The 57,671-nt window shown below is 54.9% G+C and carries 48 protein-coding genes (2 of these 48 running past the window's edge); 32 read left to right on the forward strand and 16 right to left on the reverse strand.

From position 1 onward, the window contains the following. A protein-coding gene (locus tag AC6I8X_RS03625; protein WP_299457470.1) for an MFS transporter crosses the window boundary here: on the forward strand, positions 1-1,023 show its 3' portion. The gene continues 156 nt to the left of window position 1, outside the view; only the last 1,023 of its 1,179 coding nucleotides appear in the window; its start codon lies off the left edge, out of view; it ends in the stop codon at positions 1,021-1,023. Between the two features lie 81 nt (positions 1,024-1,104). On the opposite strand, the gene leuD is transcribed toward AC6I8X_RS03625, so the two are convergent. Genes leuD through leuA form a run of 4 tightly spaced genes read right to left on the reverse strand, consistent with a single transcriptional unit; the run spans position 1,105 to position 5,781 of the window. Continuing rightward, positions 1,105-1,710 (reverse strand): 3-isopropylmalate dehydratase small subunit, encoded by a 606-nt coding sequence (leuD, locus tag AC6I8X_RS03630; RefSeq protein ID WP_313684964.1) that lies wholly within the window; start codon positions 1,708-1,710, stop codon positions 1,105-1,107. A gap of 3 nt (positions 1,711-1,713) precedes the next feature. Continuing rightward, complete coding sequence (leuC, locus tag AC6I8X_RS03635) at positions 1,714-3,120, reverse strand: 3-isopropylmalate dehydratase large subunit (RefSeq protein WP_299457466.1); 1,407 nt, start codon at positions 3,118-3,120, stop codon at positions 1,714-1,716. A 4-nt stretch (positions 3,121-3,124) separates the two neighbouring features. Beyond that, positions 3,125-4,216 (reverse strand): 3-isopropylmalate dehydrogenase, encoded by a 1,092-nt coding sequence (gene leuB / locus AC6I8X_RS03640; RefSeq protein ID WP_497840582.1) that lies wholly within the window; start codon positions 4,214-4,216, stop codon positions 3,125-3,127. 2 nt (positions 4,217-4,218) lie between these two features. After that, positions 4,219-5,781: a 2-isopropylmalate synthase gene (gene leuA, locus AC6I8X_RS03645; RefSeq protein WP_084872644.1), complete on the reverse strand. Its 1,563-nt coding sequence runs from the start codon at positions 5,779-5,781 to the stop codon at positions 4,219-4,221. Positions 5,782-6,694: 913 nt separating this feature from the next. Between leuA and ilvI the strand changes: the two genes are divergently transcribed. The 22 genes from ilvI to mutT all read left to right on the forward strand — a co-directional run bounded on the left by ilvI (position 6,695) and on the right by mutT (position 32,455). Next, a complete protein-coding gene (ilvI, locus tag AC6I8X_RS03650) occupies positions 6,695-8,419 on the forward strand; it encodes an acetolactate synthase 3 large subunit (RefSeq protein WP_084872647.1) in 1,725 nt (574 codons plus the stop codon). A 2-nt stretch (positions 8,420-8,421) separates the two neighbouring features. Next, entirely contained in the window at positions 8,422-8,913 is a 492-nt protein-coding gene (gene ilvN / locus AC6I8X_RS03655) for an acetolactate synthase small subunit (RefSeq protein WP_084872650.1), read from the forward strand. A 197-nt stretch (positions 8,914-9,110) separates the two neighbouring features. Then, a complete protein-coding gene (cra, locus tag AC6I8X_RS03660; RefSeq protein ID WP_299457461.1) occupies positions 9,111-10,121 on the forward strand; it encodes a catabolite repressor/activator in 1,011 nt (336 codons plus the stop codon). A 490-nt stretch (positions 10,122-10,611) separates the two neighbouring features. Beyond that, complete coding sequence (mraZ, locus tag AC6I8X_RS03665) at positions 10,612-11,070, forward strand: division/cell wall cluster transcriptional repressor MraZ (RefSeq protein WP_084872656.1); 459 nt, start codon at positions 10,612-10,614, stop codon at positions 11,068-11,070. Positions 11,071-11,072: 2 nt separating this feature from the next. After that, complete coding sequence (rsmH, locus tag AC6I8X_RS03670; RefSeq protein ID WP_313690402.1) at positions 11,073-12,014, forward strand: 16S rRNA (cytosine(1402)-N(4))-methyltransferase RsmH; 942 nt, start codon at positions 11,073-11,075, stop codon at positions 12,012-12,014. Continuing rightward, on the forward strand, positions 12,011-12,331 hold the full coding sequence (gene ftsL / locus AC6I8X_RS03675; protein ID WP_084872661.1) for a cell division protein FtsL: 321 nt from the start codon (positions 12,011-12,013) through the stop codon (positions 12,329-12,331). The genes rsmH and ftsL overlap by 4 nt, the downstream gene beginning before the upstream one ends. Before the next feature lie 16 nt (positions 12,332-12,347). Continuing rightward, positions 12,348-14,114 carry a peptidoglycan glycosyltransferase FtsI gene (locus tag AC6I8X_RS03680; protein ID WP_416413143.1) on the forward strand — a complete coding sequence of 589 codons (1,767 nt, stop codon included), beginning with the start codon at positions 12,348-12,350 and terminating at the stop codon, positions 14,112-14,114. Continuing rightward, entirely contained in the window at positions 14,101-15,588 is a 1,488-nt protein-coding gene (gene murE, locus AC6I8X_RS03685; protein ID WP_497840583.1) for a UDP-N-acetylmuramoyl-L-alanyl-D-glutamate--2,6-diaminopimelate ligase, read from the forward strand. Before AC6I8X_RS03680 ends, murE begins: the two co-directional genes overlap by 14 nt. After that, on the forward strand, positions 15,585-16,946 hold the full coding sequence (gene murF, locus AC6I8X_RS03690; RefSeq protein ID WP_313689908.1) for a UDP-N-acetylmuramoyl-tripeptide--D-alanyl-D-alanine ligase: 1,362 nt from the start codon (positions 15,585-15,587) through the stop codon (positions 16,944-16,946). Before murE ends, murF begins: the two co-directional genes overlap by 4 nt. Then, positions 16,940-18,022, forward strand: coding sequence for a phospho-N-acetylmuramoyl-pentapeptide-transferase (mraY, locus tag AC6I8X_RS03695; RefSeq protein WP_084872672.1), 1,083 nt, complete (start codon positions 16,940-16,942; stop codon positions 18,020-18,022). The genes murF and mraY overlap by 7 nt, the downstream gene beginning before the upstream one ends. Before the next feature lie 2 nt (positions 18,023-18,024). Beyond that, positions 18,025-19,341 (forward strand): UDP-N-acetylmuramoyl-L-alanine--D-glutamate ligase, encoded by a 1,317-nt coding sequence (gene murD / locus AC6I8X_RS03700; RefSeq protein ID WP_497840584.1) that lies wholly within the window; start codon positions 18,025-18,027, stop codon positions 19,339-19,341. Next, positions 19,341-20,555, forward strand: coding sequence for a cell division protein FtsW (gene ftsW, locus AC6I8X_RS03705; RefSeq protein ID WP_313689949.1), 1,215 nt, complete (start codon positions 19,341-19,343; stop codon positions 20,553-20,555). Before murD ends, ftsW begins: the two co-directional genes overlap by 1 nt. Then, positions 20,552-21,610, forward strand: coding sequence for an undecaprenyldiphospho-muramoylpentapeptide beta-N-acetylglucosaminyltransferase (gene murG / locus AC6I8X_RS03710; RefSeq protein WP_084872680.1), 1,059 nt, complete (start codon positions 20,552-20,554; stop codon positions 21,608-21,610). Before ftsW ends, murG begins: the two co-directional genes overlap by 4 nt. Before the next feature lie 70 nt (positions 21,611-21,680). Next, positions 21,681-23,156, forward strand: a complete 1,476-nt coding sequence (gene murC / locus AC6I8X_RS03715; RefSeq protein WP_497840585.1) for a UDP-N-acetylmuramate--L-alanine ligase — start codon at positions 21,681-21,683, stop codon at positions 23,154-23,156. Next, positions 23,149-24,069 (forward strand): D-alanine--D-alanine ligase, encoded by a 921-nt coding sequence (locus AC6I8X_RS03720; RefSeq protein ID WP_084872685.1) that lies wholly within the window; start codon positions 23,149-23,151, stop codon positions 24,067-24,069. Before murC ends, AC6I8X_RS03720 begins: the two co-directional genes overlap by 8 nt. 1 nt (position 24,070) lies before the next feature. After that, positions 24,071-24,910 (forward strand): cell division protein FtsQ, encoded by an 840-nt coding sequence (gene ftsQ, locus AC6I8X_RS03725; RefSeq protein WP_299457448.1) that lies wholly within the window; start codon positions 24,071-24,073, stop codon positions 24,908-24,910. Then, positions 24,907-26,163: a cell division protein FtsA gene (gene ftsA, locus AC6I8X_RS03730; RefSeq protein ID WP_013507861.1), complete on the forward strand. Its 1,257-nt coding sequence runs from the start codon at positions 24,907-24,909 to the stop codon at positions 26,161-26,163. The genes ftsQ and ftsA overlap by 4 nt, the downstream gene beginning before the upstream one ends. A gap of 71 nt (positions 26,164-26,234) precedes the next feature. Next, positions 26,235-27,389, forward strand: coding sequence for a cell division protein FtsZ (gene ftsZ / locus AC6I8X_RS03735; RefSeq protein WP_299457442.1), 1,155 nt, complete (start codon positions 26,235-26,237; stop codon positions 27,387-27,389). 101 nt (positions 27,390-27,490) lie between these two features. Then, on the forward strand, positions 27,491-28,408 hold the full coding sequence (gene lpxC / locus AC6I8X_RS03740) for a UDP-3-O-acyl-N-acetylglucosamine deacetylase (protein ID WP_497840586.1): 918 nt from the start codon (positions 27,491-27,493) through the stop codon (positions 28,406-28,408). 270 nt (positions 28,409-28,678) lie between these two features. Continuing rightward, the gene (secM, locus tag AC6I8X_RS03745; protein WP_497840587.1) at positions 28,679-29,185 is read left to right on the forward strand and encodes a secA translation cis-regulator SecM; all 507 of its coding nucleotides are present in this window, start codon (positions 28,679-28,681) and stop codon (positions 29,183-29,185) included. Positions 29,186-29,253: 68 nt separating this feature from the next. Next, positions 29,254-31,959 carry a preprotein translocase subunit SecA gene (gene secA, locus AC6I8X_RS03750; RefSeq protein ID WP_313689718.1) on the forward strand — a complete coding sequence of 902 codons (2,706 nt, stop codon included), beginning with the start codon at positions 29,254-29,256 and terminating at the stop codon, positions 31,957-31,959. 100 nt (positions 31,960-32,059) lie between these two features. Continuing rightward, complete coding sequence (gene mutT / locus AC6I8X_RS03755) at positions 32,060-32,455, forward strand: 8-oxo-dGTP diphosphatase MutT (protein ID WP_313689716.1); 396 nt, start codon at positions 32,060-32,062, stop codon at positions 32,453-32,455. Between the two features lie 25 nt (positions 32,456-32,480). Here the strand turns inward: mutT and yacG are convergent, their stop codons facing one another. From yacG to coaE, 3 genes are read right to left on the reverse strand one after another with little or no spacing between them, the layout of a single operon-like run. After that, positions 32,481-32,678 (reverse strand): DNA gyrase inhibitor YacG, encoded by a 198-nt coding sequence (gene yacG, locus AC6I8X_RS03760; protein WP_313689713.1) that lies wholly within the window; start codon positions 32,676-32,678, stop codon positions 32,481-32,483. Positions 32,679-32,686: 8 nt separating this feature from the next. After that, positions 32,687-33,430, reverse strand: coding sequence for a cell division protein ZapD (gene zapD / locus AC6I8X_RS03765; RefSeq protein ID WP_313689711.1), 744 nt, complete (start codon positions 33,428-33,430; stop codon positions 32,687-32,689). 4 nt (positions 33,431-33,434) lie between these two features. Then, a complete protein-coding gene (gene coaE / locus AC6I8X_RS03770; protein ID WP_497840588.1) occupies positions 33,435-34,043 on the reverse strand; it encodes a dephospho-CoA kinase in 609 nt (202 codons plus the stop codon). A gap of 229 nt (positions 34,044-34,272) precedes the next feature. Here coaE and AC6I8X_RS03775 point away from each other — a divergent pair, with 229 nt between their 5' ends. After that, positions 34,273-35,313, forward strand: a complete 1,041-nt coding sequence (locus AC6I8X_RS03775) for a GMP reductase (RefSeq protein ID WP_497840589.1) — start codon at positions 34,273-34,275, stop codon at positions 35,311-35,313. A 33-nt stretch (positions 35,314-35,346) separates the two neighbouring features. Here AC6I8X_RS03775 and hofC read toward each other — a convergent pair whose 3' ends face one another. The 4 genes from hofC to nadC all read right to left on the reverse strand — a co-directional run bounded on the left by hofC (position 35,347) and on the right by nadC (position 39,428). Beyond that, positions 35,347-36,546 (reverse strand): protein transport protein HofC, encoded by a 1,200-nt coding sequence (gene hofC, locus AC6I8X_RS03780; protein WP_497840590.1) that lies wholly within the window; start codon positions 36,544-36,546, stop codon positions 35,347-35,349. Next, on the reverse strand, positions 36,539-37,927 hold the full coding sequence (gene gspE / locus AC6I8X_RS03785; protein WP_497840591.1) for a type II secretion system protein GspE: 1,389 nt from the start codon (positions 37,925-37,927) through the stop codon (positions 36,539-36,541). The genes hofC and gspE overlap by 8 nt, the downstream gene beginning before the upstream one ends. Beyond that, positions 37,914-38,369 (reverse strand): prepilin peptidase-dependent pilin, encoded by a 456-nt coding sequence (gene ppdD, locus AC6I8X_RS03790; RefSeq protein ID WP_299457421.1) that lies wholly within the window; start codon positions 38,367-38,369, stop codon positions 37,914-37,916. Before ppdD ends, gspE begins: the two co-directional genes overlap by 14 nt. 162 nt (positions 38,370-38,531) lie before the next feature. Continuing rightward, a complete protein-coding gene (gene nadC / locus AC6I8X_RS03795; RefSeq protein WP_497840592.1) occupies positions 38,532-39,428 on the reverse strand; it encodes a carboxylating nicotinate-nucleotide diphosphorylase in 897 nt (298 codons plus the stop codon). A 182-nt stretch (positions 39,429-39,610) separates the two neighbouring features. Here nadC and ampD point away from each other — a divergent pair, with 182 nt between their 5' ends. Both ampD and ampE read left to right on the forward strand, forming a co-directional pair. After that, positions 39,611-40,162 carry a 1,6-anhydro-N-acetylmuramyl-L-alanine amidase AmpD gene (gene ampD / locus AC6I8X_RS03800; RefSeq protein WP_313687174.1) on the forward strand — a complete coding sequence of 184 codons (552 nt, stop codon included), beginning with the start codon at positions 39,611-39,613 and terminating at the stop codon, positions 40,160-40,162. Positions 40,163-40,178: 16 nt separating this feature from the next. Continuing rightward, complete coding sequence (ampE, locus tag AC6I8X_RS03805) at positions 40,179-41,033, forward strand: beta-lactamase regulator AmpE (protein WP_497840593.1); 855 nt, start codon at positions 40,179-40,181, stop codon at positions 41,031-41,033. On the opposite strand, the gene AC6I8X_RS03810 is transcribed toward ampE, so the two are convergent. The 3 genes from AC6I8X_RS03810 to aroP all read right to left on the reverse strand — a co-directional run bounded on the left by AC6I8X_RS03810 (position 41,015) and on the right by aroP (position 44,911). Further along, entirely contained in the window at positions 41,015-41,974 is a 960-nt protein-coding gene (locus AC6I8X_RS03810; RefSeq protein WP_497840594.1) for a glycoside hydrolase family 43 protein, read from the reverse strand. The two genes, ampE and AC6I8X_RS03810, sit on opposite strands and share 19 nt — an antisense overlap. Beyond that, positions 41,971-43,383 carry a glycoside-pentoside-hexuronide (GPH):cation symporter gene (locus AC6I8X_RS03815; RefSeq protein ID WP_313687169.1) on the reverse strand — a complete coding sequence of 471 codons (1,413 nt, stop codon included), beginning with the start codon at positions 43,381-43,383 and terminating at the stop codon, positions 41,971-41,973. Before AC6I8X_RS03815 ends, AC6I8X_RS03810 begins: the two co-directional genes overlap by 4 nt. 172 nt (positions 43,384-43,555) lie before the next feature. Further along, positions 43,556-44,911: an aromatic amino acid transporter AroP gene (gene aroP, locus AC6I8X_RS03820; protein ID WP_497840595.1), complete on the reverse strand. Its 1,356-nt coding sequence runs from the start codon at positions 44,909-44,911 to the stop codon at positions 43,556-43,558. Between the two features lie 505 nt (positions 44,912-45,416). Between aroP and pdhR the strand changes: the two genes are divergently transcribed. The 4 genes from pdhR to lpdA all read left to right on the forward strand — a co-directional run bounded on the left by pdhR (position 45,417) and on the right by lpdA (position 52,467). Then, positions 45,417-46,181, forward strand: a complete 765-nt coding sequence (pdhR, locus tag AC6I8X_RS03825) for a pyruvate dehydrogenase complex transcriptional repressor PdhR (protein ID WP_013507880.1) — start codon at positions 45,417-45,419, stop codon at positions 46,179-46,181. 128 nt (positions 46,182-46,309) lie between these two features. Next, positions 46,310-48,976 carry a pyruvate dehydrogenase (acetyl-transferring), homodimeric type gene (gene aceE, locus AC6I8X_RS03830; protein WP_299457410.1) on the forward strand — a complete coding sequence of 889 codons (2,667 nt, stop codon included), beginning with the start codon at positions 46,310-46,312 and terminating at the stop codon, positions 48,974-48,976. Between the two features lie 14 nt (positions 48,977-48,990). Continuing rightward, the gene (gene aceF, locus AC6I8X_RS03835; RefSeq protein WP_497840596.1) at positions 48,991-50,868 is read left to right on the forward strand and encodes a pyruvate dehydrogenase complex dihydrolipoyllysine-residue acetyltransferase; all 1,878 of its coding nucleotides are present in this window, start codon (positions 48,991-48,993) and stop codon (positions 50,866-50,868) included. Between the two features lie 174 nt (positions 50,869-51,042). After that, positions 51,043-52,467, forward strand: coding sequence for a dihydrolipoyl dehydrogenase (gene lpdA / locus AC6I8X_RS03840; RefSeq protein WP_313688378.1), 1,425 nt, complete (start codon positions 51,043-51,045; stop codon positions 52,465-52,467). A gap of 141 nt (positions 52,468-52,608) precedes the next feature. Here the strand turns inward: lpdA and AC6I8X_RS03845 are convergent, their stop codons facing one another. Beyond that, complete coding sequence (locus AC6I8X_RS03845; protein ID WP_367187771.1) at positions 52,609-52,755, reverse strand: Hok/Gef family protein; 147 nt, start codon at positions 52,753-52,755, stop codon at positions 52,609-52,611. A gap of 255 nt (positions 52,756-53,010) precedes the next feature. Continuing rightward, a complete protein-coding gene (locus AC6I8X_RS03850; RefSeq protein WP_497840597.1) occupies positions 53,011-53,928 on the reverse strand; it encodes a LysR family transcriptional regulator in 918 nt (305 codons plus the stop codon). A 98-nt stretch (positions 53,929-54,026) separates the two neighbouring features. Here AC6I8X_RS03850 and AC6I8X_RS03855 point away from each other — a divergent pair, with 98 nt between their 5' ends. Next, positions 54,027-55,022: an aldo/keto reductase gene (locus tag AC6I8X_RS03855; RefSeq protein ID WP_497840598.1), complete on the forward strand. Its 996-nt coding sequence runs from the start codon at positions 54,027-54,029 to the stop codon at positions 55,020-55,022. A gap of 237 nt (positions 55,023-55,259) precedes the next feature. Continuing rightward, on the forward strand, positions 55,260-57,671 hold the 5' portion of the coding sequence (acnB, locus tag AC6I8X_RS03860; protein WP_497840599.1) for a bifunctional aconitate hydratase 2/2-methylisocitrate dehydratase. It continues 186 nt past the right edge of the window; the window shows 2,412 of its 2,598 coding nt (coding positions 1-2,412); it begins with the start codon at positions 55,260-55,262; its stop codon lies beyond the right edge, outside the window.

Below are 57,671 nucleotides of genomic sequence, written 5' to 3' on the forward strand. Positions count from 1 at the left end.
CTGTTTTTTACCGTCAATGCGATTGCGGGCATTGTCATCAGCCTGCTGGTGGCGAAACGGTCCGATAGCCATGGCGACCGCCGCAAACTGATCCTGTTCTGCTGCCTGATGGCGGTATGCAATTCCTTGTTGTTTGCCTTCAGCCGCCACTATCTGACGCTGATTACGTTGGGCGTACTGCTGTCGGCGCTGGCCAGCGTGGCGGTGCCGCAGATATTTGCGCTGGCGCGTGAGTATGCGGACCATTCCGCGCGTGAAGTGGTGATGTTCAGCTCGGTGATGCGTGCGCAGCTGTCGCTGGCGTGGGTCATCGGGCCGCCGCTATCCTTCGCTCTGGCGCTGAATTACGGTTTCATCACCTTATTTAGCGTGGCGGCGGTGATTTTTTTGCTCAGTACCGTGCTGATCTGGCGCACCTTGCCATCGGTGCCGCGCGTCGCGGCTTCCCCCGAGCAGGTGCTGACTCAGCTGAGTCCGTGGAAGGATAGCCAGGTACGTCTGCTGTTTATCGCTTCGGTGATTATGTGGACCTGCAACGTGATGTATATCATTGATATGCCGCTGTATATCAGCTCCACGCTCGGCCTGCCGGAAAAGTTGGCGGGCCTGCTGATGGGGACGGCAGCAGGGCTGGAGATCCCGATTATGCTGCTGGCCGGACATTATGCACGCCGGTTTGGTAAACGTCGTCTGGTATTGGTGGCGCTGGTGGCCGCTATCCTGTTTTACCTCGGGCTGGGGCTGTTCCGCTCGCGTACGGCGCTGATGGTGTTGCAGCTGTTCAACGCGGCGTTTATCGGCATTGTCGCCGGGATTGGGATGCTCTGGTTTCAGGATCTGATGCCGGGACGCGCGGGTGCGGCAACCACCATGTTTACCACCTCGATCTCCACCGGCATGATTGTGGCGGGGGTGATTCAGGGATCGTTAAGCGAACGCTTCGGGCATGAGTCGGTGTACTGGCTGGCGTTGGGGCTGGCGGTGCTGGCGCTGGGACTGACGTCGCGCGTGCGGGATGTGTAAGGCAACTTAAGACTGCGCGCAATAAATTGCGCCGCTACGGGCCACTGCGTACCTGTAGCGGCGCGATTAATCGCGCGGGTTTTAACGTAAAAACGCGGGCTGGTTGGTCTCGTAGCTGGAGATTGACGCTTCGTGTTGCAGCGTCAGACCGATGCTATCGAGGCCATTGATCATGCAGTGACGGCGGAAGCTGTCGATTTCAAAGCTATAGCTTTTGTCACCGGCAGTCACGGTCTGGGCTTCCAGGTCAACGGTAAAGCTGACACCCGGATGGCTTGCCACCAGTTTGAACATCTCATCCACTTCTTCATCGCTCAGCTTCACCGGCAGCAGCTGGTTGTTAAAGCTGTTGCCATAGAAGATGTCCGCGAAGCTTGGCGCAATGACCACCTGGAAACCGAAATCGGTCAGTGCCCACGGTGCGTGCTCACGTGAGGAGCCACAGCCAAAGTTCTCACGCGCCAGCAAAATGCTGGTGCCTTTATATTCCGGCTTGTTCAGCACAAAGCTGGCCGTCGGCACGGTGCCGGCGTCGTCATCGAAGCGCCAGTCGTGGAACAGGTGCGCGCCAAAACCGGTACGAGTCACTTTTTGCAGGAACTGCTTCGGAATGATGGCATCGGTATCGACATTCGCTGCATCCAGCGGTGCGACAATCCCGGTGTGCTGGGTAAATTTCTTCGCCATGGCTTAAGCTCCCTGAGTCAGTTCACGAATATCGGCAAAACGGCCAGTGACCGCCGCCGCAGCGGCCATCGCCGGGCTGACCAGGTGGGTACGTCCACCACGGCCCTGACGACCTTCAAAGTTACGGTTGCTGGTTGAGGCACAGCGCTCGCCTGGGTTCAGACGGTCATTGTTCATCGCCAGACACATCGAGCAGCCTGGCAGACGCCATTCAAAACCGGCTTCGAGGAAAATCTTATCCAGACCTTCCGCTTCCGCCTGCGCTTTTACCGGACCAGAACCCGGCACCACCATTGCCACCACACCCGGCGCCACATGGCGTCCTTTGGCGATAGCGGCGGCGGCACGCAGGTCTTCAATACGTGAGTTGGTGCAGGAGCCGATAAAGACTTTGTCGATGGCAACGTCAGTCAGTTTGATGCCTGGCTGCAGATCCATATATGCCAGCGCTTTCTCGGCAGAGGCACGCTCAACCGGATCGGCGAAGGAAGCCGGATTCGGGATGGCCTGATCCACCGCCATCACCTGACCCGGGTTGGTGCCCCAGGTTACCTGCGGTGCGATATCGGCCGCGTTCAGGGTCACGATGGTGTCGAATTTCGCGTCGCTGTCAGATTTCAGGGTACGCCAGTAAGCGACGGCCTGATCCCATTGTTCGCCTTTCGGTGCAAACTGTTTGTCTTTCAGGTAATTAAAGGTGGTGTCATCCGGCGCAACCAGGCCCGCTTTGGCACCCATTTCAATCGCCATGTTGCACAGCGTCATGCGGCCTTCCATGGTCAGCGCTTCAATCGCCGGGCCACAGAATTCCACCACATGTCCGGTACCGCCAGCGCTGCCGGTTTTGCCGATAATCGCCAGTACGATATCTTTCGCGGTAATGCCCGGCGCAGCTTCGCCCAGCACTTCAATCTTCATGGTTTTGGCACGGCCCTGCTTCAGGGTCTGGGTGGCAAATACATGCTCCACCTCGGACGTGCCGATACCGAATGCCAGTGAACCAAAGGCTCCGTGGGTGGCGGTGTGGGAGTCACCGCAGACAATTGTCATACCCGGCAACGTCATACCCTGCTCAGGACCGATGACGTGCACGATGCCCTGGAACGGGTGGTTCAGGTCATACAGCTGGATACCGAATTCAGCACAGTTCTTGATCAGCTCCTGCATCTGAATACGCGCCATCTCGCCAGAGGCGTTGATGTCTTTGGTCTGGGTAGAAACGTTGTGGTCCATGGTGGCAAACGTCTTCGACGGCTGGCGCACTTTGCGGCCGTGAGCGCGCAGGCCATCAAAGGCCTGCGGTGAGGTCACTTCATGGATCAAATGACGATCGATATACAGTAACGGTGTTTCATTCGGTGCTTCGTGGACGACATGTGCATCAAATAACTTCTGGTATAAGCTTTTCATTTTTTTATTTTTCCTCGGCAATGAAACGAGCAATGATGCTGCCCATTTCATCGGTGCTCACGGATTGACCGTCACCGGCCAGGTCACGGGTGCGATAACCCGCTTCCAGCGCGCTGTTGATGGCACGCTCAATGCTGTCGGCAGCCTCAGCGGCATTCAGGCTATAACGCAGCAGCAGGGACAACGAGAGGATCTGGGCAACCGGGTTGGCAATATTCTGACCGGCGATATCCGGCGCGGAACCACCGGCAGGCTCGTACAGGCCGAAGCCCTCTTCGTTCAGACTGGCGGATGGCAGCATGCCCATGGAGCCGGTAATCATCGCGCATTCATCCGACAGAATGTCGCCGAACAGGTTGGAACACAGCAGCACGTCAAACTGTGAAGGATCTTTAATCAGCTGCATGGTGGCGTTATCGATGTACATATGGCTCAACTGCACATCCGGGTAATCCTTCGCCACTTCATTGACGATCTCGCGCCACATCACTGAGGTCTGCAACACGTTGGCTTTATCGACAGACGTCACCTTGTTGCGACGCTTGCGCGCAGATTCAAAGGCAATGCGGGCGATACGTTCGATCTCAAAACGGTGATACACCTCGGTGTCGAACGCACGTTCATGCGGGCCGCTGCCTTCGCGGCCTTTCGGCTGACCGAAGTAGATGCCGCCAGTCAGTTCGCGTACGCACAGGATGTCGAAGCCACGGGCAGCGATGTCGCTACGCAGTGGGCAAAATGTTTCCAGGCCTTTATACAGCGCAGCCGGACGCAGGTTACTGAACAGTTTGAAGTGCTTACGCAGCGGCAGCAGCGCACCGCGCTCCGGCTGCTGTGCCGGTGGCAGGTGTTCCCATTTCGGGCCGCCAACCGAACCAAACAGGATGGCGTCGGCTTGCTCGGCACCGCTAACGGAGGCCGGTGGCAGGGGTTCACCGTGACGATCGATGGCGATACCACCCACATCATATTCGCTAGTGGTGATACGCATGTCGTAACGCGCGCGAATCGCGTCCAGCACTTTCATGGCCTGCGCCATCACTTCCGGGCCGATTCCGTCGCCCGGCATGACTGCGATATGAAAAGACTTAGTCATAGTTACACCGTTTCCTTCTGTTCTTTAAATTTACGCTGCAATTCTTTTTCCACCTGCTTAGCACGCCAGATATTGTTCAGGGCGTTAACCATCGCTTTAGCGGAAGATTCGACGATATCGGTCGCCAGACCCACGCCGTGGAATTTGCGATTGTTGTAGTTCACCACGATATCGACCTGGCCCAGCGCGTTCTCGCCGTGGCCTTTAGCCGTGAGCTTGTAGTTCACCAGCTCCGCTTCAAAACCGGTGATACGGTTAATCGCCTGATAAACGGCATCAACCGGACCGTTGCCGGTGGCGGCGTCAGCTTTGGTTTCTTCGCCACAGCCCAGCTGTACCGACGCGGTGGCAGTGACGCTGGAACCGGTCTGCACGTTGAATTCTTTCAGCTGGAAATGTTCTGGTTCTTCATTCTGTTTGTTGATGAAGGCCAGTGCTTCCAGGTCGTAATCGAATACCTGGCCTTTTTTGTCCGCCAGCTTCAGGAAGGCGTCGTACAGGGTATCCAGGTTGTAGTCGGTCTCTTTGTAACCCATCTCTTCCATACGGTGTTTCACCGCCGCACGGCCTGAACGTGAGGTCAGGTTGAGCTGGATTTTGTGCAGGCCGATGGATTCCGGCGTCAGGATTTCGTAGTTTTCGCGGTTTTTCAGCACGCCATCCTGATGGATACCGGAGGAGTGGGCGAAGGCATTTGAACCGACCACCGCTTTGTTCGCCGGGATCGGCATGTTGCAGATCTGGCTGACAGTCTGGCTGGTACGGTAGATTTCCTGATGTTTGATATTGGTGTGCACGTTCATGATCTGCTGGCGGGTTTTAATCGCCATGATCACTTCTTCCAGTGCACAGTTACCGGCACGTTCGCCCAGGCCGTTCAGCGTACCTTCAACCTGACGCGCACCCGCCATTACGGCGGCAATGGCATTACCGGTGGCCATACCCAGGTCATCATGGGTATGCACGGACAGGATGGCTTTATCGATGTTCGGTACGCGATTCACCAGCTGGCTGATGATGTTGGCGTATTCGTGGGGCAGGGTGTAACCCACGGTATCTGGGATATTGATGGTGGTGGCACCGGCGTTGATCGCGGCTTCCACCATACGGCACAGGTCATCAATCGGCGTACGGCCACCATCTTCGCAGGAGAACTCGACGTCGTTGGTGTAGTTGCGGGCGCGTTTGATCATATGCACGGCACGCTCAATCACCTCGGGCAGCGTGCTGCGCAATTTGGTGGCGATATGCATCGGCGAAGTCGCGATGAAGGTATGGATACGGAAGGCTTCAGCGACGCGCAGGGATTCGTAAGCGGCATCGATATCCTTCTCAACGCAACGTGCCAGTCCGCAGACGCGGCTGTTTTTGATGGTGCGCGCGATGGTCTGAACCGATTCAAAATCGCCCGGTGAGGAGACCGGGAAACCGACTTCCATCACGTCTACGCCCATACGTTCCAGTGCCAGGGCGATCTGCAGTTTTTCTTTAACACTCAGGCTGGCCTGTAATGCCTGCTCGCCATCACGCAGAGTGGTATCGAAAATAATAACTTGCTGGCTCATCGTAATCTTCCTTATGCATTAACTTCGCCGGTGCTACGAGCATAAAAAAACCCGCGCATGGCGCGGGTTTTTTTAAACTTTCTGCAGGTTCGAATCAGTTGCCGATTCCGCCCACGAGTCTACCGCGCAATGAGGATGCGATTAGTAGTAGACCAAGTAGACGGAAAGAACGGGACATGGATCAAACCTCGTAAATTGAGTGCTGCACATATTGATACTGAGAAAGGCCGACGATGTCAACCATAAGTGAAAGGTTATTTCCCGATGCGCTTAAGGCGGATCTGCTGTGATAATCCGCTTGTTCAGAGGAAAAACAAATATTAAGGGGGGATGGGTTAGCTGAATCCGCTTAAAAAAAGTTTTAAAAATGAATGTTAATTTTAACGTAATGATTTTTATGTGTTTTTTATAGGCTGTTTCTCTGGTAATAAGTCAGTATTCACCGGGTTGTTTAGACGATTCTCATGTGAGAGACAGATTTTAAAGATAATCACGCCAGAAATTAATTGGCAGGTAAGATTGTGGGCTGGAACGTTGCAAAATATGCATCGTATATTTCTTATAACTCGCTGGAAATAATCACCAGACCAGCATTATCCTCTGCCCTTCAGTGCTGGCATTAGTTTAATCCTCGCAAGCGATTATCACCCCTTAGTGCCTTTACTGCCATCATCAGCACGGTACGGCGTTGCGGCGTTTGCCTGCCGGGTTTTCTGCGGTTATGGTAATCGACCTACTCTCAAAAGAATGAACTCAAGTAGATTTCCCTGTACCTGGAAGGTGGAAATGACTTCCCTCTTCTGAGCATAAACATAAGGTTTTGATCTTAATTGGCGAATATGGGGCAGGATGCAAGTGGCGCGCCGGAAAGCGGTCGTCAGTGGATTCAGTTCCTCAAGCCTGGAGGCAGAAAATGGAGATGTTGTCAGGAGCCGAAATGGTCGTCCGTTCGTTAATCGATCAGGGCGTTAAGCAGGTATTCGGTTATCCGGGCGGAGCGGTGCTCGATATTTATGACGCTCTGCAAACGGTCGGCGGTATCGACCACGTATTAGTTCGCCATGAGCAGGGCGCTGTGCATATGGCTGACGGCCTGGCGCGCGCCACCGGCGAAGTTGGCGTCGTGCTGGTGACTTCCGGCCCGGGTGCCACCAATGCCATTACCGGCATCGCGACTGCCTATATGGACTCCATCCCGATGGTGGTGTTGTCGGGTCAGGTGCCTTCTTCGCTGATCGGTTATGACGCTTTCCAGGAGTGCGACATGGTCGGGATTTCCCGTCCGGTGGTGAAGCACAGCTTCCTGGTGAAAAGCACCGAAGAAATCCCTACCGTGATCAAGAAAGCCTTCTGGCTGGCGTCCAGTGGTCGTCCGGGTCCGGTGGTTATCGATCTGCCAAAAGATATTCTTAACCCGGCCAATAAGCTGCCCTACGTCTGGCCGGAATCGGTTAGCATGCGTTCCTACAACCCGACGATTCAGGGCCACAAGGGACAGATTAAGCGCGCATTGCAGACGCTGCTGGCGGCGCATAATCCGGTGATGTACGTGGGTGGCGGTGCCATTACTTCGGGTTGTGAAGCGGAACTGCTGCAACTGGCGGAAACGCTGAACATTCCGGTGACCACTTCCCTGATGGGATTGGGTGCCTTCCCGGGTACGCATCGTCAGTGCGTGGGTATGCTCGGCATGCACGGCACCTATGAAGCCAACATGGTGATGCACAACGCCGATCTGATTTTCGGCATCGGTGTGCGCTTCGATGACCGCACCACCAACAACCTGGCGAAATATTGCCCGAACGCTACGGTGATGCATATCGACGTTGATCCCACTTCGATCTCCAAAACCGTCGCGGCCGATATCCCTATTGTTGGCGATGCGAAACAAACGCTGTCGCAAATGCTGGAGTTGCTGGCACAGACCGACGTTAAGCAGGAGCTCGACAGCCTGCGTGACTGGTGGCAACGCATCGACGGCTGGCGCAGCCGCAAATGCCTCGAATTTGATCGCACCAGCGACAAAATCAAACCGCAGGCGGTTATCGAAACCATCTGGCGTTTGACCAAAGGTGAGGCTTACGTCACGTCAGACGTCGGTCAGCACCAGATGTTTGCTGCGCTGTATTATCAGTTTGATAAGCCGCGTCGCTGGATCAACTCCGGTGGCCTCGGCACCATGGGCTTTGGCCTGCCTGCCGCGCTGGGTGTGAAAATGGCGCTGCCGGAAGAAACCGTTATCTGTGTCACCGGTGATGGCAGTATCCAGATGAACATTCAGGAACTCTCGACCGCGCTGCAATACGATTTGCCTGTGCTGGTGCTGAACCTGAACAACCGCTTCCTCGGCATGGTGAAGCAGTGGCAGGACATGATCTACTCTGGCCGCCATTCGCAATCCTATATGGAATCACTGCCGGACTTCGTGCGTCTCGCTGAGGCTTATGGCCACGTGGGTATCGCCATTCAGCATCCGGCCGAGCTGGAAGAGAAACTGACGCAGGCGCTGGAGACCCTGGCGAAAGGGCGTCTGGTGTTTGTGGATGTGACCGTGGATGGCAGCGAGCACGTTTACCCGATGCAGATTCGTGGTGGCGGTATGGACGAGATGTGGTTGAGCAAAACGGAGAGGACATAATTATGCGTCGCATTTTATCGGTACTGCTGGAGAACGAATCCGGCGCATTGTCCCGCGTGATTGGGCTGTTTTCGCAGCGTGGCTACAACATCGAAAGTCTGACGGTCGCCCCGACTGACGATCCCACCCTGTCCCGCATGACGATTCAAACCGTCGGCGATGCCAAGGTGCTGGAGCAGATCGAGAAGCAACTGCATAAGCTGGTGGACGTGTTACGTGTCAGCGAACTGGGGCAGGGTGCCTACGTTGAACGTGAAATCATGCTGGTGAAAATCCAGGCCACCGGTTATGGCCGCGAAGAAGTGAAGCGTAGCGCGGAAATTTTCCGTGGGCAGATCATCGATGTGACGCCAACGCTGTACACGGTTCAGCTGGCGGGCACCAGCGACAAACTGGATGCGTTCCTGAACACCGTCCGCGACGTTGCGGAAATCGTGGAAGTGGCGCGCTCCGGTATCGTCGGCGTGGCTCGTGGCGAGCGCATCATGCGTTAATTGTCACTGCCCGGATTGAGTCTCAATGCTAACCCGGCGGAATGCCGGGTTTTTTTATTTTATGCGCTTGCACACCCCAGCGGATAAAAGCGGTTGCTCAGCGTAGTTTTCTGCGGTTAGATGTTACAAATGTTTTACCCTTAGCTACTCTGCGGACATTTTCGCCAGCATGGCTAATCAGGAATTAAGGTGTCATCGTGAAACTGGATGAAATCGCGCGCCTGGCTGGCGTGTCGCGCACCACGGCCAGCTACGTCATTAATGGCAAAGCGCGGCAATATCGTGTCAGCGACAAAACCGTCGAGAAAGTGATGGCGGTGGTGCGTGAGTACAATTATCACCCGAATGCCGTGGCGGCGGGCTTGCGTGCCGGACGTACCCGTTCAATTGGCCTGGTGATCCCCGATCTGGAAAATACCAGCTATACGCGTATCGCGAACTATCTTGAGCGTCAGGCACGCCAGCGTGGCTACCAGCTGCTGATCGCCTGCTCGGAAGATCAGCCTGACAATGAAATGCGTTGCATCGAACATTTGTTGCAGCGTCAGGTAGATGCGATCATCGTCTCCACCTCGTTGCCGCCAGAGCATCCGTTTTATCAGCGCTGGATCAACGATCCACTGCCGATCATTGCGCTGGATCGCGCGCTGGATCGTGAACATTTTACCAGCGTGGTGGGTGCCGATCAGGATGATGCCCATCAGCTTGCCGCTGAATTGCGTCAGCTACCGGTGAAAAATGTGCTGTTCCTTGGAGCACTGCCAGAGTTGTCGGTGAGTTTCCTGCGTGAAATGGGCTTCCGTGAAGCCTGGAAAGACGACGAACGCCCGATTGATTATATCTACTGCAATAGCTTTGAACGTACTGCGGCAGCGGCCCTGTTCGAGAAGTATCTGGAAGATCACCCGATGCCGGAGGCCTTGTTCACCACTTCTTTCGGTTTGTTGCAGGGCGTTATGGATGTCACGCTGAAACGTGACGGGCGGTTACCCACCGATCTGGCGATTGCCACTTTTGGCGACCACGAGTTACTGGATTTCCTTGAGTGTCCGGTGCTGGCGGTGGGACAGCGTCATCGTGATGTTGCCGAGCGCGTTCTGGAACTGGTTTTAGCCTCGCTGGATGAACCGCGGAAACCGAAGCCAGGTTTAACCCGAATTCGCCGTAATTTATTCCGTCGTGGGCAATTAAGCCGCCGGATAAAATGAATGATGGGCGGCGTGCTGCCCACTTTATTCATCATGCTTTTAATTTCCCCCGCAACCTTCCACGTAAAAAAGCGTAAATTCTCCTCGACCTTGCTAACAAATTAAGCGCACTACCTTTTCTTATTTGTTTACATCTTCGGCATCTGCTGGTAGCAGAGCTGTCGCGATGGTGCTGGGCTTCCTTTAGGAAATCCCCTAAAATGCAGCCGCTGTCGCATATCGTCAGATATTTATCAAAACGCGATAAAGCGCTTTATTTTTCGCCGCTTTTCAATACGTGAAAATTTTTATTCCATTATTCATCAGGTTAATTTTTATTTTGCCATTCACGACCTTCTTATTCCCACCGCCAAATAATTTCACCCGCTGTAAAGAGTGATATTCACTTGCCGTTGCGGCTTGACAAGGATTTCATCGGCTCCGTAAACTCTTTTCGTGGTAAAATGTGGGATAAAGTGGTGAAAAAGGGTATCTGAGGGGTGAGGCTGGCATGTTCCGTGGGGCAACGTTAGTCAATCTCGACAGCAAAGGGCGACTGGCCGTACCAACGCGCTATCGTGAATTGCTGATCGCAGAGTCTCAGGGTCAAATGGTTTGTACCATCGACCTCCACCAGCCCTGCCTGCTGCTTTATACCCTGCCCGAATGGGAAATCATTGAGAAAAAGCTGTCTCGCTTATCCAGCATGAATCCCGCCGAGCGTCGCGTGCAGCGGCTGCTGTTGGGTCATGCCAGTGAGTGTCAGATGGATAATGCAGGCCGCCTGCTACTGGCGAATACCCTTCGTCAGCATGCGAGCCTGAGCAAAGAAGTGATGCTGGTTGGACAGTTCAACAAGTTTGAATTGTGGGATGAACAGACCTGGTATCAACAAGTTAAGGACGATATTGACGCAGAACAGTCGGCTCAGGAGCCTTTATCTGAGCGGTTGCAGGACTTGTCGCTATAGCTATGCAGGAAAATTTCAAACACACCACAGTGCTGCTGGATGAGGCGGTTAACGCGCTCAATATCAGGGAAGACGGCATATACATTGACGGCACTTTTGGTCGCGGTGGTCACTCCAGATTGATCCTTTCGCAACTTGGCGCGAACGGGCAGCTACTGGCGATAGATCGCGATCCGCAAGCCATAGCCGCAGCCGCTGAGATAAAAGATCCGCGCTTCTCGATCGTCCACGGGCCGTTTTCGGCGCTGGCAGAGTACGTGACCGAGCGCGGGCTGAACGGAAAAATTGACGGCGTTTTACTGGACCTGGGCGTGTCATCGCCGCAGCTGGATGACGCCGAACGTGGATTCTCTTTCATGCGTGATGGGCCATTGGACATGCGCATGGACCCGACGCGCGGACAATCGGCGTCGGAATGGTTGCTCAGTGCCGAAGAGGCGGATATTGCCTTTGTACTGAAAACCTACGGTGAGGAACGCTTCGCCAAACGTATTGCCCGCGCGATTGTTGAGCGCAACCGTGAGCAGCCGATGACGCGCACCAAAGAACTGGCCGACGTTATCTATGCAGCAACACCGGTGAAAGACAAATTTAAGCACCCGGCGACCCGCAGCTTTCAGGCGATTCGTATCTGGATCAACAGCGAACTGGAAGAGATCGACATCGCGCTGAAAGGGGCATTGTCGGTGCTGGCACCTGGCGGCAGGCTGTCAGTGATCAGCTTCCATTCACTGGAAGATCGCCTGGTGAAACGTTTTATGCGCGATCAAAGTCGTGGTCCGCAGGTACCGGCTGGCATTCCGATGACCGAAACGCAGCTGAAAGCGCTGGGTGGTCGGGAGCTAAAAACCCTCGGCAAACTGGTGCCGGGAGACGCCGAAGTCGCTGAAAACCCACGCGCACGGAGTTCCGTGTTGCGTATTGCTGAAAGGACGGCGTCATGATCGGAAACGAACGCCACAGTCTGCCCGGAGTCATTGGTGGCGATTTGCTGCGTTTTGGCAAGATCCCGGTGCTGTTGCTGGTGGCAGTTTTGGTTTCCGCCATGCTGGTGGTGACGACGACGCACAAAACGCGTCGTCTGACGGCAGAACGCGAACAGCTGGTGCTGGAGCGTGACGCATTAGATATCGAATGGCGCAACCTGATTCTTGAAGAGAACGCCCTCGGCGACCACAGCCGGGTAGAACGAATCGCAACCGACAAACTGCAAATGCAGCATGTCGATCCTTCGCAGGAAAACATTGTGGTGCAGCAATAAGGAATCTCAGAACCTGATGAGCGGCGCGAGCAAAACGCTGAAGTTGAAAAAACAGGAAGATAAGGCCAGCTTTGTAAGCTGGCGTTTTGCGTTGCTGTGTGGCTGCATTTTACTGGCACTGGGTGGTCTGCTGTCTCGGGTGGCCTGGTTGCAGGTGATTAATCCTGACAAACTGGTGAAAGAAGGTGACCTGCGTTCGCTGCGCGTCCAGGCGGTGCCGACTGCCCGTGGCATGATCAGCGACCGTGCGGGCCGACCGCTGGCTGTCAGCGTGCCGGTGAACGCCATCTGGGCCGACCCGAAAGAATTGAATGAACACGGTGGTGTCTCCCTCGACAGCCGCTGGAAAGCCCTTTCCGATGCATTGTCGATCCCGCTCGATCAACTCTCCACGCGTATCAATGCCAATCCGAAAGGACGTTTTGTCTATCTGGCACGTCAGGTGAATCCGGCGATTGGCGAATACGTCAAAAAACTCAAGCTACCGGGTATCTATTTACGTGAAGAATCACGCCGCTACTACCCGGCGGGGCAGGTTACCGCGCATCTGATTGGCTTCACCAATATCGACGGCCAGGGCATTGAAGGCACAGAAAAAAGCTTCGACAAATGGCTGACCGGTGAACCCGGTGAACGTACCGTGCGTAAAGATCGCTTTGGTCGCGTGATTGAAGATATCTCGTCGGTTGATAGCCGTGCCGCCCATAACCTGACGCTGAGCATTGATGAACGCTTACAGGCGCTGGTGTACCGCGAACTGAATAACGCGGTGGCTTTCAACAAAGCGGAATCGGGCTCGGCGGTGCTGGTGGACGTCAATACCGGTGAAGTGCTGGCCATGGCCAACAGCCCGGCCTACAACCCGAACAATCTGGGCAACACACCGAAAGATGTGATGCGTAACCGCGCTATCACCGACATCTTCGAACCGGGTTCTACTGTGAAGCCGATGGTGGTGATGACCGCCCTGCAACGCGGTGTGGTGAAAGAAAACAGCGTATTGAATACCGTGCCTTATCGTATCAATGGTCATGAGATCAAAGATGTGGCGCGTTACAACGAATTGACCCTGACCGGGGTTCTGCAGAAGTCGAGTAACGTCGGGGTTTCCCGTCTGGCGTTAGCGATGCCGTCCTCAGCTCTCGTAGAAACTTACGCGCGCTTTGGACTGGGTAAGCCGACCAATTTGGGGTTGGTCGGAGAAAGCAGTGGCTTATATCCTCAAAAACAACGGTGGTCTGACATAGAGAGGGCCACCTTCTCTTTCGGCTACGGGCTAATGGTAACGCCGTTACAGTTAGCGCGAGTCTACGCAACCATTGGCAGTTATGGCGTCTATCGCCCGCTGTCGATTACCAAAGTTGATCCACCGGTACCCGGTGAGCGTGTTTTCCCGGAAGAACTGGTGAAAACCGTGATGCATATGATGGAAAGCGTCGCGCTGCCCGGTGGCGGTGGTGTGAAGGCGGCCATCAAGGGCTACCGTATTGCGATCAAAACCGGGACCGCGAAAAAAGTCGGACCGGATGGGCGCTACGTCAATAAATACATTGCTTATACCGCGGGCGTTGCGCCTGCCAGTCATCCTCGTTTCGCGCTGGTGGTGGTGATCAACGATCCCCAGGCCGGTAAATATTATGGTGGTGCGGTCTCCGCGCCGGTGTTCGGTGCCATCATGGGCGGCGTGCTGCGTACCATGAATATCGAACCCGATGCGCTACCGGTAATTGATAAGAACGAGTTGGTGAAAAACCGAAGTGAGGAATCAAGTGACAGATCGTAACCTGCGCGATTTACTGGCCCCGTGGGTGCCGGGCGCGCCGGCGCGTCCACTCCGTGACATGACACTGGATAGCCGCTCTGCGGCTTCTGGCGATCTGTTTATCGCCGTGGCGGGCCATCATGCTGATGGACGTCGATTTATTCCGCAGGCTATTGCCCAGGGCGTGGCGGCAGTGATTGCCGAAGCCGAAGGTGAGGCCAGCGATGGAGATATCCGTGAGATGCATGGCGTCCCGGTTATCTATCTGGCGCAGTTGCCGCAGCGTCTCTCGGCACTGGCTGGACGCTTTTATCAGCAGCCTGCTGAAAAGCTTAAATTAATTGGTGTCACCGGCACCAACGGTAAAACCACCACCACCCAGTTGATTGCGCAGTGGGCCAATCTGCTGGGTGAAACCGGTGCCGTAATGGGCACCGTCGGTAATGGACTGTACGGTCGTCTGGTGCCAGCTGAAAACACCACCGGTTCCGCCGTGGATGTGCAGCACGTCCTGCACGATCTGGTTGGCCTGGGCGCCACGCTTACGGCGATGGAAGTGTCATCGCACGGTCTGGTGCAACATCGCGTGGCCGCGCTGCCGTTTGCCGCCGCGGTATTCACCAATCTGAGCCGTGATCATCTCGATTACCACGGCGATATGCAGAGCTATGAATCTGCCAAATGGCTGCTGTTCTCAGAACATCAGGTCGATGTGGCGATTATCAATGCGGATGACGAAGTCGGACGCCGCTGGCTGGCCAAACTGCCGGATGCCGTTGCCGTCACCATGCAGGATAACCTGCAACCCGGCTGTCATGGCCGCTGGCTAAAAGCCACGCAAGTGACGTATCACGATGGTGGCGCACATATTCGCTTTAGCTCCAGCTGGGGCGACGGTGAGTTTGATAGCCGCCTGATGGGCGCTTTCAATGTCAGCAATCTGCTGCTGGCGCTGGCAACCCTGCTTTCGCTGGATTATCCGCTGGCGTCGCTGGTCAGCAGCGCGTCACAGTTACTGCCGGTGACCGGTCGCATGGAAGTCTTTAGCGCACCTGATAAACCTACCGTAGTGGTGGATTACGCCCATACGCCCGATGCGCTGGAGAAAGCGCTGGAGGCCGCTCGCCTGCATTGCAAAGGCCAGCTGTGGTGCCTGTTTGGTTGTGGCGGCGATCGCGACAAAGGTAAGCGCCCACTGATGGGAGCCATCGCAGAACAGTTCGCTGACGTGGTGGTGATCACCGATGACAATCCTCGCAGCGAAGATCCGCAGGCGATTGTGAATGATATTTTGACCGGTCTGCTCGATCCGGGCCGCGCCCGTGTGGTGGCTGGCCGCGCGCAGGCGGTCACTAACGCCATCATGCAGGCCAAAAGTAACGATATCGTGCTGGTGGCTGGCAAGGGCCATGAAGATTACCAGATCGTCGGCAATCGTCGTCTGGATTACTCGGATCGCGATACCGTCGCGCGTCTGCTGGGGGTGATGGCATGATCCCGCTTTCACTCACAACCCTGGCGGAAATCTCAGGCGGCACGCTTAACGGCCACGATCTCAGCGTTAGCGACGTGGTGACCGACACCCGCAAAGTGACGGCGGGTTGCCTGTTTGTCGCGCTGGTAGGGGAGCGTTTCGATGCCCATGATTTCGTAGCGGATGCCATTGCCCAAGGGGCGCAGGCGTTACTGGTCAGTAAACCATTACCGGTGGCTGTACCACAGGTGGTGGTGGCCGATACGCGCATTGCTTTTGGTCGCCTCGGTGCCTGGGTGCGCCAGCAGGTGAAAGCACGCGTGGTGGCGTTAACCGGTTCGTCGGGCAAAACCTCGGTTAAAGAGATGACCGCCGCGATTCTGCGTCAGTGCGGGGAAACGCTGTATACCGCTGGCAACCTGAACAATGATTTTGGCGTGCCGATGACGCTGCTGCGTCTGACCAAAGAACATGATTATGCGGTGATTGAGCTGGGTGCTAACCATCAGGGCGAAATTGCTTACACCACCGATCTGGTGCGTCCGGAGACGGCGCTGGTCAATAACCTGGCCGCTGCGCATCTGGAAGGGTTTGGTTCACTGGCAGGCGTTGCCAAAGCAAAGGGCGAGATTTTTGCCGGTTTGCCGCCTCATGGCACAGCCATCATCAACGCAGAGAGCAATGATCTGCTGAACTGGCAGCCGCAGTTTGCCGGTAAAACCCTGTGGCGTTTCTCGCCGCAGCCGCAGGCGGATGCTGAGTTCCGTGCCAGCGATATCACGCTACGCCCGGATGCCACCCTGTTCACGCTGCATACCCCGCGTGGCGACATTGCCATCACGCTGCCACTGCCGGGACGTCACAACATTGCCAACGCGCTGGCGGCGGCGGCATTAGCGTTATCGGTCGATGCACCGCTGAACGCGATTCAGGCTGGCCTGAAAACCTTGCAGCCGGTTCCAGGACGCTTGTTCCCGGTTCGTCTGGCTGAACATCAACTGCTGCTTGATGATAGCTACAACGCCAATGTCGGTTCTATGACCGCTGCCGCGCAGGTGCTGGGTGATATGCCGGGCTACCGTGTGATGGTGGTGGGTGATATGGCCGAACTTGGGGAGGAGGCTGAAGCCTGCCATCGTCAGGTCGGTGACGCGGCAAAAGCCGCCGGAATTGATTGTGTGCTGAGCACCGGACGCTTAAGCCAGTTGATCAGTGAAAACAGTGGCAATGGCGAGCATTTCGCCAGTAAAGCCGCGCTGATTGAACGTTTGCGGACGCTATTGTCCGAACATCAGGACATTACCATTTTGATTAAGGGTTCGCGTAGTGCCGCCATGGAGCAGGTAGTACAGAGCTTACAGGAGAAAGGAACATGCTAGTCTGGCTGGCCGAGCATTTGGTCGCACTTTATTCCGGCTTTAACGTCTTTTCCTATCTGACGTTTCGCGCCATTGTCAGCCTGCTGACCGCGTTGTTCATCTCATTGTGGATGGGCCCCCGTCTGATTGCCTGGCTGCAAAAGCTGCAGATTGGTCAGGTGGTGCGTAACGATGGCCCTGAGTCGCATTTCAGTAAACGCGGCACCCCGACCATGGGCGGCATCATGATCCTCACCTCCATCACCGTGTCGGTGCTGATGTGGGCGTATCCGTCGAACCCGTATGTCTGGTGCGTACTGGCTGTGCTGATCGGCTTTGGCATTATCGGTTTTGTCGATGATTACCGCAAAGTGGTGCGCAAAGACACCAAGGGCCTGATTGCACGCTGGAAATATTTCTGGATGTCGGTGATCTCGCTGGGTGTGGCCTTCGCGCTCTATCTGGCGGGTAAAGATACCCCGGCGACCGAGCTGGTGGTGCCGTTCTTTAAAGACATCATGCCGCAGCTGGGGCTGTTCTACGTTCTGCTGGCCTACTTTGTGATTGTCGGCACCGGGAACGCGGTCAACCTTACCGATGGTCTGGATGGCCTGGCAATCATGCCTACGGTGTTTGTCGCGGCTGGTTTTGCGCTGGTGGCCTGGGCGACCGGTAACGTGAAGTTTGCTGAGTACCTGCACATCCCGTATCTGCGTCATGCCGGTGAGCTGGTGATTGTGTGTACCGCGATTGTCGGGGCCGGTCTTGGCTTCCTGTGGTTCAACACCTATCCGGCGCAGGTCTTTATGGGCGATGTGGGTTCACTGGCGCTGGGTGGCGCGCTGGGTACCATTGCGGTGCTGTTGCGTCAGGAATTTTTGCTGGTGATCATGGGGGGCGTGTTCGTGGTTGAAACGCTGTCGGTGATCCTGCAGGTGGGATCGTTCAAGCTGCGCGGGCAACGTATTTTCCGCATGGCCCCGATCCATCACCACTATGAATTGAAAGGCTGGCCGGAGCCGCGCGTCATCGTGCGCTTCTGGATCATTTCGCTGATGCTGGTGCTGATTGGCCTGGCAACGCTGAAGGTACGTTAATTATGGCTGACTATCGGGGCAGAAAAGTCGTCATCATCGGGTTGGGCCTGACGGGCCTGTCCTGTGTTGATTTCTTTTTAGCGCAGGGGGTGACCCCTCGCGTGATGGACACCCGTGTGTCACCACCTGGGCTGGATAAATTGCCGGAGCAGGTGGAGCGCTATGTCGGTGGGTTGAACGACGACTGGCTGCTGGCGGCAGACCTCATCATCGCCAGCCCGGGCATTGCCCTGGCGCATCCGGCGCTGAGCGATGCGGCGGATGCTGGTATCGAAATCGTCGGCGATATCGAACTGTTTTGCCGTGAAGCCCAGGCACCGATTGTGGCGATTACCGGCTCGAACGGAAAAAGCACGGTGACCACGCTGGTCGGTGAGATGGCGCGTGCCGCAGGCTGGCAGGTGGGTGTGGGCGGCAACATCGGTTTACCGGCGCTGTCGCTGCTGAAATCCCCGGCGCAGCTGTATGTGCTGGAACTTTCCAGTTTCCAGCTGGAAACCACCCATAGCCTGAAAGCCGCAGCGGCAACCATCCTTAACGTGACCGAAGACCATATGGATCGCTACCCGCTGGGGATGCAGCAATATCGTGCCGCCAAATTGCGAATCTATGAAAACGCCAGCGTCTGCGTGGTGAATGCCGATGACGGCATGACCATGCCGGTTCGCGGTGCCGATACCCGCTGTGTCAGCTTTGGTATCGACCTCGGTGATTATCATCTCAACCGGCAGCAGGGGAGCACCTGGCTGCGGGTGAAAGGTGAGAAAGTGCTGAACACCGACGAAATGAAGCTGGTGGGTCAGCACAACTATACCAACGCGTTGGCGGCACTGGCGCTGGCGGATGCGGTGCATATTCCGCGTGCGTCCAGCCTGAAAGCGTTAACCACCTTCACCGGCCTGCCGCACCGTTTCCAGCTGGTGCATGAAGCGAAAGGTGTGCGCTGGATTAACGATTCAAAAGCCACCAACGTGGGCAGCACCGAAGCGGCACTGAATGGTTTGCAGGTCAAAGGGACGTTGTGGCTGCTGCTGGGCGGTGATGGTAAATCGGCCGATTTCAGTCCGCTGGCGCGTTACCTGCAAGGTAACAACATACAACTGTTTTGCTTTGGTCGTGATGGTGATGCGCTGGCCGCGCTGCGCCCGGAAATTGCCACGCGCACCGAAACCATGCAGCAGGCAATGGAGCAGATCGCCAGCCAGGTGAAAGCGGGCGATATGGTTTTACTGTCACCGGCCTGCGCCAGCCTCGATCAGTTCCGTAATTTTGAACAACGCGGCGACCAGTTCGCGCAACTGGCGAAGGAGTTAGGCTGATGCGAATTCCCGGCACCGCGATAGCCAGCTTCCTCTCCCTGCGCCTGAAAGATTGGGTGATGGGGGCGCGTGAGAACGAAGATGCACCAGTGGTGCTGTATGACCGCACGCTGCTGTGGCTGACGTTAGGTCTGGCGATTGTCGGTTTCGTGATGGTGACCTCGGCTTCAATGCCGGTAGGGCAGCGTCTGAACGAAGACCCGTTCTATTTTGCCAAGCGTGATGCGTTTTACATCATTCTGGCACTCGGTATGGCGCTGGTGACATTGCGTGTGCCGATGGATTTCTGGCAGCGCTACAGCAACGTGATGCTGGTGGTGACGGTGGTGATGCTGCTGATCGTGCTGGTGGTGGGTAGCTCAGTAAACGGGGCATCGCGTTGGATTGCGCTGGGGCCGCTGCGTATCCAGCCTGCGGAGCTTTCCAAGCTGTCGTTGTTCTGCTACCTCGCCAGTTACCTGGTGCGCAAGGTCGAAGAGGTGCGGAATAACTTCTGGGGCTTCTGTAAACCGATGGGGGTGATGGTGGTGCTGGCGGTGTTGCTGCTGGCGCAGCCGGACCTCGGAACGGTGGTGGTGCTGTTCGTGACCACGCTGGCGATGCTGTTTCTCGCCGGGGCAAAATTATGGCAGTTCCTGGCGATCATCGGATCCGGCATGTTTGCAGTGGTACTGCTGATTATCGCTGAACCCTACCGTATGCGCCGTGTGACCTCGTTCTGGAACCCGTGGGAAGATCCATTCGGTAGTGGATACCAGTTAACCCAGTCACTGATGGCGTTTGGTCGTGGCGAATTCTGGGGGCAGGGCCTCGGGAATTCAGTACAGAAACTGGAATATCTGCCCGAAGCGCATACCGACTTTATCTTCTCCATCATCGGTGAAGAATTGGGTTATGCCGGTGTGGTTTTGGCGCTGTTGATGGTATTCTTCGTCGCTTTTCGCGCGATGTCGATTGGCCGCCGCGCGCTGGAGATTGACCAGCGCTTTTCCGGCTTCCTGGCGTGTTCCATCGGTGTGTGGTTCAGCTTCCAGGCATTGGTTAACGTCGGTGCTGCTGCCGGTATGCTGCCGACCAAAGGTCTGACGCTGCCGCTGATCAGTTACGGCGGTTCCAGTCTGATTATCATGTCGACGGCCATCGTGTTTTTGTTGCGCATAGATTATGAAACGCGTCTGGCAAAAGCCCAGGCGTTTACCCGAGGTGGTCGATGAGTGGGAAGCGACTGATGGTGATGGCAGGCGGAACCGGTGGACATGTGTTCCCTGGTCTGGCTGTCGCCCATCATCTGATGGAACAGGGCTGGCAGGTCCGCTGGCTGGGAACCGCCGATCGTATGGAAGCCGATCTGGTGCCGAAGCATGGTATCGAGATTGATTTTATCCGCATCAGCGGTTTGCGCGGTAAAGGGGTAAAAGCACAACTGCTGGCCCCGGTACGTATTTTCAATGCATGGCGTCAGGCGCGCCGCATTATGAAAAACTGGCAGCCGGATGTGGTGCTGGGCATGGGTGGTTATGTTTCGGGTCCTGGTGGCCTGGCCGCCTGGAGTTGTGGCATCCCGGTGGTGCTGCATGAGCAGAATGGTATTGCCGGACTGACCAACAAATGGCTGGCGAAAATCGCCACCAAAGTGATGCAGGCTTTCCCGGGCGCATTCCCCAACGCGGATGTGGTGGGTAACCCGGTGCGTACCGATGTGCTGGCGCTGCCGTTGCCCGCCGAACGCCTGGCAGGGCGTAGCGGACCGGTACGGGTGCTGGTAGTCGGGGGCAGCCAGGGCGCGCGTATCCTGAACCAGACGCTGCCTGCGGTTGCCGCCGAACTGGGCGATGCCATCACCTTATGGCATCAGACTGGCAAAGGTGCGCTGGAAACCGTCCAGCAGGCTTATCGCGATGCGGGCCAGCCGCAGCATAAAGTCACCGAGTTTATCGATGACATGGCCGCTGCCTACGCCTGGGCTGATGTAGTGGTTTGCCGCTCAGGAGCACTGACGGTGAGTGAAGTGGCTGCCGCAGGTTTACCGGCGATTTTCGTGCCTTTTATGCATAAAGATCGCCAGCAGTACTGGAATGCGTTGCCGCTGGAGCAAGCGGGCGCAGCTAAAATTTTTGAGCAGCCGCAGTTCACCGCGGCTGTGGTAGCGGACACGCTGCGCCACTGGGATCGCCCCACACTGCTGACCATGGCAGAAAAGGCCCGCCAGGTGGCAATTCCTGATGCAACCGATCGGGTTGCGCAGGAAGTCGCAGGTGCCGCGAAATAAGTTAATCGGTCAGCGAGGCTGACCCGTACCTGATTCAGGTACAAATGGAAAACACAGGTAACAGAGACAGATGAATACACAGCAATTGGCAAAACTGCGTTCTATTGTGCCCGAGATGCGTCGCGTCCGGCACATCCACTTTGTCGGCATCGGTGGTGCTGGCATGGGCGGTATTGCCGAGGTGTTAGCGAACGAAGGTTATCATATTAGCGGTTCCGATTTGGCACCCAACCCGGTCACGCAGCATCTGGCGACGCTGGGCGCAACTATCTACTTCAACCATCGTCCAGAAAATGTGACCGATGCGAGCGTGGTGGTGGTTTCCACCGCCGTGGCGCAGGACAACCCTGAGCTGGTTGCGGCACGTGAACAGCGAATTCCGGTGATTCGCCGCGCAGAGATGCTGGCTGAACTGATGCGCTTCCGTCACGGCATCGCGATTGCTGGTACGCATGGTAAAACCACCACCACGGCGATGGTAGCGAGCATTTATGCCGAAGGCGGTCTGGACCCAACCTTCGTCAACGGTGGCCTGGTGAAAGCCGCCGGGACCCATGCGCGTCTGGGTAGCAGCCGTTATCTGATTGCCGAAGCGGACGAGAGCGATGCATCTTTCCTGCATCTGCAACCGATGGTGGCGATTGTTACCAATATCGAAGCAGATCATATGGATACCTATCAGGGCGATTTCGAGAACCTGAAGCAGACGTTCATTAACTTCCTGCACAACCTGCCGTTCTATGGCCGTGCGGTGATGTGTGTTGATGACGTGGTTATCCGTGACCTGATCCCGCGCGTCGGGCGTCAGATCACCACTTACGGATTTAGTGACGATGCGGATGTGCGCATTGAAAATTACGAGCAGCGTGGTGCGCAGGGGCATTTCACCCTGATCCGCCACGACAAGCCGGTACTGTATGTCACGCTGAACGCACCGGGTCGCCATAACGCGCTGAACGCAGCCGCGGCGGTGGCGGTGGCCAGCGAAGAAGGTATCGACGACAACGCTATTCTGGCCGCACTGGAGAGTTTCCAGGGCACCGGTCGCCGTTTTGACGTGCTGGGTGAGTTTGATACCGCACCCGTGAACGGTAAGCCAGGCAGCGCCATGCTGGTTGATGATTACGGTCACCATCCGACCGAAGTGGATGTGACCATTAAAGCGGCACGCGCTGGCTGGCCAGAGAAAAAGCTGGTGATGGTGTTCCAGCCGCACCGCTACACGCGTACCCGCGATCTGTTCGACGATTTCGCCAACGTGCTGTCGCAGGTGGATGTGTTGCTGATGCTGGATGTGTACCCGGCAGGGGAAACGGCAATCCCGGGAGCGGATAGTCGCTCGCTGTGCCGCGCGATTCGCGGCCGCGGCAAAGTGGACCCGATTCTGGTCTCCGAACACGATGCGCTGCCAGAAGCACTGGCCCCCCTGCTGACCGGTAACGATCTGGTCATCGTTCAGGGTGCTGGCAACATTGGCAAAATCGCCCGCAAGCTGGCAGAAATCCGTTTGCAACCCACGGTGAAAGCGGAGGTGCGCAATGGCTGAGAAGGTCGCGGTATTGTTAGGCGGCACCTCGGCGGAGCGTGAAGTTTCGCTGATGTCCGGTAACGCGGTACTGGCCGGGTTGCGTGAAATGGGCATTGACGCACATCCGGTGGATACGCGTGAGGTGTCGGTGCTCAACCTGAAGCAACAGGGATTTGATAAAGCCTTTATCGCGCTGCATGGCCGTGGCGGTGAAGACGGTACGTTGCAGGCGGTGCTGGAATTCCAGCAGATGCCGTATACCGGCAGCGGCGTGATGGCTTCGGCGATCACCATGGATAAACTGCGCAGCAAACTGCTGTGGCAGGGCAGGGGATTGCCTGCGGGTAAATTTGTCTGGCTGACACGTCAGCAGCAGGATAACGGCTTAGATGCAGCGACACTGGCATCGATTGAAGCCCTGGGTTTGCCGCTGTTCGTTAAGCCGAGCTGCGAAGGTTCCAGCGTGGGTATCAGCCGGGTGAACACTCTCGACGCGCTGCCTGCGGCGCTGGAAGAAGCTTTTCGTCACGACGAAGACGTGTTGGTTGAAGCCTTTCTGAGTGGTGCGGAATATACCGTCGGTATTTTAGGCGAGCAGATTCTGCCTTCCATCAGAATTAAGAGCGCCAGCGAGTTCTATGACTATGAAGCAAAATACATTTCTGACGATACTGAATACTTCTGTCCAAGTGGTTTGAGTGCCGAACGGGAAGCAGAATTGCAGGCGCTGGTGGTGGCTGCCTGGCGTGCGCTGGGATGCAGCGGCTGGGGACGTGTCGATGTGATGGTGGACGGTGATGACAATTTCCAGTTGCTGGAAGTGAATACCTCACCGGGCATGACCAGCCACAGTCTGGTACCGATGGCGGCGAAGCAGGCGGGGCTGAGTTTCCCGCAGCTGGTTGCACGTATTCTGGAGCTGGCCGACTGATATGTCACAGGCGGCGCTGAACGTACGCAACCGCGAACCCCAGGAGCGCACGCGCACCGGGCGTAGCAACGGTGCCCGACTTTTCGGCATCGTGTTTCTGCTGATTGTGCTGGGCATTATGGTGGCCGGCGGGCTGGTGGTGCTGAAGTGGATGAATGATGCTTCCCGCCTGCCATTATCGAAACTGGTGGTGACCGGCGAAACGCATTACACCACGCACGATGACATTCGCCAGGCGATTTTGTCACTCGGCGCACCGGGCACGTTTATGTCGCAGAACGTAGACATCATCCAGCAGCAAATTGAACGTTTGCCGTGGATTAAACAGGTCAGCGTGCGTAAGCAGTGGCCTGATGAGCTGAAGATTAACCTGGTGGAGTATGTTCCGGTGGCACGCTGGAATGACCTGCATATGGTGGACGCCGAGGGTGTCTCCTTCAGCATCCCGGCCAGTCACATTGGTAAAGAAAACATGCCGATGCTGTACGGGCCAGAAGGCAGTGAGAAAGAGGTACTGGCCGGTTATCACACCATGAGTGATGTGCTGAAGGCCAGCAAGTTTACCCTGAAGGTCGCGTCGATGACGGCGCGGCGCTCGTGGCAGCTGGTGACCAGTGACGATGTGCGCATCGAACTGGGACGCAGCGATACCATGAAGCGTCTGAACCGTTTTATTGAGCTCTATCCGGAACTGCAACAGCAGGCCCAGAGCGGTAATAAGCGCATTAGTTATGTCGATTTGCGCTATGACTCGGGTGCCGCCGTAGGATGGGCACCGGCACCGTTAGAGCCACAGGAAGTCAATCAGCAACAGAACCAGGCACAGGCTAAACAACAATGATCAAGGCAACGGACAGAAAACTGGTAGTAGGACTCGAAATCGGCACCGCGAAGGTCGCCGCCCTGGTTGGGGAAATTCTGCCCGATGGTATGGTCAACATTATTGGGGTGGGCAGCTGCCCGTCTCGCGGTATGGATAAAGGTGGCGTGAATGACCTTGAATCGGTGGTGAAATGCGTGCAGCGCGCCATCGATCAGGCTGAACTGATGGCAGATTGCCAGATTTCATCCGTCTACCTTGCTTTATCGGGCAAACATATCAGTTGTCAGAACGAAATCGGGATGGTTCCGATTTCCGAAGAGGAAGTGACTCAGGATGATGTAGAGAATGTCGTGCATACCGCGAAATCGGTCCGCGTACGAGACGAGCATCGTATCCTGCATGTTATTCCTCAGGAATATGCCATCGATTATCAGGAAGGCATCAAAAATCCGGTTGGGCTGTCCGGCGTGCGTATGCAGGCGAAGGTTCATCTGATCACCTGTCACAACGATATGGCGAAAAATATCGTGAAGGCAGTGGAACGATGTGGCCTGAAAGTGGACCAACTGATTTTTGCCGGACTGGCGTCCAGCTTCTCAGTATTGACTGAGGATGAACGTGAGCTGGGAGTCTGTGTTGTTGACATCGGTGGCGGTACAATGGATATCGCGGTATACACCGGCGGCGCGCTGCGCCACACCAAAGTGATCCCTTATGCCGGGAACGTGGTGACCAGCGATATCGCCTATGCCTTCGGTACGCCGCCAACGGATGCCGAAGCGATTAAAGTACGCCACGGCTGTGCGCTGGGTTCCATCGTCGGTAAAGACGAGAATGTGGAAGTCCCGAGCGTAGGTGGACGTCCACCGCGCAGCCTGCAACGTCAGACGCTGGCGGAAGTGATTGAGCCGCGTTACACCGAATTGCTGAATCTGGTGAATGACGAGATTCTGCAACTGCAAGAACAACTGCGCCAGCAAGGCGTGAAGCACCATCTGGCGGCCGGTATTGTGCTGACCGGTGGCGCGGCGCAGATTGAAGGCCTGGCGGCCTGCGCCCAGCGTGTTTTCCACACGCAGGTGCGTATTGGTCAGCCACTGAACATCACTGGCCTGACGGATTATGCGCAGGAGCCGTACTACTCAACCGCAGTTGGTCTGCTGCATTACGGCAAAGAGTCACATATGAACGGTGATGCTGAAACGGAAAAACGTGCTTCAGTGGGCAATTGGTTTAAACGCATCAATAGCTGGCTGAAGAAAGAGTTTTAATTTTTGTAAAAGGGGATCATGCTGGCTTTTTTTATGATCTCCAGGCGACAGGCACATAACGGAGAGAAATCATGTTTGAACCTATGGAATTAACCAATGACGCGGTGATTAAAGTCATCGGCGTCGGCGGTGGCGGTGGCAACGCCGTAGAGCACATGGTACGCGAGCGTATCGAAGGTGTGGAATTCTTCGCTGTGAACACCGACGCCCAGGCGTTGCGTAAAACAGCGGTCGGCCAGACGATCCAGATCGGGACCAATATCACCAAAGGTCTGGGTGCGGGTGCGAACCCGGAAGTCGGTCGTACCTCAGCGGAAGAAGATCGCGAAGCACTGCGTTCTGCGCTGGATGGGGCAGACATGGTGTTTATTGCAGCGGGTATGGGTGGCGGCACCGGTACCGGTGCGGCGCCGGTCGTGGCAGAAGTGGCGAAAGATTTGGGTATCCTGACCGTTGCGGTGGTGACTAAGCCCTTCAACTTCGAAGGCAAAAAGCGTATGGCTTTTGCCGAGCAGGGTATCGCTGAACTGTCGAAGCATGTCGATTCACTGATCACCATTCCGAACGACAAGCTGCTGAAAGTACTGGGCCGTGGCATCTCTCTGCTGGATGCATTCGGTGCAGCGAACGACGTGCTGAAAGGCGCGGTGCAGGGTATCGCTGAACTGATTACCCGTCCGGGTCTGATGAACGTTGACTTCGCGGACGTGCGTACCGTGATGTCTGAGATGGGTTACGCCATGATGGGTTCTGGCGTGGCTTGTGGTGAAGACCGTGCCGAAGAAGCGGCAGAAATGGCGATCTCCAGCCCGCTGCTGGAAGATATCGACCTGTCTGGCGCGCGTGGTGTGCTGGTTAACATCACCGCGGGCTTCGATCTGCGTCTCGACGAATTCGAAACCGTGGGTAACACCATCCGTGCTTTCGCATCGGACAACGCAACCGTGGTAATCGGTACTTCTCTGGACCCAGAGATGAACGACGAACTGCGCGTGACCGTGGTGGCTACCGGTATCGGTATGGACAAACGTCCGGAAATCACCCTGGTGACCAACAAACAGAGCAGCCAGCCAGTGATGGATCATCGTTACCAGCAGCATGGTATGGCACCGCTGCCGCAGGAGCAAAAACCTGCTGCGAAAGTGGTCAACGATCCTGCAACGGCATCTGGCAAAGAACCTGACTATCTGGATATTCCGGCGTTTCTGCGTAAGCAAGCCGACTAAGAATAACCCGAGAATTGGGTTTCTCCGCTCTTTGTGCTAAAGTGTTCGCCCGCTGGTAATTTATACTAGCGGTCGGATGGGTAATATTGCGAGATAATGCGATGATCAAACAAAGGACACTAAAACGTATTGTTCAGGCGACTGGCGTCGGTTTACATACCGGCAAAAAAGTCACACTGACCTTACGCCCTGCGTCGGCTAATACCGGGGTCATCTATCGTCGCACTGACTTGAATCCACCGGTTGATTTCCCGGCTGATGCAAAATACGTGCGCGACACCATGCTGAGTACTTGTCTGGTGAATGATGAAGGCGTGCGTATTTCGACCGTTGAACACCTGAACGCCGCCCTGGCCGGTCTGGGTATCGATAACATTATTGTTGAAGTTGATGCACCAGAAATCCCGATCATGGACGGCAGTGCTGCACCGTTTATCTATTTGCTGATGGATGCGGGTATCCACGAGCTGAACAGCGCGAAGAAATTTGTGCGTGTTAAGCAAACGGTACGCGTTGAAGATGGCGACAAGTGGGCTGAGATCAAACCTTACAATGGTTTCTCGCTCGACTTCACCATCGATTTTAAACATCCGGCAATTGATTCCAGCTCGCAGCGCTATCAGCTCAACTTCTCGGCCGAGGCGTTTGTGCGCCAGATCAGCCGTGCGCGTACTTTCGGCTTTATGCGTGAAATCGAATATCTGCAGTCTAAAGGCCTGTGCCTGGGCGGTAGTTTAGATTGTGCGATTGGCCTCGACGACTTCCGTGTACTGAACGAAGAAGGTCTGCGTTTTGAGGATGAGTTCGTTCGTCACAAAATGCTGGACGCTATCGGCGACCTGTTTATGTGTGGTCACAACGTTATTGGCGCATTTTCTGCCTTTAAATCTGGCCATGCACTGAACAACAAATTGCTGCAGGCGGTACTGGCAAAACAGGAAGCCTGGGAATGGGCGACCTTCGAAGACGAAGCTGAACTGCCGCTGGCATTCAAAGCACCCAATCTGGTCCTGGCGTAAGTCAGGCACAAAACGGCGGGTTTCCCTGACACTCTCTCCGGTCAGTGGTACCTGCCGTTTTTTATTGTCTCCTGCTATCTCTGTCTAAAGACACGCTCATCACTGCCAATACTGGCTAAACGCTGTACGAAAAAACGTGAAATCTCCCCGCAGCCGTTTAATCACTGGTGTGGAAGCCACACATAAATGCTATTATCAGGCGCTTGTATTGGCAGGGTACGCCGTTAAGTACGGTGGATGACTTACTTACTGAAGTTTTGTGGACGGGTTGTGATCGGGATTTTTTCACGCTGGCGACAATTTGGCAGACGCTACTTCTGGCCGCATCTCCTATTGGGGATGGTTGCAGCCAGCTTTGGCTTGCCCGCCTGTGCCCAGACTTCCGAACCTGCTTCCGCAGATACCCCTGTCAGTAGCCTGTTTACCGGCAATGTTGTTCGTTTTGACCATTTAATTCGCCTGCAGGAAACTGCGCGCCGTCCGAACTTCAATGTCGATTACTGGCATCAGCATGCCATTCGTACCGTTATCCGCCATCTTTCCTTCAGTATGACGCCTCCGGCGCAAGCGGAAAACGAGAACACAGTACCGCTAGCGGCACAAAAGCTGGCGTTGATTGATTCATTACAGGCATTGCTGACCTCGCCAGCGATGCCGCAGATTACTGCTGAACCGCAGCCAGTTGTTCTGGCCACAGAACCGCAACTTAATACCCCCGCTTTCTGGTTGTCTGCTATTCAGGGCATTCGCGCCGGACCCTCATTGCTCAACTGCTAACTTTTATCCGCACACTTTTTAGATTTCGCAGCCCGTGAAGTCACGGCTGAATTGAGAATATATTTATCATGTTAATCAAATTGTTAACTAAAGTTTTTGGTAGCAGCAATGATCGTACTCTGCGTCGTATGCGCAAGGTTGTGGATGTCATCAACAAGATGGAGCCGGACTTTGAAAAGCTCTCTGATGATGAACTGAAAGCCAAAACCGGTTTATTCCGTGAACGCCTGGAAAAAGGCGAAGTGCTGGAAAGCCTGATTCCGGAAGCCTTTGCAACGGTACGTGAAGCCAGTAAGCGTGTATTTGGCATGCGTCACTTTGACGTGCAGCTGATCGGCGGCATGGTGCTGAACGAGCGCTGCATCGCCGAGATGCGTACCGGTGAAGGTAAAACCCTGACTGCAACCCTGCCTGCTTACCTCAATGCGCTGAGCGGCAAAGGTGTTCACGTTGTGACAGTGAACGACTACCTTGCACAGCGTGACGCCGAAAATAACCGTCCGCTGTTTGAATTCCTGGGCCTGACGGTGGGCATCAACCTGCCGGGTATGCCATCCATCGCCAAGCGCGCCGCTTACGCTGCCGATATCACCTACGGCACCAACAACGAATACGGTTTCGACTACCTGCGCGACAACATGGCGTTCAGCCCGGAAGAGCGTGTACAGCGTAAACTGCACTACGCGCTGGTGGATGAGGTGGACTCCATCCTCATCGATGAAGCGCGTACCCCGCTGATCATCTCTGGCCCGGCGGAAGACAGCTCTGACTTGTATATCAAGGTTAATAAAATCATCCCGCACCTGGTTCGTCAGGAAAAAGAAGATTCCGACACCTTCCAGGGTGAGGGTGATTTCTGGGTAGATGAAAAAGGCCGTCAGGCGCATATGACCGAGCGCGGTCTGGTGAAAGTTGAAGAGTTGCTGGTCAGCCAGAGCATTATGGATGAAGGTGAATCACTGTATTCACCGAGCAACATCATGCTGATGCATCATGTGACTGCAGCACTGCGCGCCCATGCGTTGTTCACCCGTGACGTGGATTACATCGTTAAAGATGGTGAAGTGGTCATCGTGGATGAGCACACTGGCCGTACCATGCAGGGTCGTCGCTGGTCTGATGGTTTGCATCAGGCGGTTGAAGCGAAAGAAGGCGTGGAAATCCAGAACGAGAACCAGACGCTGGCCTCGATCACCTTCCAGAACTATTTCCGTATCTATGAAAAACTGGCCGGTATGACCGGTACGGCTGATACCGAAGCCTTTGAATTTAGCTCGATTTATAAGCTTGATACCATTGTCGTACCGACCAACCGTCCGATGGTGCGTAAAGATATGGCGGATCTGGTCTACATGACCGAGAAAGAAAAGATCGATGCCATCATCGAAGATATCCGCGCCTGTACTGCCAACGGGCAGCCTGTGCTGGTGGGTACCATCTCTATCGAAAAATCGGAAGTGGTGTCCAACGAGCTGACGCGTGCGGGTATCAAGCACAGCGTACTGAACGCCAAATTCCACGCCCGTGAAGCGGATATCGTGGCCCAGGCGGGTCAGCCTGGCGCGGTAACTATCGCTACTAACATGGCCGGCCGTGGTACTGACATTATGCTGGGCGGTAACTGGCATGCCGAAGTGGCAGAGCTGGAAGCACCGACTGAAGCACAGATTGAAGAGATTAAAAACGCCTGGCAGCAGCGTCATGAAGCGGTGCTGGCTGCCGGTGGTCTGCATATTATCGGTACTGAGCGCCATGAATCGCGTCGTATCGATAACCAGCTGCGTGGTCGTGCGGGCCGTCAGGGTGACGCCGGTTCATCACGTTTCTACCTGTCGATGGAAGATGCGCTGATGCGTATTTTTGCCTCGGATCGTGTTTCTAACATGATGCGTAAGCTGGGTATGAAACCGGGCGAAGCGATTGAGCATCCGTGGGTGACCAAAGCGATTGCCAATGCGCAACGTAAAGTGGAAAGCCGCAACTTCGATATTCGTAAACAGCTGCTGGAATATGATGATGTTGCAAACGACCAGCGTCGTGCCATTTACAGCCAGCGTAACGAACTGCTGGATGTGTCTGACGTGTCAGAAACCATCAACAGCATCCGTGAAGATGTGTTCAAAGCCACCATCGACACTTATATTCCGCCGCAGTCGCTGGAAGAAATGTGGGATGTACCGGGACTGGAAGAACGTCTGCGCACCGATTTCGATCTGAATCTGCCGATTGCTGAATGGCTGGATAAAGAGCCGGATCTGCATGAAGAGACGCTGCGCGAACGCATCATGAAGCACGCAACGGAAAGCTACGCTGCCAAAGAAGAAGTGGTGGGCGTGGAAATGATGCGTAACTTTGAGAAAGGCGTGATGCTGCAAACGCTGGATTCGCTGTGGAAAGAGCATCTGGCGGCGATGGATTATCTGCGCCAGGGTATCCACCTGCGTGGCTATGCGCAGAAAGATCCGAAGCAGGAATACAAACGTGAATCTTTCGCCATGTTTGCTGCCATGCTGGAATCATTGAAATATGAAGTGATCAGCACCCTGAGCAAAGTTCAGGTGCGTATGCCGGAAGAAGTCGAAGCGATGGAGCAGCAGCGTCGTGAAGATGCTGAGCGTCTGGCACAGCAGCAGCAACTCAGCCATGTGGACGATGAAACCGCAGCGGCCGCCGCGCTGGCAGCCCAGGGTGGTGAGCGCAAGGTCGGTCGTAACGATCCGTGCCCATGCGGTTCGGGTAAAAAGTATAAGCAGTGTCACGGCCGCCTGGCCTGATAAGAACAAAGGAGCCTGATGGCTCCTTTTTCTTTGGTTAACATCCATCAGCGACTGCTTTAAAATCAGCGCTTCATTCATCTTTAGCGGAACTCAGTTTATGAAACACCTGCAAGTCGCGGTGGGCATCATTCGCAATGCCAGCCATCAGATCTTCCTTGCTCAGCGCGCGGCAAGCTCTTACATGGCCAATAAATGGGAGTTTCCAGGCGGGAAAATCGAACAAGGTGAAACCGCTGAACAGGCGCTGAAGCGTGAGTTAATGGAAGAGACCGGTATTGACGTGACGGTGGCCCAGGCGATTGGTCAGGCCGATCACAGTTATGAAGACCTGCGCGTGACGCTACATTTCTTTCTGGTTGAAGGCTGGCAGGGTGAACCCTGGGGCAAAGAAGGGCAGCCGCAACGCTGGGTTGACCAGCAAGCGCTGGTTGCCGATGAGTTCCCGCCCGCTAACCATGCGCTGATTGCGCGCCTGGTCGCGGGCGAAATCTGACATCAGGGGCGCAGGCCCCTGATGGTTATTGCTGTTCTTCACTCCAGTCATCGCTGTCCGTGAGGTCACCGCTACTGGGGATGCGTTTTTCTTCCGCCGCCCATTCACCTAAGTCAATCAGCTGGCAGCGTTTACTGCAAAACGGACGCCACGGACTCAGGTCATCCCACATCACGTCTTTACCGCAATTGGGACAAGACACAACAATCATTTCTTCCTGCATAACATCCTCTAACAACAGGCCAGTTCAAAATTAAGTCGCGCAGGCACGTCGCCACGCTCACTGTCCAGCGGCAGGAAACGAATGGCATAACGGCTCTTGTGGCCGGATACCTGCGGATAAAGCGCGTCTTCCAGCGTCAGTTGCAAGCGTAACAAATCAGCACCCTCGGCATTATCCTGATAAAAACCGTTCAGGCTGGTTTGATTACGGAAAACACCCGACTGACGAATCAGATCGAGAATCATCACCAGGCTGTGACGCAGCGGATTCAGCGACTCGACCCAGGCATTTACCTGTGTGTCGCGTACGGATTGTTCGAGGTGCAACCAGATATGCAAGCCGGGGATGTCAAAGCTACAACAACCACCGGGAATGCTCAGACGCTGACGCACCAGGCCAACCAGGCGATCTTCGCGTAATTGCTGGCCCATACGAGGTGCTTGCATTAGCTCGGACGATTGCTGTTTTAACTGCTTGCTGAGGGACTCAACCCGTTGCAGATCGACGCCAGGGACATCGAGCCAGGCACGCAACTTCTGCTGCTGCCGCTCCAGTTCTTTCAACAATTCCGTGCGCATATCGCCACGTTCGAAGATATCCAGCAAATCACCAATAATGCGGAAAACACCCAGCGCCGACACGGAGCTGGTGACAGGGATGGTGTCGTGCAACTGGTTAAGCAAAAACTCAACGCGCAGCCAGGTGCGCATCTTCTCATTCAGGGGATGTTCAAACAGAACGACTGTACTCATGATGTTAATCCTGTCCTGCTGCTGCCAGTCGCAAATAGCGCTGGTGAAGTTCAGCAACACGCGGCAGCGCGTCATCAGGCGTGCCACTATTATCAATGATGTCATCCGCGACGGCCAGGCGCTGCTGTCGGCTGGCCTGCGCGGCAAGAATATTTTTGGCCTGTGTGAGAGAAATCCCATCGCGCTGTTGAGTACGCTGCAATTGGGTTACCTCATCCACATCCACCACCAGCACGCGATCGGCTTGATGCTGTAAGCTATTTTCCACCAGCAATGGCACCACCCACAGTACATAAGGTGAGGTCGCAAGTTGCTTTAACTGCTGAGTACGCGCATTAATCAGCGGATGCAGCAGTTGGTTCAGCCAGTTCTTTTCCTGTGGCTGCTGAAAAATAATTTCGCGCAACCGTGCGCGATAAAGGGTGCCTTCCGCCGTCAGGATGGATTCACCATGGCGTTGGGCAATGGCCTGCAATGCCGGTGTACCTGGCTCAACCACTTCTCTGGCAATGGCGTCGGCGTCAACAATATCGACACCCAGCGCCGCAAAGGCATTGGCGATGGTAGATTTGCCGCTACCAATACCTCCCGTTAGCGCAACGGTAAAAGGCATAACGTTATCCCGAAGTTCGCACTGTCATGACACCACAACCGGCGTATCACTAAAGGCAAGATGAGAGCACGATCACAATCGATTTTCTCAGCTAAATTTAACGGATTGTAGCTTAAATAAAGTGAAATTCGCAGTCTTGTCGCGGAACGAATGGCGCGTATGATAACGACACTGGAGCCGTGAGCGCTACCCGAACTGCGGTTCGATGCCACTAACCAGGACACTTGTTATGCGTATTGAAGAAGATTTAAAACTGGGCTTTAAAGACGTACTCATCCGCCCTAAACGCTCCACCCTGAAAAGCCGTTCCGAAGTCGAGCTGGAACGCACCTATACTTTCAAACATTCTGGCCTGAGCTGGACAGGCGTACCGGTGATTGCCGCCAATATGGATACGGTGGGTACCTTCACCATGGCAGCAGCACTGGCCAGTTTTGGTGTGTTGACCGCCGTTCATAAACATTACAGCGTTGAAGACTGGCAGGCGTTTATCCAGCGTGTACCGGCGTCGGTATTGAGCCACGTGATGGTCTCCTCCGGGACTTCAGAAGCAGACTTCAGCAAATTAACCGCCGTTCTGGCACTTTCCCCGCAATTGAATTTTATCTGCATTGATGTTGCTAATGGCTATTCCGAGCACTTCGTCGCATTTCTGCAACGCGTCCGCGAAAGCTTCCCCGGTAAAACCATTTGTGCAGGCAATGTGGTTACCGGTGAAATGGTTGAAGAATTGATTCTTTCTGGCGCAGATATTGTGAAAGTGGGTATCGGCCCGGGCTCGGTCTGCACCACTCGCGTTAAAACCGGTGTTGGCTATCCACAGCTTTCGGCGGTGATTGAGTGTGCGGATGCCGCGCATGGCCTTGGGGGGCAGATCGTCAGTGACGGTGGTTGTGCCGTACCGGGTGATATCGCGAAAGCGTTTGGCGGCGGAGCGGATTTTGTCATGCTCGGCGGTATGCTGGCGGCGCATGATGAATGTGAAGGCTCCCTCGTGGAGGAGCATGGTGAGCAATTTATGCTGTTTTATGGCATGAGTTCAGAGTCAGCCATGAAGCGCCATGTGGGCGGAGTGGCGCAATATCGGGCGGCAGAAGGTAAGACGGTGCGTTTACCGTTGCGTGGCCCGGTTGAAGAAACGATTAAAGATATTCTGGGTGGCCTGCGTTCAGCCTGTACCTATGTGGGTGCGGAAAGGCTCAAAGAGCTGACCAAGCGCACCACATTTATCCGTGTTGCGGAACAGGAAAACCGGGTGTTTACACGCTGATGCCGTGAAGCGGGTGCATGTGATATGCACCCGTTAGCGTATTGCATCACCCAGCCCGAACACCGGTAGATACATGGCAATCACCAGAGTGCCAACGATGCCACCAATCACCACCATCATCATCGGTTCCAGCGCAGACGCGAGAGATTCGGCACGCGTTAATGTTTGTCCCTCGTGCCATTCCGCCAGCCGAGACAGCATCACATCCAGAGCTCCGGCTTGCTCACCCACTTTTATGAGCTGGGCGCATAATGGTGTAAATAGCTGATGTTGTTGCAGAGCCTGATGCAATGGTGCGCCACCGGCAATATGTTGCTGTAAGTCGGTGATGGCTTCCCGCCAGAGTCGTGACGCCAGCGTGACTTCAACAGCCTGTAAACTTTGCAGCAGGGTTAAGCCTGCCTGCTGCGTCAATTGCAAAATGGCATAGATCTGACTGAGCTGGCTGCCGCGCCACAGCGGCGCAAGCAGCGGCAATTGTAGCAACCAGCGATGTATGCGGCGCTGCCAGTCCGCCGACCGTCGATAAATTTGCCGGGCAATAATCGAGAACGCTATACAGGTGGCCAGTAAAGGAAGTGCTGCCTGTTGCAGCAGAGCGGACAACGCCATCACACCGGCGGTGAGTGCGGGCAGTGGTGCATCGAAGCTGGCGTAAACGGCGACAAACTCCGGCAACACAAACAGCAGCATTCCGGCACTGACGGCGATCGCCACCAGTAAAATGAACAGCGGGTAACGCAGTGCTTTCACCACTTTTTGCCGCAAATGTTGTTGTCCGGTTTGCTGTTGCGCCAGCTGACGACAACATTCATCCAGTTGCCCGGTCAGTTCACCCACCTGCATCAGTGCAGGAAACAGCGGTGGAAATATTTGCGGCCAGTCGCGCAGCGCCTGAGAAAAGGGCATCCCGGTAATCACTCTTTGTTGCAAACCCTTAAGCAATATCCGCCAGCCAGTATCAGGATGACCTTCAGCAAGCAGTGTCAGGCTTTCCGCAAGCGGCAGGCCGGCCCTGAGCAAGGTTGCTAACTGGCGTATCAAATCGATTTTTTGCTGCCACTTCCAGTCGCGAGCGCGCCAGCATTTGCCCCGTTGCCAGCTCACGGCCAGCATGCCTCTGTCGGCCAGCTGCTGTAACAGTGCTTCCTGATGGTTCATTAACGATTCGCCACTTTGCAGCGTTCCCAGGCTGTCCAGCGCCTGCCAGCGAAAATGGTAGAGATTAGTCATTGCCTAACCCAATGACACGCTGCATCTCTTCCAGTGAGGTTTCTCCCCGACTGACAGCCTCCAGCCCGGCGCTGACTAATGTTTTCATTCCCTGTTGGTTCGCCAGTGACAACAGATGCTCCAGCGGCATATCGGCGGAAATCGCGTTTTGTAATTTAGCGGTCATCGGCAGCAGTTCGAAAAGTGCCAGCCGTCCATAATAGCCAGAAAAACAGTGATCGCAGCCGGGGGCTCGCCAGGTTTGTAGAGTGCCAGGCCATAACCCGACAGGTAAATGCGCGATCGCTTGCCCCGGCTGTCGGCAATGTGTGCATAGCCTTCTCACCAGACGCTGTGCCACGATCAACTGCAATGCCGGGCCGAGCAGATAACCGGGAATCCCCATTTGCCGCAATCGTGTCAGAGTTTCTGCAGTGGAGTTGGTATGCAGGGTGGAAAGCACCAGATGGCCCGTTTGTGCAGCTTTAACGGCAATCCCGGCCGTTTCTGCATCGCGAATTTCGCCCACCATGATGACATCCGGATCCTGACGCAGCAGTGCACGCAGCACCAGATTAAAATCCAGCCCGCTGCGAGGCTGAATTTGTGTCTGGTTGATACCTTCCAGCGGGATCTCCAGCGGATCTTCCACGCTGCATACGTTTTTTTCCGGCACATTGAGTGCGCTCAATCCACTGTAGAGGGTGAAAGTTTTGCCGCTTCCGGTCGGGCCGGTAACCAGAATTAATCCCTGGGGTTTCGCCAGGGCGTTGCTGAACTGGCGCAACTGCGCCACCGGCATGCCAAGTTTATCCAGGGCAATTGCGCTATTTTCGCTCTGCATCAGACGGACTACCGCTTTCTCTCCGTGGCTGATGGGCAGAGTAGAAAGGCGAAAGGCAGCGGTTTTGCCTTCGATTTCGAGGGTAAATTGCCCATCCTGGGGCAGGCGACGTTCGGCAATATCCAGACCCCCCAGAATTTTCAGACGGGCAAGTACCGCGGCAGGTTGTACATCGGGCAACTGCGTTAGTTTGTGCAGAACGCCATCGATGCGTAGTCGGATACGTAGCGCATGGCGTTGCGGCTCGAAATGGACATCGGATGCCCGTCGCAGTATGGCTTGTTGCAGGATGTGCTCAACGGCGTTGATTGCCGATTCAGCCGAAACCTGCTCGCGGGGCTTCTCAGTGCTTCCCGGCTCATGCAAAAGCTGCTCAATTCGCGCGGCAGGCCAGCACTCCACGTCAACTTTGCACTGGCTGGCAAACTGTAACGCTTCCAGCAGGGCAGGTTCGGGTGTCCCCGCGACGGCCACGCGCAGCAGCGTGGCGTCATGATGCAGAATGATTGCGTGGTGGCGCTTGCACAGGGCCTTGAGCATGGCATCACATTTCTCCATTTCGGCCACCTTTGTCGGCAAAACGGAACTGTTCAAGGCAGTTTTCGCGCAGGCTGTTGTTATCGCTGGTGCAGCTGCGTTGCCAGTCAAGCGTGCCATCGGTGCTATTCCAGACGGGTTGCATTTCCACCGTTAAACCCGCAAGGCTTTCCTGGCCTGTCAGGCTGATGACTCCATTGGTCACGGCAAGTGTCGCAACATAGCGTGAACCTTTGGCCGCAGGAATACCGCGATCGCCTGCCTGGCACTGCGCCGGTCCGCCGCGTTCAATGGCGCAGAGTTCGACCGCCGTTTTATAGGGCACCATGGTTTGCAACATATCCGTCAGTGCGGCGCGCTGCAGATAGTTTTGATAGGCCGGTACGCCGATTGCGCTGAGGATGGCGACGATGCCAATCACAATCATTAATTCGATAAGGGTAAAACCGCGTTGTCGTTCCATAAGCTGGCTCCTTGTTGTCGAGCCGCTACGGTAGAAAAGGGTTGAGCTAAGCGGAAGAGGGCAGAGTGGCACGGCTGGAAGCCGTGCGCAGAATAGATTCAGGTTTGCACCGGAACGAACAGCAAACTGGAAGCGGTCACACAAATCTGCCGCGAATCACGATCAGGCGTCGCGAAAGCGCATCGACAGATCGAGGGCGCGTACATGCTTGGTTAACGCACCTACCGAGACATAATCTACACCCGTCTGAGCAATTTGCGGCAGCGTGCTTTCTGTGACGTTACCGGAGACTTCCAACAACGCCTGCTTTTGCGTCAGCGTCACGGCCTCACGCATCATCTCCAGGCTGAAGTTGTCGAGCATGATGATATCCGCGCCCGCATTCAGCGCATCCTGCAATTCAGTCAGGGTTTCCACTTCGACTTCCACTGGCACATCAGGCTGTAACCACAGTGCTTTTTCCACTGCCTGGCGCACCGAACCGCTGGCTATGATGTGATTCTCTTTAATCAAAAATGCATCAGACAGTCCAAGACGATGATTGCTGCCACCGCCGCACAGTACGGCATATTTCAGCGCGGTACGCAGTCCCGGCAGGGTTTTGCGGGTATCCAGTAGCTGGGTGTTGCTGTTTGCCAGCAATGCCACATAGCGGCTGACTTCGGTTGCCACGCCGGAGAGCGTTTGCACAAAATTCAGTGCGGTACGTTCTGCGGTTAAAAGCAGGCGTGCCGGGCCGAGGAGTTCAAATAACAACTGGTCTGGCACGACAGCCTGTCCATCTTCAACGTGCCAGGTAATAGTGACTTTATTGCCTAACTGGATGAATACTTCTTCCACCCAGCGTTTACCACAGAAAACACCGGCCTCCCGGGTAATGACCTGTGCTTCAGCCTGTTTCTCAGCGGGCAGTAAGAGTGCAGTGATATCACGATCGGCATCCACTTCGCCGCCTAAGTCTTCCTGAAGCGCGCGTGCAACGGCTTCGGGGATGTCATGCTCAATACGTTTGATCAATTCGTGACGGCGATGATCGGGATCGTAACGACGTGATGCCATACTCTTCCTGCTCCAGATGACAAGATAGTGAGCGCACACCTTAGCCCTATTTTACCGGTATTGCCAGTTTGTCGAGGTTAAATGTTTAGTATCCTTAACTCCCGGCGACTTTCGCATTAACGCGCAAGCAGCCGTGGAGAATCATGTTATTCTCAGCCAGACTTAAATGCAGGAAAAATGGCATGAAACTGGAAGATGGCTGGATTAATAGCGCGCGTAAAGTGCCGTCATCGCACTTTAACCAGCGACCGGAAAATGAAACGCCTTCCCTACTGATTATTCACAATATCAGCTTGCCGCCCGGTGAGTTTGGCGGTCCGTGGATTGATAGGCTGTTTACAGGCACCTTGCCCGCCGATGCGCATCCTTATTTTGCTGATATTGCCCATTTGCGTGTCGCCGCACACTGCCTGATTCGCCGTGATGGCGAGCTGGTGCAATATGTTTCATTCGATGAGCGCGCCTGGCATGCGGGGGTTTCTCAGTTCGAAGGCCGGGAAAACTGTAACGATTTCTCGATGGGTATTGAGCTGGAAGGGACCGATACCCAGCCTTACACCGACGCGCAATATGCCACGTTGCAGGCGGTCACAGCGGTATTAATGCAACACTATCCACTGACCCTGGAACGCATTACCGGCCACAGCAATATTGCGCCGGAACGTAAAACCGATCCGGGTCCGGCATTTGACTGGGAACGCTATAAACACGCCTTAAAGCGGGAGAATCCCTGAAACAGCAGGAGCAGTTATGACGTTGTTTAGCTTGTTATTAGTGTTAGGTTGGGAACGGTTGTTTAAACTGGGGGAACACTGGCAGCTCGATCATCGGCTGGAGCCGCTGTTTTGTGGTCGTCAGCGTTTTTCGTTATTCCGCACCTTAGTGATGACGGTTGTGGCGATGCTGATTGTCTGGCTGCTGGTCTGGAGCCTGAAGGGTCTGCTGTTTGGTGTTGCGCAGCTATTATTCTGGATTGTGGTGGGTTTGCTGTGTATCGGTGCGGGTTCGGTACGTTTGCATTATCACGCCTATCTAAAGGCGGCGAGTCATGATGATCAGGCAGCTCATCAGGCAATGGCGGCCGAGCTGACGTTGATTCATGGCGTGCCTGTTGAGTGCAGTGAACGTGACTTTCTGCGCGAGCTACAGAACGCGCTTATCTGGATAAATTTTCGCTTCTATCTGGCACCGTTGTTCTGGTTTGTCGTCGGTGGCTCCTGGGGACCGGTATTGCTGGTGGGATATGCGTTTCTGCGCGCCTGGCAAAGCTGGCTGGCAAAACACCATTCAGCGCTGGAGCGTGCGCAGTCTGGCGTTGACCGCGTGCTGCATCTGCTGGATTGGATCCCGGTGCGTCTTGCCGGTGTCGCCTATGCCTTGCTCGGCCACGGCGAGCGCGCGTTGCCAGCCTGGTTCGCCTCATTGACCGACTGGCATCGCTCGCAGTATCAGGTGCTGACCAGCCTGGCGCAATTCTCCCTCGCGCGTGATCCACATGTTGATAAAGTGGAAACGCCGCGCGTGGCGGTTGCACTGGCGAAACGTATTTCTCTGGTGCTGGTAGTCGTGGTGGCGTTGCTGACTATCTACGGCACGCTGGTGTGATCCGCTGGCGGCACGCCAAAATCAGGTGTGCCGTCCTCGCGCCAGTCAAAATATTTTAGCCGCGTATGGCGGTTAGGATCCCACAGGGGATCACCCTCAATTTCCGTGTAGTTGCGCGCATGATAGACCAGCACATCCTGCCCCTGTTCATCCACGGTAAAACTGTTGTGACCCGGCCCATATTGATGATTATCCCAGCTGCTGCTGAAGACCGGACGGGCGGATTTTTGCCATGCGCCGGGCTGGAGTGGATCGGCATTGGCATCAATGCTCAGGATCCCCAGACAATAATTCTCATCGGTGGCGCTGGCTGAGTAGGTGACAAACAGCGTCTTACCGTGACAAATCACCGCCGGTCCTTCATTGACACTGAACCCGGCACATTCCCATTCATATTCCGGGCGAGTCAGCATTTGTGGTGTGCCTTTCAGCGTCCAGGGATTGAGTAATTCAGCAAGATACAGGTTCGAATTGCCAGGAATCGCCGGGTCTTTTTGTGCCCACAGATACCAGTTTTTCCCCTGATGGACGAAATGCGTGGCATCGAGAGAGAAACTATCCAGTGGCGTGTGGACGCGCCGGACGGGTTGCCAATGGCCGGTCAATGGGTCGGCATCACTGCATACCAGCGCATACATGCGGTGCTGGAATAACCCATCTTTAATTTCACGATTGGGCGCAGCCGCGAAATAGATCACCCACTGCCCATTGATATGATGCAGCTCCGGTGCCCAGATTAGCGCGCTAAATGGTCCGGTATCGGGTTTGTGCCACACCACCACGGGCTCGGCCTCGGGCAGCGCAGCCAGCGTAGCGGCATGACGTATTTCCAGCCGGTCATACTCGGGCACTGAAGCGACAAAGTAATAACCCTTATCGTGGCGGAGAATAAAAGGATCGGCGCGCTGGGTGATAAACGGATTAGGCCATGGATTGCTCATTTAATTTCTCCGGGTTCGATAGCGGCGGAAGCGGCCGGGTGTGGGGCTTGCAGGTCACGGAAATTTGCGCGACGCAGGGCGAGATCGTCCTGAATGGTACGCATCAGTTTGCGATCGACTTTCAGCAGACGTACGACCCCGGCGGTAATCAGGTAGCCAACGCCAGGTATCACGGTAAACAGCAGCATGATGCCATTCAGCGCGCTGGGGGCTTGCTGTTTCGCCCCGGCATCATAGCCATAAATGGAGAGTAAAAAGCCCACCATCGCGCCAGCTACCGCCAGCCCGACTTTGAGGAAAAACAGATTGCCGGAAAAGCTCATGCCGGTGATGCGTTTACCGGTTTTCCATTCGCCGTAATCATCGACATCCGCCATCAGCGACCAGTGCAGCGGGGAGGGGATCTGATGCAGGATATTCAGCAGGAAATAAGCAATAACCACTGCCAGGGTGGCATGCGGATCGATCCAGTAAAAACCGCTGGAGAATAGCGCCAGCGCGATATTGGTCCAGAAGAAGACTTTTAATTTGCACCAGCGGTCGGTGAGGATTTTAGCCAGCGTACTGCCCAGCATCATGCCGATCACACCGAGGCTGATAAACAACGTGGCAAAATGGGTCGACTGACCCATCACCCAGGTCACGTAATACATGGTGGCGGCCATGCGGATAAAGCCAGGGCAAACGTTACAGAAAGTCAGCAGCAGAATGCGTACCCACTGGTCATTTTTCCATACGTCGCGCAGGTCATTTTTCAGATCGTCATTGCTGGGTACGGCCGGACGAATACGCTCACGCACCGTGGCAAAGCAGAACAGAAACATCGCCAGTCCGATCAGTGCCAGTACGCTCATTGCCATTTGATAGCCGCGTGCTTTGTTATCGCCACCAAACCACTCTGCCATCGGCAGCAGCGACAGCGACAGGATCAGCGTGGCGACACCCACCATGACAAAACGATACGACTGGCAGGAGACGCGTTCGCCAGGATCATTGGTGATAACCCCACCCAGCGAGCAGTAAGGGATGTTGATGGCGGTGTAGGTCAGTGACATCAGGAAGTAGGTAATAAATGCCCAGATCACCTTGTTGTCATAGCTCCAGTCTGGCGTGGTGAACATCAGAACGCTGAACAGGACATAGGGAACGGATACCCAAAGCAACCACGGGCGAAAACGTCCCCAGCGGCTCTGCGTACGGTCGGCAATGGCACCCATAATCGGATCCGTCACCGCATCCAGCACCCGCACCGAAAGCAATAAGGTGCCGACCAGTGCCGGTGCCAGGCCAAAAACATCGGTATAGAAATAGTTGAGGAATAACATGATGGCACCGCCGATCATGTTGCATCCGGCATCGCCCATGCCGTATCCCAGTTTTTCCCGGAACGAGAGTGCTGCTCCTTTCATTGTTCATCTCCAGCTATAACAGGTGCAAAAATTATTAGCGGAAAATCAGCAATCTGGCGGGGACCAATTGGTCACGATGATGGACAAAACACCTGGGCAGGGAAAAGTGTGAGGAAGATCTAAAGAAGAGGAATATCTGCCCGGACATTGACGCCGGGCAGAAGGAGCAACTTTATGCTTGCTGGGCTTTGTTTTTGATCGCGTAACCGACAGCCAGCACCACCAGCCAGACCGGAATCAGCCAGACTGAAATCGCCATGCCAGGCGTCATCAGCATGATCACCAGGATTGCCGCGAGGAACAGCAGGCAGATCCAGTTACCCAGTGGGTAAAGGATAGCGGGGAAACGTGTGGTGACACCCTGCTGGTTTTTCTTCTTACGGAATTTCAGGTGTGCCAGGCTGATCATCGCCCAGTTAATCACCAGCGCGGAGACCACTAAAGACATCAGCAGGCCGAAAGCTTCGCCCGGCATCAGATAGTTGATCAGTACACAGAGCGCTGTGGCGACAGCAGAGACCAGAATGGTTGCCACCGGTACACCGCGTTTGTCGACGTTCAGCAGCGCTTTCGGCGCATTGCCCTGTTGTGCCAGGCCGAACAACATACGGCTGTTACAGTAGACGCAGCTGTTGTACACCGAAAGTGCCGCGGTCAGGATCACCACGTTAAGCGCATTAGCGACCAGCGAATCTCCCAGCTCATGGAAGATCAGCACGAACGGGCTGGTGTCTGCGGTGACGCGGGTCCACGGCAGCAGTGACAGCAGCACCGCCAGTGAGCCGATGTAGAAAATCAGAATACGCCACAGGACTTGGTTGGTGGCTTTAGGAATGCTCTGCTCCGGGTTATCGGCTTCTGCGGCGGTGATACCCACCAGCTCCAGGCCACCGAACGAGAACATGATGATCGCCATCATCATCACCAGCCCGCCAAAACCATTTGGCAGGAAGCCGCCCTGGTTCCACAGGTTGCTGACGGTTGCCTGCGGGCCACCGTTGCCGCTGAACAGCAGCCAGCCGCCAAACAGGATCATACCGATGACCGCGACCACTTTGATAATGGCAAACCAGAACTCCATCTCACCAAACACTTTCACGTTGGTCAGATTGATAGCGTTGATCAGCACAAAGAAGATGGCGGCAGTAGCCCAGGTGGGGAAGTCCGGCCACCAGAACTGGACATATTTACCGACAGCGGTCAACTCGGCCATGGCAACCAGCACATACAGCACCCAGTAGTTCCAGCCTGAGGCAAAACCGGCGAAATTGCCCCAGTATTTGTAAGCAAAATGGCTGAAGCTACCGGCAACAGGCTCTTCCACTACCATTTCGCCTAATTGGCGCATAATCAGAAAGGCAATAAATCCTGCAATGGCATAACCGAGAATCACCGCCGGACCGGCGGATTTGATCACCGATGCGCTGCCCAGAAACAGACCGGTACCCACTGCGCCGCCCAGCGCAATGAGCTGAATATGGCGATTTTTCAAGCCGCGGTGCAGCGTGTCGCCATGTTGTTGTTCCATACGAACCTCGTGATGTTGTTATTTTATGCCTAATGTAAGGCTGTTTTTACATAACGTACTCATTTATTTACGGTACCTGGCGTGCTGTGTGCATACGTAAGCTACCCTGGCGACCAGAATAGTGATAAGCGCGCCGATTTGCACCTGCTTTTGCTTTTTGTGCTGAGGGATGACTGAAAAAGCAGCAGCATCCACTGCTGGCCTGCCGCGCTATTTCTGACATGAATTGGTAATAAACACGAATAGCTTTCCCTTATGGTTGCGGGGAACGAGCAGCGCTAAATCTGTGTAAGGTTTGGTAAAAGAGAATTCTGTTAACAATTCTCCCTGAGGCTCTATTTCTGTCTTTATCAGCGCCATTTAGCGCATTTAACCAATGATAATCCCCTGAAGTGTGACGGCTGCCATATAGACACAAGGTGAATACTTTGTTACTTTACCGGCACCTTTTGGCAATTGGTATTACCAATTTACTCCGGACGCCTGGCATAACTAAGAAGGGAAGATGGCATACAGTAAGATTCGCCAACCAAAGCTCTCCGATGCAATTGAGCAACAGCTGGAATCCCTGATTATGGAAGGGACGCTGCGGCCGGGAGAGAAGTTGCTTCCCGAGCGCGAACTCGCCAAACAATTCGATGTGTCACGTCCTTCTCTTCGTGAAGCGATCCAGCGCCTGGAGGCGAAAGGATTGCTGCTACGCCGTCAGGGTGGCGGCACCTTCGTCCAAAAACATCTCTGGCAAAGCCTGAGCGACCCGCTAGTCGGCCTGCTTGCTCAACACCCTGAATCTCAGTTTGACCTGCTGGAAACCCGCCATGCACTGGAAGGTATTGCTGCCTATTATGCGGCATTGCGGGGTACGGATGAGGATTTGCAGCGCATTCGCGACTGCCATGTTCAGATCCAGCAGGCACAGGACAGCGGCGATCTCGATGCCGAAGCGGACGCCGTGATGCAGTATCAGATCGCTGTCACAGAAGCGGCCCATAATGTGGTGCTTTTACATTTGCTGCGTTCCATGGGCCCTATGCTGGAACAAAACGTCCGTCAGAATTTTGAATTGCTCTACGCTCGCCGGGAAATGCTGGCGAAAGTGAGCGGTCACCGCGCCAGTATCTTTGAGGCGATTGTGGCTCGTGAGCCAGAACAAGCACGCGAGGCATCACACCGTCACCTGGCGTTCATTGAGGAAATCTTGCTGGACAGAAGTCGGGAGCAGAGTCGTCGTGAACGCTCCCTGCGTCGTTTACAGCAACGTAAGGAATAACGCGCGGCAACGAACGTGCGGATCAAAAAGCGACGGGCCTGTCTTCTTGTGCTGTGAACTGAAGCAAAGCACAAGCAGACAGGCTCCTGACAATTCAACGTATTAGACACAGATAAGGAATACACCCCATGTCAGAACGTTTACACAATGACGTGGATCCGATCGAAACTCGTGATTGGCTACAGGCGATCGAATCGGTCATCCGTGAAGAAGGTGTTGAGCGCGCGCAGTATCTGATTGACCAGGTATTAAGTGCTGCACGCAAAGGCGGCGTAAAAGTTGCAGCAGGTTCTTCTGCTGTCAGCAACTACATCAACTCTATTGCCGTTGAAGACGAACCGGACTATCCGGGCAACGCCTCCCTTGAACGTCGTATCCGTTCCGCAATTCGCTGGAACGCCATCATGTCGGTGCTGCGTGCGTCGAAGAAAGATCTGGAGCTGGGTGGTCACCTCTCATCATTCCAGTCTTCTGCGACGATCTATGAAGTGTGCTTTAACCACTTCTTCCGTGCACGCAGCGAGAAAAATGGCGGCGATCTGGTTTACTTCCAGGGCCATATCTCTCCAGGTATCTATTCTCGTGCGTTCCTTGAAGGCCGTCTGACCGAAGAACAGATGAACAACTTCCGTCAGGAAGTACACGGCAACGGTCTCTCTTCTTATCCGCACCCGAAACTGATGCCTGAATTCTGGCAGTTCCCGACGGTTTCTATGGGTCTTGGTCCACTCAATGCGATTTATCAGGCTAAATTCCTGAAATACCTTGAGCACCGTGGTCTGAAAGATACCGCCGATCAGACGGTCTACGCCTTCCTCGGTGATGGTGAGATGGATGAACCGGAATCCAAAGGCGCGATCACTATCGCGGTCCGTGAAAAACTGGATAACCTGGTATTCATCATCAACTGTAACCTGCAACGTCTGGATGGCCCGGTAACCGGTAACGGCAAGATCATCAACGAGCTGGAAGGCATCTTTGCTGGTGCTGGCTGGAACGTGATTAAAGTGATCTGGGGCGGACGCTGGGATGAGCTGCTGAAGAAAGACACCAGTGGCAAGCTGATTCAGCTGATGAACGAAACCGTCGATGGCGACTACCAGACCTTCAAATCACGCGATGGCGCATACGTGCGTGAGCACTTCTTCGGTAAATATCCGGAGACCGCTGCGCTGGTGAAAGACTGGTCAGACGAAGAGATCTTCGCCCTGAACCGCGGTGGTCACGATCCGAAGAAAGTCTACGCGGCACTGAAAAAAGCGCAGGAAACCAAAGGCCAGCCGACCCTGATTCTGGCGCATACCATCAAAGGTTATGGTATGGGCGACACGGCGGAAGGCAAAAACATCGCTCACCAGGTGAAGAAGATGAACATGGATGGCGTTCGCTACATCCGCGATCGCTTCAATGTGCCGGTAGCCGATGAAAACATTGAAAAACTGCCGTACGTGACCTTCGAAAAAGGGTCTGAAGAGTACAACTATCTGCATGGTCAGCGTGAGAAGCTGGGCGGCTACCTGCCGACGCGTCAGCCGCATTTCACTGAGAAGCTGGAAATGCCGGCGCTGGAAGAGTTCAGTGCGCTGCTGGAAGAGCAGAGCAAAGAGATCTCCACCACCATCGCCTTCGTGCGTGCGCTGAACGTGATGCTGAAGAACAAGTCGATCAAAGATCGCCTGGTGCCGATTCTTGCGGACGAAGCCCGTACCTTTGGTATGGAAGGTCTGTTCCGTCAGATTGGTATCTACAGCCCGAACGGTCAGCAGTACACCCCGCAGGACCGCGAGCAGGTTGCTTACTATAAAGAAGACGAGAAAGGCCAGATTCTGCAGGAAGGGATCAACGAGCTGGGTGCAGGTTCATCCTGGCTGGCGGCGGCGACTTCTTACAGCACCAACAATCTGCCGATGATTCCGTTCTACATCTATTACTCAATGTTCGGCTTCCAGCGTATCGGCGATCTGATGTGGCTGGCGGGCGATCAGCAGGCGCGTGGCTTCCTCGTGGGCGGCACCTCCGGTCGTACCACTCTGAACGGTGAAGGTCTGCAGCATGAAGATGGTCACAGCCATATTCAGTCGCTGACTATCCCGAACTGTATTTCTTACGATCCGTCTTATGCCTACGAAGTGGCAGTCATCATGCATGACGGCCTGGTACGTATGTACGGCGAAGCGCAGGAAAACGTTTACTACTACATCACCACGCTGAACGAAAACTACCACATGCCGGCGATGCCGCAGGGTGCGGAAGAGGGTATCCGTAAAGGTATCTACAAGCTGGAAACAGTAGAAGGTAGCAAAGGCAAAGTGCAGCTGCTGGGTTCAGGTTCTATCCTGCGCCACGTGCGTGAAGCAGCGCAGATCCTGGCGAAAGACTACGGTATCGGCTCTGACGTCTACAGCGTGACCTCGTTCACCGAACTGGCGCGTGATGGCCAGGATTGTGAGCGCTGGAACATGCTGCATCCGACAGAAACTCCGCGTGTACCTTATATCGCTCAGGTGATGAATGAGGCTCCTGCCGTGGCGTCAACTGACTACATGAAACTGTTTGCTGAACAGGTTCGTAGCTACGTGCCAGCCAGCGATTACCGCGTACTGGGCACCGACGGTTTCGGTCGTTCTGACAGCCGTGAGAACCTGCGTCACCACTTCGAAGTGGATGCATCTTATGTCGTGGTTGCAGCACTGGGTGAACTGGCTAAACGCGGCGAAATCGATAAGAAAGTGGTGGCAGAAGCGATCACCAAATTCAACATCGATGCCGATAAAGTTAACCCGCGTCTGGCTTAAGAGGTAAGAGAGTAATGGCTATCGAAATTAAAGTGCCGGATATCGGGTCAGATGAAGTTGAAGTCACCGAAATCCTGGTCAAAGTGGGCGACAAGGTAGAAGCCGAACAGTCGCTGATCACTGTGGAAGGCGACAAAGCCTCGATGGAAGTGCCTTCGCCGCAGGCTGGCGTGGTGAAAGAAATCAAAATTGCTACCGGTGACAAAGTGGAAACCGGTTCGCTCATCATGATCTTTGACGCAGAGGGTGCAGCAACAGCTGCACCGGCGGCAGAAGAGAAGAAAGCGGAAGCTGCACCGGCACCTGCTGCGGCAGCGGTCAGCAAAGACGTTAATGTGCCGGATATCGGCGGTGACGAAGTTGAAGTGACCGAGATTCTGGTCAAAGTCGGCGATACCGTAGCGGCTGAGCAGTCTCTGATCACCGTAGAAGGCGACAAGGCTTCCATGGAAGTCCCGGCACCGTTCGCGGGCGTGGTGAAAGAGATCAAAATTGCCACCGGTGACAAAGTGAATACTGGTTCACTTATCATGGTGTTTGAAGCGCAAGGCGCTGCGCCTGCTGCTGCGACACCTGCCCCGGCTGCGGCACCCGCCCCGGCAGCGGCGGCTGGCGCGAAAGACGTCAACGTCCCTGACATCGGTGGTGATGAAGTTGAAGTCACTGAAGTGCTGGTGAAAGTGGGCGACAAAGTCTCCGCTGAACAGTCTCTGATTGTGGTTGAAGGCGACAAAGCTTCGATGGAAGTTCCGGCACCGTTTGCGGGCACCGTTAAAGAGCTGAAAGTGGCTACCGGTGACAAAGTTAAAACCGGCTCGCTTATCATGGTGTTCGAAGTAGAAGGCGCTGCGCCTGCTGCTGCTGCACCGGCTGCGAAACAGGAAGCGGCTCCGGCCCCGACAGCTGCGCAACCGGCTCCGGCTGCGGCGAAAGCCGATGCGAAAAGTGATTTTGCTGAGAACGATGCTTACGTCCACGCCACGCCGGTGATTCGTCGCCTGGCGCGCGAGTTCGGTGTCAACCTGGCGAAAGTCAAAGGCACCGGTCGTAAAGGTCGCATCCTGAAAGAAGACGTGCAGGCATACGTGAAAGACGCGGTTAAACGCGCTGAAGCTGCACCGGCTGCTGCTGCCAGCGGTGGTAGCCTGCCAGGCCTGCTGCCGTGGCCGAAAGTTGATTTCAGTAAGTTCGGCGAAATCGAAGAAGTGGAACTGGGCCGTATCCAGAAAATCTCTGGTGCCAACCTGAGCCGCAACTGGGTGATGATTCCGCATGTTACCCACTTCGACAAAACCGACATCACCGATCTGGAAGCGTTCCGTAAACAGCAGAACAGCGAAGCCGAGAAACGTAAGCTGGATGTGAAATTCACCCCGGTGGTGTTTATCATGAAAGCGGTGGCGGCAGCGCTGGAGCAGATGCCGCGCTTCAACAGTTCACTGTCTGAAGACGGTCAGAAACTGACGCTGAAGAAATACATCAACATCGGTGTGGCGGTCGATACGCCGAACGGTCTGGTGGTTCCGGTGTTCAAAGATGTGAACAAAAAAGGCATCACTGAACTGTCTCGTGAACTGATGGCTGTTTCGAAAAAAGCGCGTGACGGCAAGCTGACCGCAGGCGACATGCAGGGTGGATGTTTCACCATTTCCAGCCTGGGTGGCCTCGGTACCACGCACTTCGCGCCAATCGTTAACGCGCCGGAAGTGGCTATCCTCGGTGTGTCCAAGTCTGCGATGGAACCGGTATGGAACGGTAAAGAGTTTGCACCACGTCTGATGATGCCAATCTCTCTTTCCTTCGACCACCGCGTGATCGATGGTGCTGATGGTGCACGCTTTATCACCATCATCAACAACATGCTGTCGGACATTCGCCGTCTGGTGATGTGAAGTTAATCAAGGCCGGCAAATGCCGGCCTTGTTGTACGCATTCAGAGTTGCCGCGGTTGGCAGTTTGTTAACAATTCTGTAAACTCTTGCGGTGAAATGTGCCGGTGGAATAAGGGCATCCAGAGCCTGGGACAGGTTCGCGTCTGGCCGCCGGAAATCTAATAAGAGGTCATGATGAGTACAGAGATTAAAACTCAAGTCGTGGTACTTGGGGCAGGTCCTGCAGGTTACTCTGCAGCCTTCCGTTGCGCTGATTTAGGTCTGGAAACCGTACTGGTAGAGCGCTACAGCACCCTCGGTGGTGTATGTCTGAACGTAGGCTGTATCCCGTCAAAAGCGCTGCTGCACGTAGCGAAAGTGATTGAAGAAGCGAAAGCACTGGAAGAACACGGCATCGTGTTTGGCCAGCCTTCAACCGACATCAACAAAATTCGTACCTGGAAAGAGAAAGTCATCACCCAACTGACCGGCGGTCTGGCTGGTATGGCCAAAGGCCGTAAAGTGAAAGTGGTGAACGGTCTGGGTAAATTCACCGGTGCCAACACGCTGGTGGTAGAAGGTGAAGGCGGTGCAACCACCATCACCTTCGACAACGCCATCATTGCTGCCGGTTCGCGTCCGATTGAACTGCCGTTCATTCCGCATGAAGATCCGCGCGTGTGGGATTCCACTGATGCGCTGGAACTGAAAGAAGTACCGAAGCGTCTGCTGGTGATGGGCGGCGGTATTATCGGCCTGGAAATGGGTACCGTTTACCATGCGCTGGGTTCAGAGATTGACGTGGTTGAAATGTTTGACCAGGTGATCCCGGCTGCCGATAAAGACGTGGTGAAAGTTTTCACCAAACGTATCAGCAAGAAATTCAACCTGATGCTGGAAACCAAAGTAACGGCCGTTGAAGCGAAAGAAGACGGTATTTACGTTTCCATGGAAGGTAAAAAAGCGCCAACTGAAGCCCAGCGTTATGACGCGGTGCTGGTGGCGATTGGCCGCGTACCGAACGGTAAAGGCCTGGATGCTGGTAAAGCGGGTGTGGAAGTGGACGACCGTGGTTTCATCCGCGTCGATAAGCAAATGCGCACCAACGTGCCGCATATCTACGCTATCGGTGACATCGTGGGTCAGCCGATGCTGGCGCACAAAGGCGTGCATGAAGGCCACGTAGCGGCTGAAGTTATCGCCGGTATGAAGCATTACTTCGATCCGAAAGTGATTCCGTCAATCGCCTACACCGAGCCAGAAGTGGCATGGGTGGGTCTGACTGAGAAAGAAGCGAAAGAAAAAGGCATCAGCTACGAAGTTTCCACCTTCCCGTGGGCTGCTTCTGGCCGTGCTATCGCTTCTGACTGCGCTGACGGTATGACCAAACTGATTTTTGACAAAGAAACTCACCGTGTTATCGGTGGTGCCATTGTCGGTACCAACGGCGGCGAGCTGCTGGGTGAAATCGGTCTGGCTATCGAAATGGGTTGTGATGCAGAAGACATCGCGCTGACCATCCATGCGCACCCAACGCTGCATGAATCCGTTGGTCTGGCGGCGGAAGTGTTCGAAGGTAGCATTACCGACCTGCCGAACCCGAAAGCGAAAAAGAAATAAGCGCTGAGAAATAAACAGACGGCTCCTTAAGGGAGCCGTTTTTTATTATGTGTTCATTTAAATTAAATAATGAAATGGGCGCCTGAGCTAACGCCCCGGCAGTGACGGAAAAGCGGGGACGAATCCCCGCTTAATGAAGTTTTACGGTCTGCCTTCACAGGCCATAACCGCTGATAATTCAGCTGTGAATATCCTCAATCGTAATTCACATAATGAATTGCGGTTGATGAGACAGAGTCCTAATAAAATGACTCCGCTGATAATCAGTTTGCCGAATGTTGACCTCATCGTCACTTGCTCCTTGATTTAAAGCGAGCAAGAGACTACCCTGACATTGCTTAGGTGTAGGGTAGTCGCTCGCTCGCGGTGGTTAAGTAAAATTAATCCCGCGAGCAAACTCTCCACAACCCACCTCAATATCATTTCTGATGCTTAAGACAGATTGTCTCAAGCGCCCGCAGGCAGTCTAATCTTTTTTTTATTATTTTCACCTGTTATTTTTATTCTTTTTTGTCAGAATTAATTTTTTATTTAATTAATCTACTAACAGGAAATGTTATTTATATTCCTGTTCTCTTTAAGCCAGTCAATAAAATAGCGTAGTGGCGTAGGGATATATTTCCGGCTGGGATAATAAAGCCAGAAGCCTTCTTCTACCTGGGTAAATTCCGGCAGGATTTCCACCAGTTCTCCGCTTTGCAGCGCTTCAGCCACTGTGCCCTGATGCAAAAAAGCAATGCCTGCACCCGCCAGTGCGGCTTGCAGAATCCGCTCGTTATTGTCCAGTATCAGGGAGCCGCGCACGGCCACCTCCTGTTTCTGTCCATCCTGCCAGAATTCCCAGCGATAGCGACGCCCGCTGGGAAAACGTCGCTCGATGCAGGGAAAGTGCAGTAACTCTGCGGGGGTCTGCGGCACGCCGTGGTGGGCGATAAATTCCGGGGTGGCGACCGCCACGGCACGCATCGGTTCGCCAAACGGTACGGCCACCATATCCTGCGCCAGCACGGCACCATAACGGACACCGGCGTCAAAACCGGCCGTGACAATGTCCAGCAGCGCGTCGTTGCTGTCGATTTCCACGCTGATCTGCGGAAAGCACTGCATAAACGGCAGAATGAGCGACTGGAAAAACAGGGCTTCGGCAGAGCGCGGAATGCTGATACGCAGGTTCCCTTGCGGATCGCTACGCCAGTCATTCAGTTCATCAACTGCCTGCGCCAGATCCTGCAATGCGGGCTGGATACGGAGGAGAAAGCGTTCCCCGGCGGCCGTCAGTGCCACTTTGCGTGTGGTGCGGTTGAGAAGCCGTATGCCGAGGCGTTGTTCAAAATTGCGCATCGCGTGGCTAAGTGCCGACGGCGTGATATTGCGTTCTGCGGCGGCTTTACGAAAGCTCAGATGCTGGGCAATAGCGGCAAACATCTCCAGTTCCTGTAGCGTGGCGCGATATTGACTCATTACTGAATTTCACTCACTAAATCGGCAAAAATGCCTCAATTGTTGCAGTCATTGTTGAGGGTTATAACAATAACACTGACAGCGAAGAGGATGAAACAATGCAACAACGTCAATTAGGCAATCAGGGATTACAGGTTTCGGCACTGGGGCTGGGCTGCATGGGGATGTCATTCGCCTACGGTCCCAATGATGAGCAACAGGCGCTGAATACCCTGGCCCGCGCCTTTGAGCTGGGTGTCGATTTTCTCGATACGGCTGAAGTTTACGGCCCCTTCACCAATGAAACCTTGCTGGCAAAAGCCCTGAAGGGGCGTAAAGACATTAAAGTGGCGACCAAGTTTGGTTTCCGTATCAATGAGCAAGGGGAGGGTTGGGAGCGTGTGACGGGAGCCAACAGCGATCCGGCACATATTCGCCGTGCGGTCGAGGGATCGCTGCAGCGGCTTGGGGTGGAAAGTATCGACCTGCTCTATCAGCATCGTCTTGATCCTGCGGTACCGATTGAAGAGGTGGTCGGCGTGATGGCCGATTTGGTGCGCGAAGGCAAAGTCAAATACCTCGGTTTGTCGGAAGTCTCCCCGGCGACCCTGCGCCGTGCCTGTGCGGTACATCCGATTTCCGCGCTGCAAAGTGAATACTCGTTATGGACGCGCGATCCGGAGCAGGAGATCTTTGCTGCCTGCCGCGAGCTTAATATCGGTTTCGTCCCTTACAGCCCGCTGGGACGTGGCTTTCTGACCGGTAAATTCCCCGCTGCGGCAACGTTGGCTGAGGATGATTTCCGTCGTTATCTGCCGCGTTTCCAGCAGGACGCTCAAACGCATAACCAGAAGTTAGTGAATCAGCTGACAGAGCTGGCTGCAGGTTATGACGCCACGCCAGCGCAACTGGCACTGGCCTGGGTACTGGCGAAAGGCGAGTTTATTGTGCCGATTCCGGGGGCCAGTAAAATTGCCCATCTGGAGCAAAACTGTGCTGCCACAGCCCTGCAATTAAGCAACGCTGACATTAGCGCGCTGGATGTGCTATTTGATCCGCAACAGATTCAGGGTGAGCGTTATAACGCCACGGAGTTTGTGCTGGTTGATCGTTAAGAAGCAGCGCGAGCGACGCAACATAGCAGGCATCTGATGCCTGCTTTTTTTCGTGATGGGGTTCAACTTCAGCGGAATCTGCTGCTTAACCAAAGGATGTTGCTTTTTTGTAAACAGATTAACAATCAGCCGAAATGCTGCTATGCTGGCCGACGCGGAACCGGGCACCTCACCCTACTTTTGGACTGCGTCACAGGGTGCACCGGAAAGCTATACAATGAGAGCGAGGAGAACGTCGTGCTAGAAGAATACCGTAAGCACGTTGCCGAGCGTGCTGCCCAGGGAATCGTACCTAAGCCGTTAGATGCTTCCCAAATGGCCGCGCTGGTTGAACTGCTGAAAAACCCGCCAGCGGGTGAAGAAGAATTCCTTACTGACCTGTTGGTCAACCGTGTCCCGCCAGGTGTTGATGAAGCGGCCTATGTAAAAGCCGGGTTCCTGGCAGCGGTCGCAAAGGGCGAAGCCCACTCTCCTCTGGTTACTCCTGAAAAAGCTGTCGAACTTCTGGGCACCATGCAGGGTGGCTATAACATCCACGCATTGATTGAATCCCTCGATGATGAGGCACTGGCGCCGATTGCTGCAGAAGCCCTGTCCCATACGCTGTTGATGTTCGATAACTTCTACGATGTCGAAGAGAAAGCCAAAGCGGGTAACCCCCACGCGAAAAAAATTATCCAGTCCTGGGCCGATGCAGAATGGTTCCTGAAGCGTCCAAAACTGGCAGAAAAAATCACCACCACCGTGTTCAAAGTGACCGGCGAAACCAACACCGATGACCTCTCTCCGGCACCGGATGCATGGTCTCGTCCGGATATTCCACTGCACGCGCTGGCGATGCTGAAAAACCCGCGTGAAGGCATCGAACCCGACGATGCTGGTAACATTGGTCCGATCAAACAGATCGAAGCACTGCAGCAGAAAGGCTTCCCGCTGACTTACGTCGGTGACGTCGTGGGTACCGGTTCTTCGCGTAAATCCGCCACCAACTCGGTGCTGTGGTTTATGGGTGATGACATTCCGTATGTCCCCAACAAGAAGGGCGGTGGTCTGTGCCTCGGTGGTAAAATCGCTCCGATCTTCTTCAACACCATGGAAGATGCTGGCGCACTGCCGATCGAAGTGGACGTTGACCGTTTGAGTATGGGCGATGTGATTGACGTCTACCCGTATAAAGGTGAAGTGCGTAATCACGATACCGATGAAGTGCTGGCGACATTCGAACTGAAAACTGAAGTGTTGCTGGATGAAGTTCGCGCAGGCGGTCGTATTCCGCTGATTATCGGGCGTGGCCTGACGGCTAAAGCACGTGAGTCCCTGGGTCTGCCGCACAGCGATGTCTTCCTGCAAGCGAAAGATGTCGCCGCCAGCAGCCGTGGCTTCTCACTGGCGCAGAAAATGGTCGGTCGCGCCTGTGGCGTCGATGGTATCCGCCCAGGCGCTTACTGCGAACCTAAAATGACCTCGGTCGGTTCTCAGGACACCACCGGTCCGATGACCCGTGATGAACTGAAGGACCTGGCTTGCCTCGGCTTCTCAGCCGATCTGGTAATGCAATCCTTCTGTCATACTGCCGCTTACCCGAAACCGGTAGACGTGACCACGCATCACACCCTGCCAGACTTCATCATGAACCGTGGCGGTGTGTCGCTGCGTCCGGGTGATGGCGTGATCCACAGCTGGCTGAACCGTATGCTGCTGCCGGATACCGTGGGTACCGGTGGTGACTCGCATACCCGTTTCCCGATTGGTATTTCGTTCCCGGCCGGTTCTGGTCTGGTGGCGTTTGCTGCGGCGACGGGCGTCATGCCGCTGGATATGCCGGAATCAGTGCTGGTGCGCTTCAAAGGCGAAATGCAGCCAGGCATTACCCTGCGCGATCTGGTGCATGCGATCCCGCTGTACGCGATCAAACAGGGTCTGCTGACCGTTGAGAAGAAAGGCAAGAAAAACATCTTCTCTGGTCGCGTGCTGGAAATCGAAGGTCTGCCGAAACTGAAAGTGGAGCAGGCGTTTGAACTGACCGATGCTTCTGCTGAACGTTCTGCGGCGGGTTGCACCATCAAACTCGATAAAGAGCCGATCATTGAGTATCTCAACTCGAATATCGTGCTGCTGAAGTGGATGATCTCTGAAGGCTACGGCGATCGTCGTACGCTGGAGCGTCGCGTTGAAGGCATGGAAAAATGGCTGGCCGATCCGCAGTTGCTGGAAGGTGATGCCGATGCCGAATATGCAGCGGTGATCGACATCGATCTGGCGGAAATCAAAGAGCCGATCCTGTGTGCGCCGAACGATCCGGACGATGCGCGTCTGCTGTCTGATGTGCAGGGCGAGAAGATTGATGAAGTGTTCATCGGTTCCTGCATGACCAACATCGGTCACTTCCGTGCTGCCGGTAAATTGCTGGACAGCCACAAAGGCCAGCTGCCGACCCGTCTGTGGGTGGCTCCGCCAACCAAGATGGATGCAGCACAGCTGACGGAAGAAGGCTACTACAGCGTATTTGGTAAGAGCGGTGCGCGTATTGAGATCCCGGGTTGTTCGCTGTGCATGGGTAACCAGGCGCGTGTTGCGGACGGTGCGACGGTGGTATCCACCTCGACCCGTAACTTCCCGAACCGTCTCGGTACCGGTGCCAACGTCTAT

The organism is Pantoea sp. X-Soil-TKNS-1280 (assembly GCF_059730475.1).

Coding starts and splice junctions, on each gene's coding strand:
- leuD (WP_313684964.1), bottom strand. CDS start 1,710: ATGGCGAAGAAATTTACCCAGCACACCGGGATTGTCGCACCGCTGGAT.
- leuC (WP_299457466.1), bottom strand. CDS start 3,120: ATGAAAAGCTTATACCAGAAGTTATTTGATGCACATGTCGTCCACGAA.
- leuB (WP_497840582.1), bottom strand. CDS start 4,216: ATGACTAAGTCTTTTCATATCGCAGTCATGCCGGGCGACGGAATCGGC.
- leuA (WP_084872644.1), bottom strand. CDS start 5,781: ATGAGCCAGCAAGTTATTATTTTCGATACCACTCTGCGTGATGGCGAG.
- ilvI (WP_084872647.1), top strand. CDS start 6,695: ATGGAGATGTTGTCAGGAGCCGAAATGGTCGTCCGTTCGTTAATCGAT.
- ilvN (WP_084872650.1), top strand. CDS start 8,422: ATGCGTCGCATTTTATCGGTACTGCTGGAGAACGAATCCGGCGCATTG.
- mraZ (WP_084872656.1), top strand. CDS start 10,612: ATGTTCCGTGGGGCAACGTTAGTCAATCTCGACAGCAAAGGGCGACTG.
- rsmH (WP_313690402.1), top strand. CDS start 11,073: ATGCAGGAAAATTTCAAACACACCACAGTGCTGCTGGATGAGGCGGTT.
- ftsL (WP_084872661.1), top strand. CDS start 12,011: ATGATCGGAAACGAACGCCACAGTCTGCCCGGAGTCATTGGTGGCGAT.
- AC6I8X_RS03680 (WP_416413143.1), top strand. CDS start 12,348: ATGAGCGGCGCGAGCAAAACGCTGAAGTTGAAAAAACAGGAAGATAAG.
- murF (WP_313689908.1), top strand. CDS start 15,585: ATGATCCCGCTTTCACTCACAACCCTGGCGGAAATCTCAGGCGGCACG.
- mraY (WP_084872672.1), top strand. CDS start 16,940: ATGCTAGTCTGGCTGGCCGAGCATTTGGTCGCACTTTATTCCGGCTTT.
- murD (WP_497840584.1), top strand. CDS start 18,025: ATGGCTGACTATCGGGGCAGAAAAGTCGTCATCATCGGGTTGGGCCTG.
- ftsW (WP_313689949.1), top strand. CDS start 19,341: ATGCGAATTCCCGGCACCGCGATAGCCAGCTTCCTCTCCCTGCGCCTG.
- murG (WP_084872680.1), top strand. CDS start 20,552: ATGAGTGGGAAGCGACTGATGGTGATGGCAGGCGGAACCGGTGGACAT.
- murC (WP_497840585.1), top strand. CDS start 21,681: ATGAATACACAGCAATTGGCAAAACTGCGTTCTATTGTGCCCGAGATG.
- AC6I8X_RS03720 (WP_084872685.1), top strand. CDS start 23,149: ATGGCTGAGAAGGTCGCGGTATTGTTAGGCGGCACCTCGGCGGAGCGT.
- ftsQ (WP_299457448.1), top strand. CDS start 24,071: ATGTCACAGGCGGCGCTGAACGTACGCAACCGCGAACCCCAGGAGCGC.
- ftsA (WP_013507861.1), top strand. CDS start 24,907: ATGATCAAGGCAACGGACAGAAAACTGGTAGTAGGACTCGAAATCGGC.
- ftsZ (WP_299457442.1), top strand. CDS start 26,235: ATGTTTGAACCTATGGAATTAACCAATGACGCGGTGATTAAAGTCATC.
- lpxC (WP_497840586.1), top strand. CDS start 27,491: ATGATCAAACAAAGGACACTAAAACGTATTGTTCAGGCGACTGGCGTC.
- secA (WP_313689718.1), top strand. CDS start 29,254: ATGTTAATCAAATTGTTAACTAAAGTTTTTGGTAGCAGCAATGATCGT.
- mutT (WP_313689716.1), top strand. CDS start 32,060: ATGAAACACCTGCAAGTCGCGGTGGGCATCATTCGCAATGCCAGCCAT.
- yacG (WP_313689713.1), bottom strand. CDS start 32,678: ATGCAGGAAGAAATGATTGTTGTGTCTTGTCCCAATTGCGGTAAAGAC.
- zapD (WP_313689711.1), bottom strand. CDS start 33,430: ATGAGTACAGTCGTTCTGTTTGAACATCCCCTGAATGAGAAGATGCGC.
- coaE (WP_497840588.1), bottom strand. CDS start 34,043: ATGCCTTTTACCGTTGCGCTAACGGGAGGTATTGGTAGCGGCAAATCT.
- AC6I8X_RS03775 (WP_497840589.1), top strand. CDS start 34,273: ATGCGTATTGAAGAAGATTTAAAACTGGGCTTTAAAGACGTACTCATC.
- hofC (WP_497840590.1), bottom strand. CDS start 36,546: ATGACTAATCTCTACCATTTTCGCTGGCAGGCGCTGGACAGCCTGGGA.
- gspE (WP_497840591.1), bottom strand. CDS start 37,927: ATGGAGAAATGTGATGCCATGCTCAAGGCCCTGTGCAAGCGCCACCAC.
- ppdD (WP_299457421.1), bottom strand. CDS start 38,369: ATGGAACGACAACGCGGTTTTACCCTTATCGAATTAATGATTGTGATT.
- nadC (WP_497840592.1), bottom strand. CDS start 39,428: ATGGCATCACGTCGTTACGATCCCGATCATCGCCGTCACGAATTGATC.
- ampD (WP_313687174.1), top strand. CDS start 39,611: ATGAAACTGGAAGATGGCTGGATTAATAGCGCGCGTAAAGTGCCGTCA.
- ampE (WP_497840593.1), top strand. CDS start 40,179: ATGACGTTGTTTAGCTTGTTATTAGTGTTAGGTTGGGAACGGTTGTTT.
- AC6I8X_RS03810 (WP_497840594.1), bottom strand. CDS start 41,974: ATGAGCAATCCATGGCCTAATCCGTTTATCACCCAGCGCGCCGATCCT.
- AC6I8X_RS03815 (WP_313687169.1), bottom strand. CDS start 43,383: ATGAAAGGAGCAGCACTCTCGTTCCGGGAAAAACTGGGATACGGCATG.
- aroP (WP_497840595.1), bottom strand. CDS start 44,911: ATGGAACAACAACATGGCGACACGCTGCACCGCGGCTTGAAAAATCGC.
- pdhR (WP_013507880.1), top strand. CDS start 45,417: ATGGCATACAGTAAGATTCGCCAACCAAAGCTCTCCGATGCAATTGAG.
- aceE (WP_299457410.1), top strand. CDS start 46,310: ATGTCAGAACGTTTACACAATGACGTGGATCCGATCGAAACTCGTGAT.
- aceF (WP_497840596.1), top strand. CDS start 48,991: ATGGCTATCGAAATTAAAGTGCCGGATATCGGGTCAGATGAAGTTGAA.
- lpdA (WP_313688378.1), top strand. CDS start 51,043: ATGAGTACAGAGATTAAAACTCAAGTCGTGGTACTTGGGGCAGGTCCT.
- AC6I8X_RS03845 (WP_367187771.1), bottom strand. CDS start 52,755: ATGAGGTCAACATTCGGCAAACTGATTATCAGCGGAGTCATTTTATTA.
- AC6I8X_RS03850 (WP_497840597.1), bottom strand. CDS start 53,928: ATGAGTCAATATCGCGCCACGCTACAGGAACTGGAGATGTTTGCCGCT.
- AC6I8X_RS03855 (WP_497840598.1), top strand. CDS start 54,027: ATGCAACAACGTCAATTAGGCAATCAGGGATTACAGGTTTCGGCACTG.